The sequence below is a fragment of the Halopenitus salinus genome (assembly GCF_042662125.1).
GTDB classification, from domain to species: domain Archaea; phylum Halobacteriota; class Halobacteria; order Halobacteriales; family Haloferacaceae; genus Halopenitus; species Halopenitus salinus.
On the sequence record NZ_JBHSXL010000009.1, the window covers coordinates 291,307 to 344,480 of the forward strand.

60 protein-coding genes and 1 pseudogene (2 of these 61 only partly in view) are annotated in these 53,174 nt (G+C 69.0%); 27 read left to right on the plus strand and 34 right to left on the minus strand.

Annotated features, from left to right (window positions below):
- Positions 1 to 622, plus strand: the 3' portion of a protein-coding gene (locus ACFQE9_RS10905; RefSeq protein WP_379744327.1) for a glycosyltransferase. 35 nt of this gene lie to the left of the window's left edge; only the last 622 of its 657 coding nucleotides appear in the window; the start codon falls outside the window, past its left edge; its stop codon occupies positions 620 to 622.
- Here the strand turns inward: ACFQE9_RS10905 and ACFQE9_RS10910 are convergent.
- The 7 genes from ACFQE9_RS10910 to ACFQE9_RS10940 form a co-directional block, all read right to left on the minus strand.
- Entirely contained in the window at positions 583 to 900 is a 318-nt protein-coding gene (locus ACFQE9_RS10910) for a ubiquitin-like small modifier protein 1 (protein WP_379744329.1), read from the minus strand. The two genes, ACFQE9_RS10905 and ACFQE9_RS10910, sit on opposite strands and share 40 nt — an antisense overlap.
- Before the next feature lie 129 nt (positions 901 to 1,029).
- Positions 1,030 to 2,358, minus strand: a complete 1,329-nt coding sequence (locus tag ACFQE9_RS10915) for a TrkA C-terminal domain-containing protein (protein WP_379744331.1) — start codon at positions 2,356 to 2,358, stop codon at positions 1,030 to 1,032.
- Positions 2,355 to 3,605 carry a potassium channel family protein gene (locus ACFQE9_RS10920; protein WP_379744333.1) on the minus strand — a complete coding sequence of 417 codons (1,251 nt, stop codon included), beginning with the start codon at positions 3,603 to 3,605 and terminating at the stop codon, positions 2,355 to 2,357. The genes ACFQE9_RS10915 and ACFQE9_RS10920 overlap by 4 nt, the downstream gene beginning before the upstream one ends.
- Positions 3,606 to 3,707: 102 nt before the next feature.
- A complete protein-coding gene (locus ACFQE9_RS10925) occupies positions 3,708 to 6,299 on the minus strand; it encodes a DEAD/DEAH box helicase (RefSeq protein ID WP_379744335.1) in 2,592 nt (863 codons plus the stop codon).
- Between the two features lie 68 nt (positions 6,300 to 6,367).
- Positions 6,368 to 6,490 (minus strand): hypothetical protein, encoded by a 123-nt coding sequence (locus tag ACFQE9_RS10930; RefSeq protein ID WP_379744337.1) that lies wholly within the window; start codon positions 6,488 to 6,490, stop codon positions 6,368 to 6,370.
- Positions 6,491 to 6,585: 95 nt separating this feature from the next.
- A complete protein-coding gene (gene serB, locus ACFQE9_RS10935; protein ID WP_379744339.1) occupies positions 6,586 to 7,242 on the minus strand; it encodes a phosphoserine phosphatase SerB in 657 nt (218 codons plus the stop codon).
- Between the two features lie 39 nt (positions 7,243 to 7,281).
- Complete coding sequence (locus ACFQE9_RS10940) at positions 7,282 to 7,728, minus strand: VanZ family protein (protein WP_379744341.1); 447 nt, start codon at positions 7,726 to 7,728, stop codon at positions 7,282 to 7,284.
- A 57-nt stretch (positions 7,729 to 7,785) separates the two neighbouring features.
- Here ACFQE9_RS10940 and ACFQE9_RS10945 point away from each other — a divergent pair, with 57 nt between their 5' ends.
- The gene (locus ACFQE9_RS10945; RefSeq protein ID WP_379744343.1) at positions 7,786 to 8,184 is read left to right on the plus strand and encodes a DUF5778 family protein; all 399 of its coding nucleotides are present in this window, start codon (positions 7,786 to 7,788) and stop codon (positions 8,182 to 8,184) included.
- Positions 8,185 to 8,200: 16 nt separating this feature from the next.
- Positions 8,201 to 8,848, plus strand: a complete 648-nt coding sequence (locus ACFQE9_RS10950) for an alpha/beta hydrolase (protein WP_379744345.1) — start codon at positions 8,201 to 8,203, stop codon at positions 8,846 to 8,848.
- A gap of 13 nt (positions 8,849 to 8,861) precedes the next feature.
- Here the strand turns inward: ACFQE9_RS10950 and cmk are convergent, their stop codons facing one another.
- From cmk to ACFQE9_RS10970, 4 genes are all read right to left on the minus strand, one after another.
- Entirely contained in the window at positions 8,862 to 9,476 is a 615-nt protein-coding gene (gene cmk, locus ACFQE9_RS10955; protein WP_379744347.1) for a (d)CMP kinase, read from the minus strand.
- Positions 9,477 to 9,569: 93 nt separating this feature from the next.
- Positions 9,570 to 9,899, minus strand: a complete 330-nt coding sequence (locus ACFQE9_RS10960) for a transcription factor S (RefSeq protein ID WP_379744349.1) — start codon at positions 9,897 to 9,899, stop codon at positions 9,570 to 9,572.
- 100 nt (positions 9,900 to 9,999) lie between these two features.
- On the minus strand, positions 10,000 to 10,659 hold the full coding sequence (locus ACFQE9_RS10965; protein WP_379744351.1) for a DUF8135 domain-containing protein: 660 nt from the start codon (positions 10,657 to 10,659) through the stop codon (positions 10,000 to 10,002).
- A complete protein-coding gene (locus ACFQE9_RS10970; protein ID WP_379744353.1) occupies positions 10,652 to 11,488 on the minus strand; it encodes a hypothetical protein in 837 nt (278 codons plus the stop codon). The genes ACFQE9_RS10965 and ACFQE9_RS10970 overlap by 8 nt, the downstream gene beginning before the upstream one ends.
- 269 nt (positions 11,489 to 11,757) lie before the next feature.
- On the opposite strand from ACFQE9_RS10970, the gene ACFQE9_RS10975 reads away from it, so the two are divergent.
- From ACFQE9_RS10975 to ACFQE9_RS10990, 4 genes are all read left to right on the plus strand, one after another.
- On the plus strand, positions 11,758 to 12,318 hold the full coding sequence (locus tag ACFQE9_RS10975; protein WP_379744355.1) for a hypothetical protein: 561 nt from the start codon (positions 11,758 to 11,760) through the stop codon (positions 12,316 to 12,318).
- Between the two features lie 73 nt (positions 12,319 to 12,391).
- Positions 12,392 to 12,628: a DUF7561 family protein gene (locus tag ACFQE9_RS10980; RefSeq protein WP_379744357.1), complete on the plus strand. Its 237-nt coding sequence runs from the start codon at positions 12,392 to 12,394 to the stop codon at positions 12,626 to 12,628.
- A gap of 89 nt (positions 12,629 to 12,717) precedes the next feature.
- The gene (locus ACFQE9_RS10985) at positions 12,718 to 14,655 is read left to right on the plus strand and encodes a helicase C-terminal domain-containing protein (RefSeq protein WP_379744359.1); all 1,938 of its coding nucleotides are present in this window, start codon (positions 12,718 to 12,720) and stop codon (positions 14,653 to 14,655) included.
- Between the two features lie 345 nt (positions 14,656 to 15,000).
- Positions 15,001 to 15,195 (plus strand): DUF7317 family protein, encoded by a 195-nt coding sequence (locus ACFQE9_RS10990; protein WP_379744361.1) that lies wholly within the window; start codon positions 15,001 to 15,003, stop codon positions 15,193 to 15,195.
- A gap of 135 nt (positions 15,196 to 15,330) precedes the next feature.
- On the opposite strand, the gene ACFQE9_RS10995 is transcribed toward ACFQE9_RS10990, so the two are convergent.
- Entirely contained in the window at positions 15,331 to 16,464 is a 1,134-nt protein-coding gene (locus tag ACFQE9_RS10995; RefSeq protein WP_379744363.1) for a 60S ribosomal export protein NMD3, read from the minus strand.
- A gap of 138 nt (positions 16,465 to 16,602) precedes the next feature.
- On the opposite strand from ACFQE9_RS10995, the gene ACFQE9_RS11000 reads away from it, so the two are divergent.
- The 3 genes from ACFQE9_RS11000 (at position 16,603) to ACFQE9_RS11010 (ending at position 19,432) form a co-directional block, all read left to right on the plus strand.
- A complete protein-coding gene (locus tag ACFQE9_RS11000) occupies positions 16,603 to 17,904 on the plus strand; it encodes an O-acetylhomoserine aminocarboxypropyltransferase/cysteine synthase family protein (RefSeq protein ID WP_379744365.1) in 1,302 nt (433 codons plus the stop codon).
- 67 nt (positions 17,905 to 17,971) lie between these two features.
- On the plus strand, positions 17,972 to 18,886 hold the full coding sequence (gene mdh, locus ACFQE9_RS11005; protein ID WP_379744367.1) for a malate dehydrogenase: 915 nt from the start codon (positions 17,972 to 17,974) through the stop codon (positions 18,884 to 18,886).
- 93 nt (positions 18,887 to 18,979) lie between these two features.
- Positions 18,980 to 19,432 carry a universal stress protein gene (locus ACFQE9_RS11010; RefSeq protein WP_379744369.1) on the plus strand — a complete coding sequence of 151 codons (453 nt, stop codon included), beginning with the start codon at positions 18,980 to 18,982 and terminating at the stop codon, positions 19,430 to 19,432.
- A 43-nt stretch (positions 19,433 to 19,475) separates the two neighbouring features.
- Here ACFQE9_RS11010 and ACFQE9_RS11015 read toward each other — a convergent pair whose 3' ends face one another.
- A complete protein-coding gene (locus ACFQE9_RS11015) occupies positions 19,476 to 20,039 on the minus strand; it encodes a peptidylprolyl isomerase (protein ID WP_379744371.1) in 564 nt (187 codons plus the stop codon).
- Positions 20,040 to 20,168: 129 nt separating this feature from the next.
- Here ACFQE9_RS11015 and ACFQE9_RS11020 point away from each other — a divergent pair, with 129 nt between their 5' ends.
- The gene (locus ACFQE9_RS11020) at positions 20,169 to 21,473 is read left to right on the plus strand and encodes a 5'-deoxyadenosine deaminase (protein WP_379744373.1); all 1,305 of its coding nucleotides are present in this window, start codon (positions 20,169 to 20,171) and stop codon (positions 21,471 to 21,473) included.
- A 91-nt stretch (positions 21,474 to 21,564) separates the two neighbouring features.
- Here the strand turns inward: ACFQE9_RS11020 and ACFQE9_RS11025 are convergent, their stop codons facing one another.
- The 5 genes and pseudogenes from ACFQE9_RS11025 to ACFQE9_RS11045 form a co-directional block, all read right to left on the minus strand.
- Complete coding sequence (locus tag ACFQE9_RS11025) at positions 21,565 to 22,137, minus strand: Tfx family DNA-binding protein (protein WP_379744375.1); 573 nt, start codon at positions 22,135 to 22,137, stop codon at positions 21,565 to 21,567.
- 79 nt (positions 22,138 to 22,216) lie between these two features.
- A complete protein-coding gene (locus ACFQE9_RS11030) occupies positions 22,217 to 22,738 on the minus strand; it encodes a TRAM domain-containing protein (RefSeq protein WP_379744377.1) in 522 nt (173 codons plus the stop codon).
- Between the two features lie 109 nt (positions 22,739 to 22,847).
- Entirely contained in the window at positions 22,848 to 23,273 is a 426-nt protein-coding gene (locus ACFQE9_RS11035) for a CopG family ribbon-helix-helix protein (protein WP_379744379.1), read from the minus strand.
- A gap of 282 nt (positions 23,274 to 23,555) precedes the next feature.
- Positions 23,556 to 23,846 (minus strand): annotated as a pseudogene (locus ACFQE9_RS11040) (DUF7977 family protein); the annotation flags it as partial.
- A complete protein-coding gene (locus tag ACFQE9_RS11045; protein WP_379744381.1) occupies positions 23,836 to 24,876 on the minus strand; it encodes a zinc-binding dehydrogenase in 1,041 nt (346 codons plus the stop codon). The pseudogene ACFQE9_RS11040 and the gene ACFQE9_RS11045, both read right to left, overlap by 11 nt.
- 157 nt (positions 24,877 to 25,033) lie before the next feature.
- On the opposite strand from ACFQE9_RS11045, the gene ACFQE9_RS11050 reads away from it, so the two are divergent.
- Entirely contained in the window at positions 25,034 to 25,627 is a 594-nt protein-coding gene (locus tag ACFQE9_RS11050) for a MogA/MoaB family molybdenum cofactor biosynthesis protein (protein ID WP_379744383.1), read from the plus strand.
- Positions 25,628 to 25,665: 38 nt separating this feature from the next.
- Here ACFQE9_RS11050 and ACFQE9_RS11055 read toward each other — a convergent pair whose 3' ends face one another.
- Positions 25,666 to 26,160 carry a hypothetical protein gene (locus ACFQE9_RS11055; RefSeq protein ID WP_379744385.1) on the minus strand — a complete coding sequence of 165 codons (495 nt, stop codon included), beginning with the start codon at positions 26,158 to 26,160 and terminating at the stop codon, positions 25,666 to 25,668.
- Entirely contained in the window at positions 26,160 to 26,675 is a 516-nt protein-coding gene (locus tag ACFQE9_RS11060; protein ID WP_379744387.1) for a DUF2240 family protein, read from the minus strand. Before ACFQE9_RS11060 ends, ACFQE9_RS11055 begins: the two co-directional genes overlap by 1 nt.
- Positions 26,676 to 26,785: 110 nt before the next feature.
- Here ACFQE9_RS11060 and ACFQE9_RS11065 point away from each other — a divergent pair, with 110 nt between their 5' ends.
- A complete protein-coding gene (locus ACFQE9_RS11065; protein ID WP_379744389.1) occupies positions 26,786 to 27,160 on the plus strand; it encodes a 30S ribosomal protein S8e in 375 nt (124 codons plus the stop codon).
- A 66-nt stretch (positions 27,161 to 27,226) separates the two neighbouring features.
- Here ACFQE9_RS11065 and ACFQE9_RS11070 read toward each other — a convergent pair whose 3' ends face one another.
- The 5 genes from ACFQE9_RS11070 to ACFQE9_RS11090 form a co-directional block, all read right to left on the minus strand.
- Positions 27,227 to 27,910, minus strand: coding sequence for a hypothetical protein (locus ACFQE9_RS11070; RefSeq protein WP_379744391.1), 684 nt, complete (start codon positions 27,908 to 27,910; stop codon positions 27,227 to 27,229).
- 14 nt (positions 27,911 to 27,924) lie between these two features.
- Positions 27,925 to 28,860, minus strand: a complete 936-nt coding sequence (gene mch, locus ACFQE9_RS11075) for a methenyltetrahydromethanopterin cyclohydrolase (protein ID WP_379744393.1) — start codon at positions 28,858 to 28,860, stop codon at positions 27,925 to 27,927.
- 57 nt (positions 28,861 to 28,917) lie between these two features.
- A complete protein-coding gene (locus ACFQE9_RS11080) occupies positions 28,918 to 29,229 on the minus strand; it encodes a thiamine-binding protein (protein ID WP_379744395.1) in 312 nt (103 codons plus the stop codon).
- A gap of 94 nt (positions 29,230 to 29,323) precedes the next feature.
- Positions 29,324 to 30,259: an alpha/beta hydrolase gene (locus tag ACFQE9_RS11085; RefSeq protein ID WP_379744396.1), complete on the minus strand. Its 936-nt coding sequence runs from the start codon at positions 30,257 to 30,259 to the stop codon at positions 29,324 to 29,326.
- Positions 30,256 to 30,630 (minus strand): DUF8159 domain-containing protein, encoded by a 375-nt coding sequence (locus ACFQE9_RS11090; protein WP_379744398.1) that lies wholly within the window; start codon positions 30,628 to 30,630, stop codon positions 30,256 to 30,258. The genes ACFQE9_RS11085 and ACFQE9_RS11090 overlap by 4 nt, the downstream gene beginning before the upstream one ends.
- 304 nt (positions 30,631 to 30,934) lie before the next feature.
- On the opposite strand from ACFQE9_RS11090, the gene yqeC reads away from it, so the two are divergent.
- From yqeC to ACFQE9_RS11105, 3 genes are all read left to right on the plus strand, one after another.
- A complete protein-coding gene (gene yqeC / locus ACFQE9_RS11095) occupies positions 30,935 to 31,720 on the plus strand; it encodes a selenium cofactor biosynthesis protein YqeC (RefSeq protein WP_379744400.1) in 786 nt (261 codons plus the stop codon).
- Positions 31,721 to 31,799: 79 nt separating this feature from the next.
- Positions 31,800 to 32,459 carry an HAD family hydrolase gene (locus ACFQE9_RS11100; protein WP_379744402.1) on the plus strand — a complete coding sequence of 220 codons (660 nt, stop codon included), beginning with the start codon at positions 31,800 to 31,802 and terminating at the stop codon, positions 32,457 to 32,459.
- Positions 32,460 to 32,572: 113 nt separating this feature from the next.
- Positions 32,573 to 33,013 (plus strand): thioredoxin family protein, encoded by a 441-nt coding sequence (locus ACFQE9_RS11105; RefSeq protein WP_379744404.1) that lies wholly within the window; start codon positions 32,573 to 32,575, stop codon positions 33,011 to 33,013.
- 78 nt (positions 33,014 to 33,091) lie between these two features.
- Here the strand turns inward: ACFQE9_RS11105 and ACFQE9_RS11110 are convergent, their stop codons facing one another.
- Both ACFQE9_RS11110 and ACFQE9_RS11115 read right to left on the minus strand, forming a co-directional pair.
- Entirely contained in the window at positions 33,092 to 34,009 is a 918-nt protein-coding gene (locus ACFQE9_RS11110; RefSeq protein ID WP_379744406.1) for a DUF106 domain-containing protein, read from the minus strand.
- A 98-nt stretch (positions 34,010 to 34,107) separates the two neighbouring features.
- Entirely contained in the window at positions 34,108 to 34,734 is a 627-nt protein-coding gene (locus tag ACFQE9_RS11115) for an adenylate kinase (RefSeq protein ID WP_379744407.1), read from the minus strand.
- 189 nt (positions 34,735 to 34,923) lie between these two features.
- On the opposite strand from ACFQE9_RS11115, the gene ACFQE9_RS11120 reads away from it, so the two are divergent.
- On the plus strand, positions 34,924 to 35,748 hold the full coding sequence (locus ACFQE9_RS11120; protein ID WP_379744409.1) for a DUF63 family protein: 825 nt from the start codon (positions 34,924 to 34,926) through the stop codon (positions 35,746 to 35,748).
- 59 nt (positions 35,749 to 35,807) lie between these two features.
- Here the strand turns inward: ACFQE9_RS11120 and ACFQE9_RS11125 are convergent, their stop codons facing one another.
- The gene (locus ACFQE9_RS11125; protein ID WP_379744411.1) at positions 35,808 to 37,682 is read right to left on the minus strand and encodes an aldehyde ferredoxin oxidoreductase family protein; all 1,875 of its coding nucleotides are present in this window, start codon (positions 37,680 to 37,682) and stop codon (positions 35,808 to 35,810) included.
- Between the two features lie 218 nt (positions 37,683 to 37,900).
- Here ACFQE9_RS11125 and ACFQE9_RS11130 point away from each other — a divergent pair, with 218 nt between their 5' ends.
- The 3 genes from ACFQE9_RS11130 to ACFQE9_RS11140 all read left to right on the plus strand — a co-directional run bounded on the left by ACFQE9_RS11130 (position 37,901) and on the right by ACFQE9_RS11140 (position 40,863).
- Complete coding sequence (locus ACFQE9_RS11130; protein WP_379744413.1) at positions 37,901 to 38,650, plus strand: molybdenum cofactor guanylyltransferase; 750 nt, start codon at positions 37,901 to 37,903, stop codon at positions 38,648 to 38,650.
- A gap of 132 nt (positions 38,651 to 38,782) precedes the next feature.
- Positions 38,783 to 39,844 carry a zinc-dependent alcohol dehydrogenase gene (locus ACFQE9_RS11135; RefSeq protein ID WP_379744415.1) on the plus strand — a complete coding sequence of 354 codons (1,062 nt, stop codon included), beginning with the start codon at positions 38,783 to 38,785 and terminating at the stop codon, positions 39,842 to 39,844.
- Positions 39,845 to 39,903: 59 nt separating this feature from the next.
- A complete protein-coding gene (locus ACFQE9_RS11140; protein ID WP_379744417.1) occupies positions 39,904 to 40,863 on the plus strand; it encodes a CehA/McbA family metallohydrolase in 960 nt (319 codons plus the stop codon).
- Positions 40,864 to 40,890: 27 nt separating this feature from the next.
- Here ACFQE9_RS11140 and ACFQE9_RS11145 read toward each other — a convergent pair whose 3' ends face one another.
- Both ACFQE9_RS11145 and carA read right to left on the minus strand, forming a co-directional pair.
- Positions 40,891 to 41,676 carry an SDR family NAD(P)-dependent oxidoreductase gene (locus ACFQE9_RS11145; RefSeq protein WP_379744419.1) on the minus strand — a complete coding sequence of 262 codons (786 nt, stop codon included), beginning with the start codon at positions 41,674 to 41,676 and terminating at the stop codon, positions 40,891 to 40,893.
- A gap of 96 nt (positions 41,677 to 41,772) precedes the next feature.
- The gene (gene carA / locus ACFQE9_RS11150; RefSeq protein WP_379744421.1) at positions 41,773 to 42,846 is read right to left on the minus strand and encodes a glutamine-hydrolyzing carbamoyl-phosphate synthase small subunit; all 1,074 of its coding nucleotides are present in this window, start codon (positions 42,844 to 42,846) and stop codon (positions 41,773 to 41,775) included.
- Positions 42,847 to 42,942: 96 nt separating this feature from the next.
- On the opposite strand from carA, the gene ACFQE9_RS11155 reads away from it, so the two are divergent.
- Together ACFQE9_RS11155 and idi are read left to right on the plus strand one after the other, a co-directional pair.
- Entirely contained in the window at positions 42,943 to 43,356 is a 414-nt protein-coding gene (locus ACFQE9_RS11155; protein WP_379745591.1) for an Lrp/AsnC family transcriptional regulator, read from the plus strand.
- 203 nt (positions 43,357 to 43,559) lie between these two features.
- Positions 43,560 to 44,177, plus strand: coding sequence for an isopentenyl-diphosphate Delta-isomerase (gene idi, locus ACFQE9_RS11160; protein WP_379744423.1), 618 nt, complete (start codon positions 43,560 to 43,562; stop codon positions 44,175 to 44,177).
- A 29-nt stretch (positions 44,178 to 44,206) separates the two neighbouring features.
- Here the strand turns inward: idi and gpmI are convergent, their stop codons facing one another.
- A complete protein-coding gene (gpmI, locus tag ACFQE9_RS11165; protein WP_379744425.1) occupies positions 44,207 to 45,721 on the minus strand; it encodes a 2,3-bisphosphoglycerate-independent phosphoglycerate mutase in 1,515 nt (504 codons plus the stop codon).
- Between the two features lie 280 nt (positions 45,722 to 46,001).
- On the opposite strand from gpmI, the gene ACFQE9_RS11170 reads away from it, so the two are divergent.
- Both ACFQE9_RS11170 and ACFQE9_RS11175 read left to right on the plus strand, forming a co-directional pair.
- A complete protein-coding gene (locus ACFQE9_RS11170) occupies positions 46,002 to 46,928 on the plus strand; it encodes a replication factor A (protein ID WP_379744427.1) in 927 nt (308 codons plus the stop codon).
- A gap of 1 nt (position 46,929) precedes the next feature.
- Positions 46,930 to 47,580 carry an RPA family protein gene (locus ACFQE9_RS11175; RefSeq protein ID WP_379744429.1) on the plus strand — a complete coding sequence of 217 codons (651 nt, stop codon included), beginning with the start codon at positions 46,930 to 46,932 and terminating at the stop codon, positions 47,578 to 47,580.
- A gap of 206 nt (positions 47,581 to 47,786) precedes the next feature.
- Here ACFQE9_RS11175 and yciH read toward each other — a convergent pair whose 3' ends face one another.
- The 3 genes from yciH to ACFQE9_RS11190 form a co-directional block, all read right to left on the minus strand.
- On the minus strand, positions 47,787 to 48,080 hold the full coding sequence (yciH, locus tag ACFQE9_RS11180) for a stress response translation initiation inhibitor YciH (RefSeq protein ID WP_379744431.1): 294 nt from the start codon (positions 48,078 to 48,080) through the stop codon (positions 47,787 to 47,789).
- 207 nt (positions 48,081 to 48,287) lie between these two features.
- Positions 48,288 to 49,643 carry a dihydroorotase gene (locus tag ACFQE9_RS11185; protein ID WP_379744433.1) on the minus strand — a complete coding sequence of 452 codons (1,356 nt, stop codon included), beginning with the start codon at positions 49,641 to 49,643 and terminating at the stop codon, positions 48,288 to 48,290.
- A 67-nt stretch (positions 49,644 to 49,710) separates the two neighbouring features.
- The gene (locus tag ACFQE9_RS11190) at positions 49,711 to 50,358 is read right to left on the minus strand and encodes a DUF6149 family protein (protein ID WP_379744435.1); all 648 of its coding nucleotides are present in this window, start codon (positions 50,356 to 50,358) and stop codon (positions 49,711 to 49,713) included.
- Positions 50,359 to 50,576: 218 nt separating this feature from the next.
- Between ACFQE9_RS11190 and ACFQE9_RS11195 the strand changes: the two genes are divergently transcribed.
- The 3 genes from ACFQE9_RS11195 to mptA form a co-directional block, all read left to right on the plus strand.
- Positions 50,577 to 51,815 (plus strand): NAD(P)/FAD-dependent oxidoreductase, encoded by a 1,239-nt coding sequence (locus ACFQE9_RS11195; RefSeq protein ID WP_379744437.1) that lies wholly within the window; start codon positions 50,577 to 50,579, stop codon positions 51,813 to 51,815.
- Between the two features lie 50 nt (positions 51,816 to 51,865).
- Positions 51,866 to 52,279, plus strand: a complete 414-nt coding sequence (locus tag ACFQE9_RS11200) for a DUF7124 domain-containing protein (protein WP_379744439.1) — start codon at positions 51,866 to 51,868, stop codon at positions 52,277 to 52,279.
- 88 nt (positions 52,280 to 52,367) lie between these two features.
- Positions 52,368 to 53,174: the 5' portion of a GTP cyclohydrolase MptA gene (gene mptA, locus ACFQE9_RS11205; RefSeq protein WP_379744441.1), read on the plus strand. 129 nt of this gene lie beyond the right edge of the window; the window shows 807 of its 936 coding nt (coding positions 1–807); it begins with the start codon at positions 52,368 to 52,370; the stop codon falls past the right edge of the window.

A 53,174-nucleotide genomic window follows, 5' to 3' on the forward strand; every position in this document is an offset into this window, starting at 1 on the left:
GTACGACGAGGCCGACTACATCGACGCGACGCTGTCGGCCATTCGGGACCAGTCGACGGACGAGGCGATAGAGGTCGTCGTCGCGGACGGGGGCAGCCACGACGGAACGCGTTCGATCGCCCGCGACCACGGCGCCGCAGTGCTCGTGGAGGACGACGACGGGATCTGGGCGGGGAGGAACCGGGGAGCGGCCGCCGCGAACGGGGAGTGGGTCGCGTTCGTCGACGCCGACACCGTGGTCTCGTCGAACCACTGCGACCGGATGCTGTCGTGTGCTCGAGAGCGCGGGCTGGACGCCGCGAGTTCGCGATGTCGCGTTCCCGGGATCCGGGCGACGTGCATGGAGGCCACCATCAACCACGTGTTTCCGCGGCTGCGACGTCCGGTCCTCCCGGGGTTCAACTTCCTGATCCGCCGCGAGGTCTTCGAGGCGACCGGGGGATTCCCGGCGGTTCCCAACGAGGACACGGCCTACAGCAGGCGACTCGGCCGGACGCATCGAACCGGCTACTGCAGGGAGATCCTCGTCGAGACGTCCCCACGCCGGATCGACCGACAGGGGCTGACCGGGAGCGCGTTCCACTACCTGCGACTCGACTGGCGGCGGCTGCGCTCGTCGTGAGCGTCGGAGCCGCCACTGACGGGGGGAAACAGCGCGAGCTCGTCGCCGTCCTCGAGTTCCGTCTCGAGACCGTCCTCGTGAATGACGTTCTGCCCGTTTCGAAGCAGGTTGATGTGGTCCGCGAGCTCCCCGTCCTCCATGACGCGATCGCGGAGGTCGGGACGGTCCTCGAGGAGGTCCTCCAACGCGTCGCCGACGGTGTCTCCCGGGCCGGCGGAGACGGTCACGGTTCGTCCGCCGGCGGCCTCCGCGAGGTCGGCGAACAGTTTCCACTCCATACCGACCCACCGCCCGCCGGGCGTATGAGGATTACGTCCCGTCGACGTTCGCGTCTCGTTGACGTGCGCCTCATCGACGACGTTCGGGTCTCGCCGACGTGCGTCTCATCGACGTTCGCGCTCCGCCAGTCAGTCTTCCCTCCTCGGGACGTCGGTTCCCGCATCGTCGGCCTCCGAATCGCCGGATTCCACATCGTCGGTCTCCGCATCTCCGGCCGCCTCGGCCTCGACGCGCCGAAGGGCGTCCGGTCGTCCGAGGAGGAAGACGGTGTCGCCGGGCTCGAAGAGCCGATCACGTTCGGGGATCGCCTCGATGGAGGCGCTCGCGGGACGCACCGCGGCGACGACGGCCTCGAGATCTCGAACGCTCGTGCCCACGAGGGGACTTTCGGGACCGATCGTGACGGCGGTCATCGTCTCGTCGGCCGCGCGCAGGAGGCTGGCGAACTCCCGGTCCGCCTGCGGTTCCGCGGGCAGCGTCACGAGCCGATAGGTCTCCGACTCCTCGAGGCGGGCCGCGTCGGTCTCATCGAGCGCGAGCGTCGCGACGTCCCCGGCCGTCGCACGGAGCTCCGCGGTCGCGACCCGCCTCGGGTCGTCGCCGCCGATCCACGCCTGAACGACGTCGCCCGGCGTAGCGGTGTACGGCGGGTCCGCGTGGACGGCGATGGCGGCGGTCCCGGGCGCGAGGGTCGGACCGATCCCGGCGGCTCGCGAGCCGACCGCGAGATACTCGATCTCCCCCTCCTGGGTGACGTCGACGTCGACGTAGTTCACCCCGAAGTCCTCCTTGATGCGGGCGACGAGGCGCTCGCGAAGCTCCGCCACCGTCACCCGACGCGGAAACAGCAGCGTTCGTCCGGCCATCCCCTCCTTCGTCGCCGGGGCGACCGCCTCGTAGGAGTCCATGTCCGCGATGTCCTCCGCGGCCGGCAGCGTGACGGGCGTGACGCGACCGACCGTGCGAACCACGCGTCCGATCTCCCCTTCGAGCTGTTTGCCGCCGGCGACGGCGAAGACGTTCCGGGCGACGACGTCCCCGGTCCAGGCGCCGGCGGGCGCGACGGCCGCGGCGACGCCGACGGCGACGACGTTGAACAGGACGACGTCGACGCGCAACAAGACGACGTCGGTGCCGCCGATGATCGAGCCGAGCGAGGCCGTATTGAGGTACAACACGACCGCGGAGACGCCGAGGAGGACGGCGACGCCCTCGGGGATCCGCTGGCGGAAGTACCACCGATACGCGACGGCGACGCCGCCGGCCGCGAGCACCGCAAGGCAGGCGAAGAGGAGGAGCCCAACCGCCGCCCGAAGCGGCTCCGCGAAGGTCACCTCGACCACGAGCGGCAGGCCCGCCGGCGTCGAACTCCCGGCGTCGGCGGCCGGAACGGGGGTCGGAACGGAGGCCGAGACCGAGGACAGGACCGGGACGAGAACCGAGGCCGGAGGGATCACGCGGCCACCTCCGAGAACCGATCGAGCGCCTCGCGCGTGCCGACGACGAACATCTCGTCGCCGGCGGCCAGCTCGCTCGAGCCCCGCGGGGCGATGGTCCACGAGTCGTGTCGCGCCGCGAGGATCGCGACGTCGTAGGCGTCACGGACGTCCACCTCGCCGATCGTGTGGCCGTCGAGGGGTCCACCCTCGACGACGGAGACGCGTCGAAACCGGGTGCCGGCGCGCCGCAACAGCGTCGTCAGCTCGAACTCGCGGCGGGTTCCCCGCGAGAGCACGAGGACTCGACCGCGATCGGCACGCAGGAGCGCTCCGGCGGCCGACCGATCGACCGCCACCGTGACCCGACCGTCGCCGCCGGTCGTGACGGGAACGGACGGAGCCGTCGGCTCGACATCCGGATCGCCGTCTCCGCCGTCGGTCGCGGCCGGCGGCGTATCGGCGGGCGGATCGGATGCGGGCGAGGGAGGCGATCCGGAGCCGTCGCCGGACCGTGCCGAGACGACGGTTCCCTCGACGGTCGTTTCGGGAGTGATGACGCGGACCTGCTCCCCGCGGGCGATTCCGGTCGGGACGAGCGCGGCGATTGAGACGGCGCGTTTTCCGGGGGGGACCCGCCTGGAGAGTCCGCCCATCGGCGGCGCGGCGTTGACCGTCGCCCGGGCGTTCTCGTCGATGCTCACGGAGACGTCGGCGAGTTCGAACTCCGTTCGAAGCCGGTCGGCGAACCGCGTTTCCAGCACGGAGATCGGGACGTCGGCCGGAAACGTCCAGTCCACCTCGGCGATCGCCTGGCGGGTCTCGGCGGCCAGCGGCGGGTATCCCTCCATGTCGCCGACTTCGCCCGCGATCGCGATCCGCACGCGGCCGCGCGACCCGACGAGATCGATCACGTCCGCCGAGAGCGTCCGGTCCCGAAGCGACCGAAGCGACAGCCGCTTCGGCGCGGTCGCTCCGAGCTTGTCGCCCTGGGCGTGGGCGTACAGCGAGACCATGAGGACGACGACGATGGCCGTCAAGACCGCGGGCGCACGCTCCGACGAGCGGATGGAGGGATCGTTGAGCGCGAGCAGCCCGCCGTTGACGCCGGCGATGGCGAGCGCGAGGACGACCACACCGAATCCGGGGATCGTCACGCCGGTCACGTACTTGAAGACGAAGCCGAGGACTCCCGAGACCAACGCCGGGATGATCCCGGTGAGAAGACCGAGGTAGAGCCCGTAGAGAATTTCGACCGGCAGTTCCATATCGGCCAGTCTCCCGCGGCGTATAAACCGTTACCGACGGACCGGTCGATCGGACCCCCGCGGTCGGACGTTCGGGCGTCCCCGGCGACCGTTCCGGCCGCTTCACCCGCCGACGTACTCGCTGGCGACGACCTCGCGGATCCGGTCCGCCGTCACCTCGCCGACGCCGTCGACCGCGAGGAGGTCCTCGCGCTCCGCGGTCATGACGGCCTCGACCGACTCGAAGTGCTCGAGGAGCGATCGGGCGGTCACCGGGCCGATGTCGGCGATGGACGAGACGACGTACTCCTGTTGTTCGTCGAGCGTCTTCGTCGTCTTCTCGCCGTGGACGCTTACCTCGCGGTCGCGCGTCTCCTGTTCGCGGCGGGCGATCGTCTCGAGGAGTTCCGCGGTCTCCCCCTCGTCGTCGCTTTGCAACACGCTGATCCCGAAATCGACCGCGAGGGAGGCGAGCGCGCCGCGTATCGCGTTGGGGTTCACGTCCCGCTGGGTGTAGAGATCGCCGCCCTCGATGACGAGGATCGGTCGGGCGTACGCCCGGGTCAACTCGCCGACCTGCTCGAACATCGACCGGTCCGAGTCGAGCAGGGAGTCGACGAAGTCGGCCGCGGACTTGCGCTCGATCGCCACCCGATCCGAGAGGACGTAATCGCCGACGGCCAGGGTCTCGAGGCGGGTCACCAGCTCCTCCCGCGTCGAGAGGTCCTTGGCGATCCCCGCGTCGAGTTCGCGCTGGTCGACGACGATCTCCACGCCGTCATCGACGCCAGCGGTCGCGACGACGCCGTCGTCTTCAGCGCCGGCGTCGCCTTCAGCATCGGCGTCATCCTCGAGGTCGGCGTCCGCGCTCCCGCTCGGATCCGAACCCGGATCGCGGTCGGCGGGTTCCGCCTCGGCGTCCGGGTCGGTATCCGCCTTCATCCCAGCGTCGGGATCGACGTCCCCCCCTGTCTCCGCCTCGGCCGCGAAGTCGGTCAGTCCCGGCTGGCGGTCGCCGCCCGCTCCCGGCTGGCGATCGTCGTCGGCCCCTTGCTTGTGGCCCTCGTCCGTCTTCTGCCGGCGATCGTCGTCCTCGCGCTCGCGAGCGTCGCCATCGTCTCCGTCGAACGCCTCCAGTCCCGACTGTGCGCCGCCGCCGATGGCCGACTCGATCTCGCCGGTGGCGGCTTTGAGTTCGCGAAGCTCCTCGCGCATCTGCTTCTCACGACGCCGCGAGATCCAGAAGAACGCCTCGTCGCGGGTGTCCTCGGCCAACAACACCACGACCTCCCCGCTGGCCTGCCGACCCGTCCGACCCTTGCGCTGGATGGACCGGATCGCGGTCGGGACGGGCTCGTAGAACAGGACCAGATCGACCTCCGGGACGTCGAGGCCCTCCTCGGCGACGGACGTCGAGACGAGCACCTCGAACTCGCCGGCCCGAAAGTCCTCGAGAGTGTCGTGCTGGTCGGCCTGGCTCATCCCGTCCGACCCTTCCTTGTCCCCCTGTCCGACGAACCGCTCGACGTCGAAGCTCGCGGAGAGGAACTCGACGAGCGCCTCGGCGGTGTCTCGCGACTCCGTGAAGACGATGGCCCGATCGCCGCCGTTCACCCCGAGCGTCTCCGCGAGGAGCAATCGGGTCTTCGAGAACTTCGGGTGGAGGTCGTCGAACGACTCGGCGAGCCGCATGGCCTCTCGGACCCGCGGCTCCGCGACGAGCCGCTGGCTCGCCTTCGAGGCGCCCGACGATCGGGCGGCGTTGCGCTGGCGCTCGAAGTAGCGGCGGACGGACTCGACCGACTGGGTCTCGACGAGCTCGACGGCCCGCCGGAGCTTCATCACCTCGGCGTGGGTCGACATGCCGGTGTAGCCCTCCGATCGACCCGCGTCCATCATCCGCTTGAGCTTCCCGCGCATCGCGTTGAGGTCGCGCTGGGAGACGTCGGGGCTCGTCGAATCCGCCACGCCGATCGACTTCAGCTGCTCGAGCCGCTCCTCGATGACCTCGTTGATCGCGTCCCGGATCGCCACGAGCTCCTCGGGCAGCTCCACGCGCTCCCAGCGAACGTCGGTGTCGTGGGTGTACTCCGCGACGTCGGCGTCCTCCTCGGTCATCACCTCGACGTTGTCGATCCCGAGGTTGTCACAGACGGTCTCGATCTCCTCGAGGTCGCCGCCGGGCGAGGCGGACATCCCGGTGACGAGCGGGTTCGCGGCGTCGGCGTGGTACCGTTCGGCGATGTAGACGTAGGCGTACTCGCCGGTCGCGCGGTGACACTCGTCGAAGGTGAGGTGGGTCACGTCCGCCACCGAGATCCGGTTGCCAACGAGGTCGTTCTCGACGACCTGTGGGGTCGCGATCGCGATGCGAGCCGACTCCCACAGCTCGGCACGCTCGTCGGGCCGGACGTCGCCGGTGAAGACCACGATCTCGTCGTCGGGGATGGTCAGCGCCTCGCGGTAGAAGTCGGCGTGCTGTTGGACGAGCGGCTTCGTCGGCGCGAGAAACAGCGCCTTCCCGCCCGCCTCCTGGAGGCGTTCCGCGGTGACGAGGAGGCTCACGGTCGTCTTTCCGAGGCCGGTCGGCAGACACACGAGGGTGTTCGCGTCCCGCGCGGCCGTCGCGAGGCGAAGCTGGTAGCGACGCCGCTGGAGGAAGCCGTCGACTAAAAGCGGGTGGTCGATGCTCGCCGCGTCGGCCTCGGTCGCCATCGGCGGCACTTGGCCGTCATCGCGGAAAAGGCTTCGCGAAGCGGGGTGAAAGTGGTCCGATCGCCGGGTTACCGGTCGTCGATCTCCCGGACGCGCTCGTCGGGAACGCGCTCGCCGACGAGCGCGGCCCACTCGTCGAGGCGCGAGCGACGGTCCCCCGCGCGCCCCGAATCGCGTGTGTGAGGGGTCATCGTCCGTATGTGTACGAAGCCGTCCTCTTAATCGTTACTCCGGTTCCCGGTCGGCGATGACCCGATCGCTGCGGCGGGGTCGGTGAGACCGCCGATCACTCGAGCGTCTCCGCGGACGGGAGCACGCGATATCCCTCGAGAACGGAGCCGAGACGGGCCATCGACGCGACGACGGCGTCACAGGAGGATCGGACGGCCGGTTTCGGGACGAAGCCGACGGAGAGCCCGGCGACCTCGAGCATCGGGAGGTCGTTCGCGCCGTCGCCGATCGCGACCGTGTCGGCCATCGGGACCCCGACCGCCTCGGCCAGCTCCTCGAGCGCGTCGTCCTTCGTCCCCTCGATGAGCGGGCCCTCCGCGTCGCCGGTCAGGCGGCCGCCGGACTGGGGAAGCCGGTTGGCGACGATGGTGTCGACCTCGACGCCCTCGCGTGCGAGTGCGGCCTCGACGCCGCGTTCGAACCCGCCGGTGAGGATCGCGACGTGGTGGCCGGCCTCGCGCAGTCGAGCGATGAGGTCCGCGGCGCCGGGGCGGATCCGGACGCGGTCGAAGGCGTCCGCGACGTCCTCCTCCGAAAGCCCCTCGAGCAGCTCTGCGCGCTGATAGAGGCTCTCGGCGTAGCTCAACTCGTCGTTCATCGCCCGTTCGGTGATCTCCGCGACCTCCTCGGAGACGCCGGCCCGCTCGGCGAGCAACACCGTCATCTCGGAGTCGGAGAGCGTCCCGTCGAAGTCGAACGCGATGAGTCGCATACGCGCGGTTCGCGGCGTGCCGGTTAAATCGCGACGGTTTCACCTCGTCGACGTGCGGGCGAGAGCTCCCGCGATCGTTCCGACGAGGACGCCGACGACGGCACCGACCGCGTTGATCGCGGCATCGAAGAGCCCCCCGGATCGCCACGGTATCGGGACCTGGAGGAGTTCGATCGTCGCGCCGTAGCCGGCGGCGAGAACGACGGCGATCACGGCCACCTCACGGACCTCGAAGTCGCGCTCTCGAAGCGTCCGTCGACAGAGCCCGGCGATGATCGCGTACGCGAGGAGGTGGCTCGCGACGAACGGGTCGACGCCGACCGAGAGGGTGAAAAACGCGGCTTCGCCGCCGGAACTCCCGGGAACCGGAACGACCGAGACGACGAGCACGAGGAGGGAGAATCCGACGATCGATCGCGATCCGACGGCGGAGAGCGCGTCGGCAACCCGGGTGCGGGCTCCACCGGAAGCGCGGTCGGAGGTCATCGGTCGCGTGACGCTCGGATCGCCACCCGTTTATCCGGTCCGATCGAACGTCCGCCGATGAACGAGACGCTCGACGACGACCTCTATCAGCGCACGATGGCGCTTTTAGAGCCCGGGGAGATCGACCTCCAGGGATGTATCGTTCACTCCGTCTACGACGGACAGTCGGACCTGGAGATGCACGAGCTGACCGTCGCGATCAACGACGTGATCGCCGAGGCCGCCGGCAAGGGCGAGACCTACATCGAGGCGGGCAACGACGACCCGGACTTCTCCTCGAACCAGTTCCAGGGGCTCACCCTCGAGGACGAGTCCTTCGTCTGGGAGTGCCAACAGCTGCTTCGCGAGGGGACCTTCGATCTGGTCTTCTACTACGAGGCCGACGCGGACCAACGGACGGTCGTCGAGGGGATCGAACGGCTCGAGGGCGTCGATCGGGTCACGCCCGTCCCCTGAATCGAGGATCCGGATCGTGACCGACTCGAAGACGGTCCTCGTTCCCGGCGGTCGAGACGTCCGGGCGACCCTCGATCGCGCCGGGGACGACACGCTCCCGACCGCCTGCGTCGTCGCGTGTCCGCCCCACCCGCAACACGGCGGCCATCGCGGCGACCAGCGGCTCGAGGCGGTCTCCGCCGCCATCCGCGATCGCGGCGTCGACTGTCTGCGGTTCGACTACGGGGACTGGGACGAGGGGTACGGCGAGCGGGCCGACGCGGACAACGCCCTCGCGTGGGCGTTCGACCGCTACGAGCGCGTCGGGCTCTTCGGTTACTCCTTCGGCGGCTGTCTCGCGCTCGTCGCGGCCGCCGGGCGCGAGGACCTCTCGGGCGTGGCGGCGCTGGCGCCCGCACCACAGATCAACCCCGACGTCGACGCGGTCGCGGCGCTCGCCGACGTCGCGTGTCCGGTCCGGATCGTCTACGGAACGCGCGATACGACCACGGACTGGGAGTCCGTCGTGGAGCGTGCTCGCGGGCTCAAAACGGGCCGGCCGTCCGGAGCGATCACGCTCACGGAGGTCTCGGCGGACCACTTCTTCATCGGTCAAACCGACGCGATCGGAGAGACGATCGGGGAGTGGCTCGGAGAACGGATCCGGTCGTCCCGACAGTGCTAACGGGAGACGGTCGTCAGATCTCCAGGTCCGGGGTCGGGATCGCGCCCTCGTCGCGCACCGGATCGTACTCGTCGATCGCCGCGAGAGCGATCGCGAGCGTGCTCGACTCGGTCCAGCGCCCGGTGTTTATCGCGAGGTCGTAGATCGACCGGTCCGAGACGTCGATGTCGTAGTAGGACTCGTATCGCTGGGCCTCGATCACCTCGCGGACGCGCATCTCCGCCTCCATCTCCTCGCGGCCGGCGGTGCGGTCGACGCGGACCTCCTCGGGCGCGTCGAGCCAGATGCGGAGGTCCGCGCGGTTGCCCGCGATCCATCCCGCGAGACGCGACTCGAGGACGAACGCCTTGTTCGCCGCGCCCCACTTCTCGGAGATGCGTCGAAGTCGCCGGTCGAGCTCGCGGTCGATGTCCTGTGACTCGCCGGTCTTCGCGACCAGCTGTGAGAGGCTCATGTCGCGGTCCTCGGCGATGTCCCGGAAGATCTCCCCGCCGGAGACGTAGCCGCAGTCCATCGCGGCGGAGAGCCCCTCACACAGCGTCGTCGCGCCACAGCCCGGCGGCCCCGAGACCGTGACGAACAGGTTGCTGTCGATTCGTCGCCCGCCGTCGTCGTCCTCCGTGGCCATCACGGGTGTTCTCGAGCGCGAGACGGGTAAGGGTGCGGATCGACGCGGGAGGGGGTGAGAACGCGGATCGGCGCGGGAGCAGAGAAACTCGGATCAGTTGTAGCCGCGCCAGCGATGGCCGCACTCGGTACACTTGAAAAAGCGCGTCGGCGGCTCGTCGGCGCTGCCGGTCTGTTTGATCGTGTACCACGCCTCGCCGTGACCGCACTCGTCGCAGGACACGTCGGTGGCGGTCGGCTTCCCCTCGAAGTCGGCCCCCTCCTCCGTCTCGATCGGGTCGGAATCGCCCTGCTCCTCCGTCGAGACGAACCGCTCCGCGAGGTCGTCGTCGCGGTCGGTGGTGGCGCCGCAGTCGTCGTTTTGACAGACCATCTCGCCGTCGACCGACACCATCATCGATCCGCACTCGTCGCAAAATTGCATCGGTGATCGTTCCCGATGCTAGGGGCTCGTGCGGTTTGAACGGTTCGTTCCGAAACCGGGGATCCCATCGAGCATTCCGGATCGTTTCCACGACGGCCGATTACTCGTCGCCGCGGTCGAACTTCGGGTCGTCCTCGGTCACCATCGGGCAGTTTCGGACCCGAAACTCGTCGATCCCGACCACCTCGACGATCGCCGTCCCGTCGTGGCCGCACTCGACTTCCGGCGGCTCGCTGAAGTGGGGACATCGCTGGCAGTACTGTCGTTTCGAGACGAGGTGGTCCTCGTGGCGCTCGTCGTGGTCGACGAGCGTGGCGTCGCCGCCGATCTCGAAGCCCGATCCCTCCGAGTCGAGGCTCTCCCAGACGTCGTCGGTCGCCACGTCGACGTCCATCTGTTCGAAGGGGTCACCCTCCCCTCCCTCGAGCGTCGATTCGGACGGGGACGCCGAACCCGAAGTCGAACGCGGCTCGTCGGCCTCGAGCGCCGCGAAGGGGTCCTCCTCGGCGTCGACGTCGGATCCGGATTCGAATGCCTCGACGTCGTCGTCGAGTTCCGCCATCGTCTCGTCGAGACGATGATGAGTCTCGCCGAGATCGATCGGCTCGTCAGGATCGCCCGAGTCGTCCGGATCACCCGAGTCGTCCGGATCGCCCGAGTCGTTCGACTCGTCCGCGCCAGCCGACTTCGCTGCGGTCGTCCCGTCATCGTCGACCGCGTCGAAGTTCCACTCCTCGGGGGCCTCGGAGTCGTCAGCCATCGTCGTCCTCCAGGATGTCCGCCGCGGCCTCCGGCCCGTCGACCTCGCCCTCGAGCGCGGGTCGATCGCCGATCGTGAGCCACGGCTTGCCGAAGAACCCGGATTTGGGCTCGACGGACTCGAAGGGGGTATCGCAGTGTGGACACCGCGGCTTGGCCAAAAGGCCCACGTATACCGCGTCCTCACAGTTTCTGCAGGCGGCTTTGGTGATCCCGTGGTGGTTCGCCCGCGAGAGGATGTCCTCGAGGGCCTTCCGGCGGGACCGCAGCGCCTCGAGCTTGCCGAGACGCCGTTGGGTGCTCACGACCGCCTTCGCGACCCTGGTGAGTTTCGTCTCGAACTCCGAGACCCGCTCGTCGTGGGCCGCGAGCGAGTCGCTCACCGAGTCGGCGGACTCGAGGTCGCCCTCCAGGTCGTCGATCCGGCTCGAGAGATCGTCAACGGCGGTCTCGAGGTCGTCGATATCCACCTCGACGTCCGCGTGTTCGTGGTCCTTCGGCGCCCGGGATTCGACCTCCTCGAGGACCTGGATCACGCGGTTTCTGACGTCGGTGATCTGCTCTTCGAGTTCCGTCCGGAGCGCCCCGACGTCGTCCTCGATCCCGTCCACGTCCCGTTCGATCGCGTTCACGTCCCGTTCGACCGTCTCCACGTCGCGTTCGAGGTCGTGGACGTCCGCCCGCATGCGTTCGATCGTCTCGGCGTCGGGAACGTCGATGTCGCGCTCCTCCGCGAGGTTGACGATGGCCCGGGCGAGCAACTCGCGTTGCCCGTCGCTCGCGAGCCCCTCGACGTCCTCCGGCCAGTCGTCCCCCGCGGACAGCGTCATTCGTTCGGATCCCCCGTCGTGTTCCCTTCGACCCCGGCGCATAAGTAAGCTTGCGCGCGAGAGCGCGGGGATCGACGACTCGAACGGTGATCGATCCCCCGAGCGGCGAACGACGTTCCGGACGCCGATCGATCTCCCGGACGGTGAACGTCCAAACCGGGTGCGGTTCGGCGCAACACGCCGATCCTTGAACGTGGACGCCTTTATGCGCGTTCATGCGCGCGAACGGCATCGGACGGCTTTTGGGCTCGGACCGTCCTCACGTCGGTATGTCACGCCACGGTCGTCGCAGTCGTGCGGTCGTCCTCCTGCCGGCCGGAGCCCTCGCCCTCGTCGGAAGCCTCGAGACGTGGAACGGACGCGAATCGTTTCCGGCGCTCCGAATGCTCGAGGAGCCGGTCACCGTGGCCTCGATCCTCGCGTCCGCGCTCCTCGTGTTCGGGGCGATCCTCCTTTGTGCGGCGACGATCGCGCTCGCGGCGCGCCCGCCGACGCCGCGCGCCGTGGCCGTCGTTCCCGTCGTCGGCGCGGCCGGCGCCGGCCTGTTCGGGGTCCGAACCGGCCTCGTCGCAACGACCGCATCCGTTCCGACGGTCACGTCGATGGGGACGTTCGTTCTCACCGTAGTGGTCGCGGGAACGGCGGTCGCTCCGATCGCGATCGCCACGACGCGCGAGCACACGCCGGTCCTGTTGGCCGGCGCCATCGGGTTCCTCGCGGCGATCTTCTCGTCCCCCGCGCCCATCAGCACCGCGCTCGTCGGAGCCGCGAGCGGAATCTCGGCGGTGGGGACGCTGTGGATCGTCGACGCGAAGGCCTGGCGGCCGTGAAGCCGCATTCCGCCGGCTCCGGCGGCGGCCGTGACGTCGATACGCCTATCCGTGGCCGAACCGAATCGGGGACATGGCGTCGGAGCCCTGTGCTGTCTGTGGATCGGACGTTCGGATCGCCGGCGGGATCGGCGACCTCTGGAGCCTCGCGTTCGAGTCCACCCAGGGGATGACCCTGGAGCTCGTCGACGGCTCCGAGTTCTTTCTCTGTTTCGAGTGCGTCGAGCGGCTTCCGGAGGATCGCGAGCCGGTCGCGGACGACGTCGAGCGGCTCCGGAGGGCCGCCGAGGACGTCGAGCACGGCGAGTGAATCGGATGGAGCGAGGCGATCGGTCCGACCAATCCCTCCCGATCCCGTCCTTCCGATAGGTTTACTCCGATCGCAACGGACCCGGGAGTGTGGACCCCGACCGGATCCTCGCGGAGTTCCCCGCGCCGAGCTTTCGCGGCGCCCAGAAGGAGGCCCTCCACGACGTCCGCGACGCCTTCGCGGCGGGCAACGAGGTGGTCCTCGTGCGCGCGCCGACCGGCAGCGGCAAGTCGCTTCTGGCCCGGGCGATCATGGGAGGCGCACGCACCGTTGAGGCGGCCGAGCCGCGGCAGGCGACCGGCGCGTACTACACGACGCCGCAGGTCTCCCAGCTCGACGACGTCGCGACCGACGACCTCCTCGAGGACCTGAACGTGATCCGCGGCAAGTCGAATTACGCCTGCATCCTGCCGGGCGAACACGACACCCCGGTCGATCGCGCCCCCTGCGTTCGCCAGCGGGGGTTCGACTGCAGCGTGAAACACCGGTGTCCGTACTTCTCCGACCGGGCGATCGCCTCCTCGCGACGGTTCGCCGCCATGACGCTCGCGTACTTCATGCAGACGGCCGGATCCGAGGTGTTCGGCGAGCGCGACGTGGTCGTGATCGACGAGGCACACGGCCTCGCCGAGTGGGCCGAGATGTACGCGACGATCGAGTTGTCACCGGACCGCGTCCCGGTGTGGGAGGACGTGGGCGTGCCGGACGTCTCGGCGGCGAGTGCCTCCGGCGACCGGGACGCGGGACACGAGGGCGACGGTCACGACCCGCTCGATCGCACGGCGCGGTTCGTCGAACAACTCCGGAGCGTCTGTGAAGGCGCGAAGGACGACCTCGTCGGCCGGGCGGAACTCGACGCCGAGGAGGTCGCCCGCCGCGACCGCCTCCAGGAGCTGATCGGCGAGCTGGGGTGGTTCCTCGAGGACTACCGCGACCCGGAGAGCCCGACCACGTGGGTCGTCGACCAGCCCGGCGGCGAGGGCACGGCGATCACGATCAAGCCGCTCGACCCGGCCCGGTACCTCCGACACACGGTCTGGGACCGGGGGAACCGCTTCGCGCTGCTTTCGGCGACCATCCTCTCGAAGGAGGCGTTCTGTCGCGGCGTGGGCCTCGATCCGGACGACGTCGCGCTCGTCGACGTCGAGCACACGTTCCCGCTCGAGAACCGCCCGCTGTACGACGTCACCCGGGGGAAGATGACCTACGAGCACCGCGAGGAGACGCTTCCCCGGATCGCCGAGTTGATCGTCCGATTGATGGCCGAACACCCCGACGAGAAGGGGCTCGTTCACGCCCACTCGTACGCCATCGCCGACCAGCTCGTCGATCGTCTCGGCGAGTTCGGCGTCACCGCGCGGCTGCGCCGGCACACGAAGGCAACACGCGACGACGAGCTCGAGGCCTGGAAGGCGAGCGACGACCCCGAGGTCTTCGTCTCGGTGAAGATGGAGGAGGCGCTCGACCTCAGGGACGACCTATGTCGCTGGCAGGTGATCTGCAAGGCGCCCTACCTGAACACGAACGACTCGCGGGTCGAAAGACGCCTGGAGGAGGGCCAGTGGGCCTGGTACCACCGGGCGGCGCTGCGGACCGTCATTCAGGCGTGTGGACGCGTCGTCCGGGCGCCCGACGACGCCGGCGCGACGTACCTCGCCGACGACTCGCTCCTCGACCTCTTCGATCGCGCACGCGCCGATATGCCGTCGTGGTTCGGCGACCAGGTCCGCGAGATGTCGACGCCCGACCTCCCGCCGGCGGACCCGGCGGCGGCGCTCGCCGGGATCGACGCCGATCCGACCGTCACCGCGTCGGCGACTCCGGGATCGGCAACCCCGGGAGCGGCGGCGGACGACCGCCGGGAATCCGGCCACAGCGGTCAGTCGTCGGGGCAGAACCGCTCGAGCGCCTCGAACGGCGGCGACCGATCGACGTCCCGGTCGGATACCCGATCGGAGACCCGGTCGGAACGCGACGCGAAACGACGCGAGAACCATCCGCTCTCGGACGTCTGGGGCGACGGCTGAGCCGGTACGGGCCACCCGCGCCGCCTAGATGAGCGAGACGCCCCAGGCCACCATCGAGGAGACCATCAGGAACGCGAAGAACAGCGCGAACAGCTTCTGTCGGTCCATGCACTCAGAGTAGGCCGGCGAGCGGACATAACTCCTGTGTCCGCGCGTCGATCGGCCGCCTCGACCGATGCACGCCCGACCGTCGTCCCGTGTCCGTCGAGCTCTCGCCCCTCCGTTGATCCTTAAACGCACGCGCTTCGAGACGGGAGTTCGATCGTGTGATTATATCATATAAGGTCTGAATATCCCCTACAGGACATAGAAACCTTAATAATCGATCACGCCTCATCGACTGATATGGCACTCCACGGGCTGGCGACCGCGCTCACGCTGTACGACTCGGGAACGCTGACACTGTCCCAGGCGGCGTCCCGGGCCGGGATCGGCGAAACGGAGTTCATCGCGCAGCTGGAACGACGGGGCATCGAGGTGTCCGAGTCCGACCGGTCGGCGCGAAAACGGGTCGAGACGCGACCGGCACGCGCCGACTGACCCGGGACGACGATCGGGTCCCGGTCCGGCAGGAACCGAGCCGGCAGGAACCGAGCCGGCAGGAACCGAGCCGGATCCGGACGGACAACGGGTCGAGCAGGAGGTCGAAGCGAACGCCGCGTCGATCCGCCGTTTTCACTCCTCGTCGTCGGTCGCGGCGGGGTCCCGTTCGGGGACCAGATGGACCTCGCCGTCGTGTTTGACCGCGAGCGCGACGTCGGCGTCGTTCTCGAAGAAGTCGGGATTCGGGACCGTGACCGCCTCGTAGGTCTCGGGATCGAGCACCTGCACGGCGTGTTCGTCCTCCACGGTCACGACGGTCGTCTCCGACGCGTCCGCGCGGGACCCGATCCGCTCGGCGTCGGGGGCGTCGCCGTCGTCGAACCCGGAGACGTACTCCGCCCCGCTGGCGAGGCGAACGCCGCGAACCCGATCGGCGACGCCGGTGACGAGGACCGGGCCGTCTCCGTCGTCCGGGTCGACGATCTCGCCGGGGGCGTACCGGGGGAGTCGAACCGCGAAGGTCACCCGATAGACCTCGTTGCCGTCGGCGTCCTCCGTGACCAGGGTCGGATAGGACTCGAAGCTCCCGCCGAGCTGGTCCGTGATGCGCGTCGCGACGTCCTGTCCGAGCCCGTTCGAGGAGATCTTCAAGTTCGGCCCGTCCTCGGTCTCGTCTATCTCCGTGATGAAGGCCTCGCGGTCGCCCTTCGCCTCCTGGGCGGCGACGTGCGATTCGGCAATCTCGATCGCTCGCTCGCGTTCCTCCGCGGTGAGCTCTCGGTCGTCGGCCCGGATCTGTACGATCGCGGCGTAATAGCCGCCGGCGATGCGGCCACAGCGGTCACAGGTCCCCCGGGAAATCTTGACGGGAACGGTGACGGACTCCTCGCGGCGGGTCCCCCTGACCACTCCCGAGAACTGACAGTGCATCCGGATCGTGTTCTCGTCCACCTGTTCGGGCTCGACGCCCCACTCGACCGCCTCGGCGTCGACGTGAACCCCGAGACGCTCCGCGGTCTCGTCGACCGCGACGTCGGTGTAATCGCGCGCCTCCACGTCCCGCCAGGAGCTGCCGCGTCGGACCGCCCCACACCCCGAACAGACGAGGACCTCGATCCGGTCCGGGGCGTCGACGAGGTCGAAGTCCTCGAAGTAGCAGTCGTCACAGAGCTTCCGGTCCCGCGTGCGGGGGCGACCGGGAAGCGGCTCGGCGCGCTCGCCGACCGGATCGCCACAGCGCGGGCAGAAATCGCGGGACTCGCTCATCGCCTCTCCGTAGGTGAGTCGGCGGGTTAAGTCGACCGAATCGGGACCGTCGACGAGGGCGTGCGAACGCATCCGGAACGTCGGCAGGACCTGCAGGAGCCGCGTGTCTTTAACACGGCGGCGGCCGAGGAGACGGATATGGCAGACGAATCCGACGACGACACGCAACGGTTCGCGACCCGGAGCCTCCACGCGGGCGCGAAACCCGATCCGACGACCGGCGCGCGCGCGACGCCCATCTATCAGACGACCTCCTACTCCTTCGACGACGCCGACCACGCGGCCTCGCTTTTCGCCCTGGAGGAGCCCGGCAACATCTACTCGCGGATCATGAACCCGACGAACGCGGTCCTCGAGGAGCGGATCGCCTCCCTCGAGGGCGGGATCGCCGCCGTCGCGACGAGCTCCGGAATGGCCGCGTTGAACCTCGCGACCTTCCTGCTCGCCGGTCCCGGCGACAACATCGTCTCGGCCTCCTCGCTTTACGGGGGCACCTACACCTACCTCACCCACACCGTCGAGCGGCGCGGCGTCTCCACGCGGTTCGTCGACACGCTCGACGTCGACGCCTACGAGGAGGCGATCGACGAGGACACCGCCTACGTCCACCTCGAGACGATCGGCAACCCGGCGCTCGTGACGCCCGACATCGAGGCGATCGCCGAGGTCGCCCACGAGCACGACGCGCCGCTTCTCGTCGACAACACGTTCGCGACGCCGTACCTCTGTAACCCGCTCGACCACGGCGCGGACCTCGTGTGGCACTCGACCACGAAGTGGATCCACGGCGCCGGCACCACGATCGGCGGCGTCCTCGTCGACGGCGGCAGCTTCCCGTGGGGCGAACACGCCGATAAGTACCCCGAGATCGGCGGCGACAACCCGGCCTACCACGGCGTCAACTTCACCGAGCGGTTCGGCGACGCCGCGTTCACCTACGCCGCCGTCGCTCGCGGGCTGCGCGACCTCGGCTGCCAGCAGTCCCCCTTCGACTCCTGGCAGACGATCCAGGGGCTCAACACGCTGCCGTTCCGGATGGACCGCCACTGTGAGAACGCCGAGATCGTCGCCGAGCACCTCTCCGACCACCCCGAGGTGAGCTGGGTCAACTACCCCGGCCTGGAGGACCACGAGACCCACGAGGCCGCAAGCGAGTACCTCGACGGATACGGCGGCATGATCACCTTCGGGCTGGAGTCGGGATACGACGCCGCAAAGACGACGGTCGAGAGCACCGAGATCGCCTCGCTTCTGGCCAACGTCGGCGACGCGAAGACGCTCATCATCCATCCGGCCTCGACGACCCACCAGCAGCTGTCCGAGGAGGAGCTGCTGTCGGCGGGCGTCACGGAGGACATGGTCCGGCTGTCGGTCGGCCTCGAGGACCCCGAGGACATCCTCGCCGACCTCGATCAGGCGATCGAGACCGCGACCGAGTGAAGCGCCCCGTCCGATTGTAGACGTTCGTCGAAACGGTTAGGGGACTCGCGTCCCCTTCTCCGGAGGCATGACCAAAGTGAGCGTGGTCGGCGCCGCCGGCACCGTCGGTGCCGCCGCCGGCTACAACATCGCGTTGCGTGACGTGGCGGACGAGCTCGTCTTCGTGGACATCCCGGACAAGGAACCGGAGGCGGTCGGACAGGCCGCGGACGTCAACCACGGCGTCGCGTACGACTCGAACACGACCGTTCGACAGGGCGGCTACGAGGACACCGCGGGCTCGGACGTCGTCGTGATCACCGCCGGGATCCCGCGCCAGCCCGGCCAGACCCGGATCGACCTCGCCGGCGACAACGCGCCGATCATGGCGGACATCGGCTCGTCGATCGCGGAGTACAACGACGACTTCGTCACCGTGACGACCTCGAACCCGGTCGACCTGCTCAACCGGCACCTCTACGAGGTCGGCGACCGCGACCGCCACTCGGTCGTCGGGTTCGGCGGCCGGCTCGACTCCGCGCGCTTCCGGTACGTGCTCGCCGAGCGGTTCGACGTGCCCGTACGGAACGTCGAGGCGACGATCCTCGGCGAGCACGGCGACGCGCAGGTCCCGGTCTTCTCGAAGGTGCGCGTCGACGGCCGCGATCCGAGCTTCGATCCGGACGAGCGCGAGGCGATCCTGGCCGACCTCCAGGAGTCCGCGATGGACGTCATCGAGCGAAAGGGCGCCACCCAGTGGGGCCCCGCCACCGGCGTCGCCCACGTCGTCGAGGCGATCCTGCGGGACACCGGGGAGGTCCTCCCCTGCTCGGTCGCCCTCGAGGGCGAGTACGGCCACGAGGACACCGCCTTCGGCGTCCCCGCGAGGCTCGGGTCGAACGGGATCGAGGAGGTCATCGAGTGGGACCTCGACGAGTACGAGCGCGATCTGATGGCGGAGGCCGCGGAGAAGCTCTCAGAGCAGTACGCGGAGATCGCCTGAGAACGGGCTCGAGCGCACTGGGAGACGCCCTCGGACGCGTTCGTAAGGAACCCTCGAACACTTTTAAGCGACGCCCGGACGAAGTTCCGGTCGATGTACGACCGAATCCTGTTGCCGACCGACGGAAGCGAGGGGGTCGACCGGGCGACCGAGCACGCGATCGACGCGGCAAAGCGGTACGGCGCGACCCTCCACGTGCTCTTCGTGGTCGACGAGGGCGTGATCAACGCCTACCCCGGCGACGAGTACGTCCACGAGTTCGAGGGGGTCGAACGAACCCTCGAGGAGTTCGGCGAGGAGGCGGTCGAGCGGATCGGGTCCGAAGCGAAAGACGCCGGCGTCGACTCGGTCGTCACCGAGGTGCACCACGGCGAGCCCGACGAGGCGATCATCGGGTACATCGACGACGAGGACATCGGTCTCACGGTGATGGGCACGAAGGACCGTCCCGGGGAGTATCGCCGGCTTCTGGGGTCGGTGACCGAGCGCGTGGCTCGCCGATCGAGCGAGCCGATCACCATCGTGAAGACGACGGTGGAAGAGTAAAAAGTAGAAGAGTGGATCCGGCGGCGCGTTCGACCGTCAGACCCTACCGATCGACGTCGATCGACTCGATCGCGGCGTCGGTGGTCGGCTCGTCCTGTCTGTCGGTCGGGAGCGAACCGATCTCCTCGACGACGTCCATGCCGTCCGTGACCCGCCCGAAGACGGCATGGCGGCCGTCGAGGTGGGGCTGGGCGTCGAGGGTGATGAAGAACTGCGAGCCGTTGGTGTCGGGCCCGGAGTTGGCCATCGAGAGGATCCCCGGGTCGTCGTGGCCGAGGTCGTCGTGGAACTCGTCGTCGAACTGGTAGCCCGGGCCGCCGCGGCCGGTCTCGGTCGGGTCGCCGCCCTGGATCATGAAGTCGTCGATGACGCGGTGGAAGGCGACGTCGGAGTAGAGCGGGTCGATCCGCTTTTCGCCCGACTCGGGGTCCTCCCAGGCGCCGGTTCCGGGAGCGACCTCGGTGTTCTCGTAGTCGTTCGCGCCCTCGGCGAGCCCGACGAAGTTCTCCACGGTTCGCGGCGCGCGCTCCGCGAAGAGCTCGACCTCGATGTCGCCGTGAGTGGTGTGGATCGTCGCCGTCGGGTTGTCGGAGTCCGAATCGGTCATGTCCCCTGGTGGGGGCGGCGTCCGGAAAACGCTGCTCATTCGACGCCGGATCGGGGGACCGTCCTCCCCGGGTGTGCCGCCGGGGCGAACGGACAGCCTCTTCACCGCACGGGACCTCGTTCGGCAGGGATGTTGCTCACGGGAACGGTCGTGGCGGACCCCGGGACGGTCATCGAGGACGGGGCCGTCGTCGTGGATGGATCGGAGATCGCTGCCGTCGGCGGCCGCGAGGAGCTGGTCGACCGCTTTCCGGACCGCGAGCGGCGCGCGTTCGATCTGGTCGCGCCGGGACTGGTCGGCGCCCACGTCCACTCGGTGCAGTCGATCGGTCGGGGGATCGCCGACGACGCGGCGCTTCTCGAGTGGCTCTTCGATCACGTCCTCCCGATGGAGGCGGAGATGGACGCGGAGGCGACTCGAGCGGCGGCCGAACTCGGCTACCTCGAGTGTCTCGAGTCGGGAACCACGACCGTCGTCGACCACCTCACGGTCCACCACTCCGAGGCGGCCTTCGAGGCCGCGATCGACCTAGGGATCCGCGCCCGCATGGGGAAGGTACTCATGGACGCTGACTCGCCGTCGGGACTCGAACAGGACGCGGAGACCGCCCTCGCGGAGAGCGAGTCGCTCCTCCGCGAGTACCACGGCGCGGCCGACGGCCGGATCCGATATGCGGTGACCCCCCGATTCGCGCTGTCGTGTACCGAGGCGTGCCTGCGGGGCTGTCGCGAACTGGCCGATCGCCACGACGGCGTCCGGATCCACACGCACGCGAACGAGAACCGCGAGGAGGTCGAGGCCGTCGAGGAGCGGACCGGGACCTCGAACCTCCGGTTCCTCGACGAGGTCGGTCTCACGGGACCCGACGTGACCCTCGCCCACTGCGTCCACACCGACGAGCGCGAGCGCGAGCTGCTCGCGGAGACCGGGACGGTGGTGACCCACTGTCCCTCCTCGAACATGAAGCTCGCGAGCGGGATCGCCCCGATCTCGGAGTACCTCGATCGGGGGATCACGGTCGCGCTCGGCAACGACGGACCGCCGTGTAACAACACGCTCGACCCGTTCACGGAGATGCGCCAGGCGAGCCTCCTCGGGAAGGTCGACGCCCTCGATCCCACCCGGCTGCCGGCCGAACGCGTCCTCGGGATGGCGACCGCGGGCGGCGCGCGGGCGGCCGGTTTCGACCGGATCGGCGCGCTCCGGGAGGGGTACCGCGCGGACGTGATCGGGCTGTCCGCCGATCGGGCGCGGACGACCCCGATCCACGATCCGGTCTCACACCTCGTCTACGCGGCCCACGGGGACGACGTCGCCTTCACGATGGTCGACGGCACGGTGCGATACGACGACGGCGAACACGTCGGCGTGGACGCGGGGGAGATTCGCGAGCGGGCGACCCGGCACGCGAAACGGATCGCGGAGCGGATCTGATCGTCGCTCGGCTTCGCGTTCGGCGGATGCGGGTCACCCTCGCGATCGGAGAACGTCGATCAGCCGTACGCCCAATGAACGCCGATCAACCTCACGGCCTGCGGACGCGGACGGTCCCGTCGTGGCTCACGGTGACGAGAAGCCGTCGTTTGACCTCGCGCCCGTGGACGGCGTCGCCGGCGGCGTCGCCGACCGTCCGCATCAGCTCGGGGGCGGTGTGGTTGACCTTCACGCCCGCCCCGTCGCAGGCGTCGTAGACGGTTCCGGGAACGTCGTACAGGTCGGTTCCGGCGGGGATCTCGACGCGGACCGGCGCCGTGAGCGTCTCGGCGAACGCCACGGTCTCGCGGGCCTTCTCGACGTTCTCGCGAGCGCTCGACTCCACGCTCGAGACGTTCGCACGCGAGGTGCCGAGTACGGCGGCGATATCGGACTGCTTCATGCCGCGTTCGCGCAACACGAGCACCTCGGCCTGGCGACGGGTGAGCACGCTCCCGTCGGCACGAAATCCGGCACGCTCGAGCAGGTCGTCGACGGAGTCCGCGTCGATCGCGTCAGCACCCTCGAACGATCCGAGGTCGCCAGCGGAGCCGCCGGATCCGTCCCCGGAATCCGTTCGGTCCCGGCCTCGATCGACGTCGCCCGTTCCGTCGTCTGCATCCATGTCACCGGGGAGGGGATGCGGGCGGAAAAAGGTACAGTACGGACTGTCCGGGTTCCTCCGGGGGAAGGAGGAGGGGCCTCTACCGGCCCCAGAAGTTCTCGCGACTGCCGAGGCGCTCCCTGGCGATTCCCTCACGCTCCGAGTCGGCTTCGTCCTCGTCCTCGTCGTCGTCGACCGCGTCCTCCGTGTCGGCCGAGTCCGGGTCGGCGCCGTCCGCCGCGTCCGAACCCGCGTCGTCCGCGTCCTCGTCGTCTTCATCCTCCTCGAGTGGAAGCCGGTCGACGACCTTCTTGGAAGTCGCGTGGTTGGACTTGACGCGATGGATCCGGACCTCCGCACGCGCCGGCGGGAGGACGCCGTCGACGAGAACGATGAACCCGTCGTCGGTGCGGCCGACGCCGGCGCCGCTCTCGTGGATGTCGTCGACCTCGACGACGACCTCCTCGCCGGGCTGGACGGGCTGGCGTTTCAGCTCGTGGATCGGCATATCGTAGTGTTGACACCACTCGGCACCCCCGCGATCGCCGTAGTGTTGACAGCCCATCCCCTGGATTCGCTCCTCGAAGCTCGGGCAGTCGTCGGCGAGTGGACAGTCCGCCATGGCGGCAGTTAGCCGACGTGCGCTCTTTACGTTTCCGACTAGCCTACCGCGGCGGTCGAACGGGCCGCCCCGGCCGAGGTGGCCCGGGCGGGGATGTGCGAGCGAGCGCTCACTCCGGGGTGACGGGGCCGAACTCGTCGACCGGCATCACGCTGTAGTCGACGGAGAGGGTGTCCTGTGTCGCGCGGATCTTGCCCACGAACGAGGAGATCTCCTCGAGGCGCCCCTCGAGGACGAAAAGCTCCATGCAGTAGTGGGCGCCGACGTGGCTGTGAAAGTTCGAGGCGACGAGCCGCTCGTGTTCGTGTCGCAGCCGCATCATGCGCTCCTCGACGCTCGTCGTCTCGTAGTTGAACAGCACGGTGACGACGGCCATCAGCTCCCGGTCCTCCAAGCTGGCGTCCTCGAACTCCCCGAGGAGATTGCGGGCCGACTCGCGAACGACCTCGCTGCGGCCGGTGTAGCCGTGGTCCTCCGCGAATCGGTCGATCCGCTCCAACAGCTCCTCGGGCATCGAGACGCTGACGACGGTCATATGTTAACTACGCGCCGGCGAGTTGTTAAAGATTGAGTCGCGTGGGTGGTTCGATCGGGTGACCCACCGGATCGCCCTCCCCCGTCAGGGGAGGGACCGCCATCAAGCGGAGTCGGATTCGGAGTCGGAGTCACGCTCGGCGTCGACGTCGTGATCGTGTCCGTTCACGCCGGCATCGTCGTCGAAGATCAGATCGTGATCGCGTCCGGCCGCGTGGTCCTCCCGGTCTCCGGTCCCGCCCTCAAGGTCGGTCCGGTCGCCGGCCCCGCTTTCGGAGTCGCTCCGGTCGGGCGCCGCCGCCGTCATCGTCCAGACCGCGATCAGACCCAACAGCACGGCGGGGACCATCGGCAAGGCGAGGTACGTGCCGAAGAAGCCGAGGTCGAAGACGCCCACCGCGTAGGGGTAAACGTAGATGATCCCGGGAATCACGAGCGTACAGCCGATCACGGCGGCCGCGAGGAGCCACCCGGCGCGGCCGAACCCGTCCGGCTCGGGACGTGCGTCGGCCTCGGAGGGATCGGGATCGTCCACGCGATCGGAACGGCCGGGATCGCTGCGATCAGAGCTCACTGTCGGGAATTACCACCACCTTGCCAAAGCCCTCACGATCCTCGAGGAGCCGGTGGGCCTCCGCGGCCTCGCTCATCGGGAATGTCTCCCGGATCCGCGGCTCGAAGGTGCCGTCCCAGACGTGCTCGAGGACGTCGTCGACCTCGCCGGGTGTCCCCATCGTCGAGCCGATGACGGAAAGCTGGTTCCAGAAGATCCGGTTGAGTCCGGCGTCGGGGTTCGGCCCCGTCGTCGCTCCGCAGGTAACGAGCCGGCCTCCGCGCGCGAGCGACGCCAGCGAGTCGGGGTAGGTCGCCGCGCCGACGTGATCGACGACGACGTCGACTCCGCGGCGGTCGGTCAGGGCCGCGACCTCCTCGGCGAAGTCGTCCGCCTCGTAGTCGATGACGTGGTCGGCCCCGCACGCCTCGGCGTGGCGGAGCTTCGCCTCGCTGGAGGCGGTCGCGAACACCTCACAGCCCGCGTGGTCCGCGATCTGCACTGCGGCGTGGCCGACGCCGCCGGAGGCGCCGAGGACGAGGACGCGCTCGCCGGCCTCGACCTCCGCGCGCGTGTGCAACATTCGCCAGGCCGTCTGGAAGACGAGCGAGGCCGAGCCGGCGACCTCCCACTCGACGTGGTCGGGGACCGGAACGAGGTTGTCCGCCGGAACCGCGGCGCGTTCGGCGTGGACGCCCGGCATGTGCTCGCCGAGGATCCGGAACCGATAGCAGAGCGTCGGGTCGCCGTCCCGACAGAACTCGCAGGTGCCACACGAGACGCCCGCCGAGACCGCGACGTGATCGCCGGGCTCGAAGCGTTCGACGTCCGCTCCGACCGACTCCACGACACCGGCCGCGTCGCTGCCCGGAGTGTGTGGCATCTCGAGATCGACCCCCGGAAGCCCGCGGCGCGTCCACACGTCGAGGTGGTTGAGCGCGCCGGCCTTGACGTCGACGAGAACCTCGTCGTCGGCCGGTTCGGGGTCCGCCAGTTCGGCGTATTCGATCACGTCGCGGTCGCCGTGTTCGGAGAAGGTCACCGATCGCATACCGATCGACACCACGGCGAGCGACTAAACGGTTCCGTGGCCGATGGACTCGGACGCGGGCGGGTGAAGCCGATGGGCTCGGATGCGGGAATCGGATGTGGGTCGGCACGAACGCGGGAGCCGGAAGCCTTTGTGCGCCCGGACGGTACGGTCGGACATGACCGACGGACACGATCACGACCACGGGGAGGACCACGATCACGACGGTACAGGCGAACACGAAGATCACGACCACGGCGAGGACCACGGCCACGACCACCACGCTCACGACCTCGATCGGGTTCGCGTGGCGATCGTCACGGTGACGTCCTCGCGGACGATGGACGACGACCCCTCCGGCGAGTTCATCGAGAGCGCCCTCGGGGAGGCGGCCCACGAGGTGTCCGTCCGCGAGGTGATCCGGGACGACTTCGACGCCATCCAGGGGACGATCGATCGGCTCGTCAGCCGTGAGGATACGGACGCGGTGGTGACCACCGGGGGCACCGGCGTGACGCCGGACGACGTGACCCCGGAAGCGGTCGCGCCGCTCTTCGAGAAGGACCTCCCGGGCTTCGGCGAGACGTTCCGTCGGCTCTCCTACGAGGAGGTCGGCACGCGAACGATCGGATCGCGTGCGACGGCCGGGATCGCCGACGGAGTCCCGGTGTTCTGCCTGCCCGGATCGAGGAACGCCGTCCGGCTCGGGATGGAGGAGATCATCCTCCCGGAGATCGAGCACCTGACCGGGCTCGCACGCCGTGAGGAGTGAGGATCCAACTCGGAGAGGATCCGGAACGGCGGCCGACCCTACTCCGATTCGAGAACCGACTCGAGAACCGACTCCAGGACGGGCAGCGCCCACTTGACCTGTGCGCCGTCCTCGAGGAACACGATGGTCCGCGGCGGCCTCGTGGCCGTCGGACGAACCCGAAGCCCGGCCTGACTCGCCGCCTCGGCCACGATCTCTGGCGCCTCGTTGAACTCGAGACGTGCGCGGTCCGGTTGCACGTGGACCGCGGCGATCTCCCGGCCGCCGTCGCCGGTTCCGACGTCGCCACCGTCGCCGACATCGCTACCGGTACCGTCGTCGCCATTGCCATCGGCGTCATCGCCATCAACGTCGTCGGAACCGTCCGGATCGTCGAGGACGATCCGGTAGGCCAACTCGCCGTCGACGGTCGCCTCGACGTCGGGATCGGCGTCGGTCACCCGAAGCTCGCGAAGTCGGCCGGCGTCGCCGGTTATCTCCGAGGAGAGAAGCTGGGCGATCCGGACGCCGTCGGTCAGCCGATCCTCGACCATCAGACGGGACCTCCCGCGTCGGTCTCCCCGTCGGGAACGTTCCCGTCCGCTCGGTCGGTCGTGCTTTCGACGATCTCCCGGCGGACCGCATCGGCCAGTCCGTCGACGTCAGTGCCGCGCTCGCGCGCGTAGACGACCGCGGCAGCCTCGATCGAGATCCCCAGATCGCGTTGTCGCTCGTTGATCGAGGCGACGGCGGTCTGTTTGTCGACGCCGTTGCTCACGATCGTCTCGAGCGCGCGCTCGAAGGTGGACTGCTCGCGGAGGACGCTCTCGTCGGGAGTGAAGTCCTCGGGTATCTCGACCGCGTCGAGGTCGAATCCCGGGACGAGATCGTCGGTCTCCGGGTCGATATCGAGCAGGCCACGGCCCCTCGCGAGGTCGACGAGCCGCTTCGCCTGGTCGGGGGAGAACCAGTCGCGATCGAGCGACAGGGCGACGACGAACTCGCCCTCGCCGAGGCGGTCCGTGCCCCGCTGTCGAAACGGGACGGCGACGGCGACCTGCAGACTCATGAACGGATCCCGGCGATCGACGCCGGTAAAGCTACCGAACCGTCGCGCGCGCCCTGCGAAGGGCGCCCCGAGTCGAACGGTTCAAGTATTCGCTGGCCGTCTCCGGACGTATGAAGGATCAGGGACGCTCCACGCGCAAGCGCACCGGGGGTCGACTGCGGCCCTCCCACGACAAGAAGCGACACCAGCTCGGCCGCCAGCCCGCCGAGACGACCGTCGGCGAGCCGCGGTTCCGGTACGTCGACGCCCGCGGAAACGACACGAAGGTCCGCGCGCTCTCGACGAACACGGCCCAGATCGCCGACGGCGGCGAGACCGTGACCGCCGAGATCGAGAACGTGGTCGAGAACCCCTCGAACGTCAATTACGTCCGCCGAAACATCATCACGAAGGGCGCGGTCATCGAGACGAGCGAGGGACGCGCGCGCGTCACCTCACGTCCCGGACAGACCGGACTCGTCAACGCGGTCGCGATCGAGGAGTAGTACACGGCCACGGTCGCGGGTCGTCAATGCGGTCGCGGTCGACGTCCGTCGGACGCGATGGCCGAACTACTCGATCCGATCGCGTCCGCGATCGGTCGGGACGTACCCGATCGGATCTTCCCCACGTGCATCGTCATCGAGGTCGGTACCGGCAGGTCCGACTCGCTCGAGGAGGTCGAACGCGACGAGCCACTCGAGGACGTGACCGGTTCGTTCCCGCCAGATGGACTCCCAGGAGTCGGGATTCTTGTACCGCTCGTAGGTCGGAACGTCCGATCGGATCCGGTCGAAGACGGCCTTCGGGGTCGCGAGAGCGGCGCCACTCCCGCACTTGGAGGCCGCCCAAAGCACCTCGTGCGAGAGGAGGATCCGATCGAGGAACGCCTCGCGGAGCCGTTCGGCCGCCGGTTCCTCGCCGACGCGTTTGAATCCCGACCCGGTCCGCTCGACGACGCCGAGCGCGCGCAGGAACGTGAGCCAGGTGCGCGAGACGTCCCGGCTCGCAAATCCGACCCGCTGCATGAGCCGCTCACAGCAGTCGTCCTCGTCGGCGGGGACGATCGGGACCGTCCGCCACGCATCGCGAAGTCGCTCGAGCGGTCGGTCCTGGGGCGGAGCGGGAACCATCTTGAACCGGACGGCGGCGCGTCGATCGGGAGGGCGAGATTCGTCGACGGAGGGTTCCCCGGCGTTCGGTTCGGGGACGTCCGATTCGCCGGCGTCCGGATCCGAGTTCGTGTCGGTCGGCATGGGCGTCCCGGCGATCACTCGAGGCCGAACGATTCCGCGAGCATCGCGTCGTCGACCCCGCCGTGGGTGTAGGTCGGCCCGTCGACGACGTCGACGGTGACGTGGGCGGGCGCGAAGACGGACTCGGGGACGTCATAGAGGTCCCAGTCGGCCGACTCGAAGAGTTCGAGGAAGGGGGTGCCGTAGTCGTCGCGAGCCGTCGAGACGAGCTCGTCGAAGCGCGCGTCGTCGCGGGCGACCCGCAGGTAGACCTCGCCGCCGTAGGCGATGGCGTCGTTCGTCCGACCCATGGCGACGTCCTCGTCGTAGCTGACCGGGGCGACCGGCGCGGAGCCGGAGGCGGTGAGCACGTCCGTCGGGTCGTAGCCGAGCTCCAGAAGCCGGAACATCGCGAGCTCGGCCGCGCGCGCGGCCATGGTCACCGATCCGACGATGGACCCGGTCGCGAAGGTCGGCAGGAAGACCCCCGAGGGCTCGACGCCGGCGAGGTCGGCGACGTGTTCCGCGACCGTCTCGTCGGGTAGCGCGGTCGACTCGACCGAAAGCGTCGCGAACTCGAACTCGTCGTAGTAGCCGATCCGCTCGAACTCCGTCTCCCGGCCGACGAGCGCGCGGGCGGGACCGGATCCGAGCCCCTCGAACCCGTCGAACTCGAGCTCCCAGCCCGCTTTCTGGGAACAAAGCAGGGCGATGGCCGGGTGGTCCGTCGTCACCTCGATGAAGGGACGGGGCGTGCCGGCGACCCGGTCCATGGTACTCGTCACGTTCGCGAGGCCCGCCGTCTGGATCTCCGCGAGGAGGATCCCGGCCTCGATGCCGCCGTCGGCCTGGACGCCGAAGTCGAGGACCGTCGCCTCGTTCTCCAGCTCGTAGGCCGCGACGTTCAACTCGCCGGCGAAGTCGAGCGCCTCGTCGACGAGCTCGATCGCGGTCCGGTTGATGCTGTCCATACCGCCCGTGGGCGCTCCTCGCCTAAGGGGCTTATCAAGGTGTCCGCACCGGCGCGCTCACCGGCCGCCGGACGCCTCGCGGCCGAGGTGGTCCTCGACCGCCTCGACCTTCTCCGACGCCGAGACGTCGGCGGTCCGCTTGTCGTCGATCTTCAACACCGTCGAGACCCGGTCCCCGTCGACGGCCTCGTGGGCGGCCCGCGCCGCGGCGAACAGCGTCGCGGCGTCGTCGGCCTCGATCACGGTTCCCATCGGATTCGTCTCGTAGCTCACGTCGAACGCCTCCAGGGCGTCGACGGCCTTCGCGACCTCGCCGGACATGCTTCCCTCGATCACGGGCGCGACGCTCAACAGCGCGATTGCGGTCATGTCGGATCGATCGGCCGGCGGAGACATAAATGCGCGCGGACGATCCCGTTCCTGGGGGTCGAGAACTCCGCGCTCCAAAGAGACGCCGCCACGGTTAGGCGTCGAATGCGTCCCGGAGGAAGGCGATCTGGTGGCCGACCGCGGGTTCGAAGTCGGCGCCGTAGACCGACCAGTGGTCGGCGGGCATTCGAACGTAGGTGGACGACGGGAGCCGATCGGCGGCCGATTCGACCGCGGGTTCGGGCGCGAGCGCGTCGCGATCGCCCGCCAGCATCAGCGTGGGCGCGTGGACGTCCTCGATCCGGTCACCGAGCCGAGCGCGGGCGAGCGAGACGAGGGATCGGGCGGGCGTCTCGTTGCGCCAGGTCGACTCGCGGTCGACCAGGTCGAGGTACCCCCGTTTGGCGCCGGGGTCGGTGAGGACGGCTCGGTCGGCCTCCCCTCCGACGATCGGGACGGTTCGTCCCCCGCCGAGACGTCCGATCGTCGCGTCCCGTACCCCGGTCGCCATCGCGGCCAGGAAGGGCTTGGCGGCGCGACGACGAAGGAGGGCACGGCCGTCGAGGAGCGGCGTGATGGCGAGAACGGCGTCGACGTCGCGGCGATCGGACGCGGCCCGGAGGGCGTGAAGGGCTCCGAGCCCGGAGCCGTAGAGCGCGACGCCGGGGCCGAGGTCGTCGATCCGACGGACGCGATCGACCGCGGCGTCGTAGTCCTCGCGATGATGGACTGGCGCGATCCGGCGATCGCTTCCCCCGGAGTCGCCGAAGCCGCGATAGTCGAACCGGAAGGCCGCGTATCCGGCGGCGGCGAACCGTTCCGCGACCGCCGGCAGGCCGAACGACCGGTCCGCGCCGAGTTCCGGCCCCATGACGACGACAGGCGGGTCCGGCGTCCCGGAGGGGAGATACAGCGTGCCGCGGCAGGTGTCGCCGCCGATCTCGAAGGTGAGCGAACGGGTGGCATACCGCTCGCGCGCCGGGCGATCGAGGTCTCGCTGGGCGCGGTTTCGCGGGGTCCGTCGGCTCACGGGGCGTCCTCCGCGGTCGACGTCTCGGACGCGTGGTCGATCGTCTCGACCACGCGCGTGGAGAATTCGGTCTCCGAGAGCTCGTAGGACGCGAGCCGCTCGAACCACTCCGGCTCGACGTGCCAGCGGCCGAGTACGTCCCCGGGGGCGCGCTCGACGGTGGCCTCGACGCGCGTCGGCTCCCAGCGGTCGGCCTCCTGGAGGTCGATGAGGGCGTTACACGCACGACCGATCTCGGGGTGGTGGACGGTGTCGCCGGGGAACGCGGTCATGTAGGTGACCCGGAGGGCATCCTCGTCGACCGAGAGGTCCTCGACGCTTATCCCGTAGCTGCGAAGCTCCGCCGCGAGCGCGTCGGCGTCCATGGTCATGGCGACCGTTGTGTCGCCGAGGCTAAATCGGTACCGGGAGCCAGAACGAACGCGCGGAGGGGAGCCTCACCGGGCGGAGCACTCGCGTCGAAAAGCCGCGTGCGGGGGGGATCGTCGGGGGGACGACGAACCAAATTCGGTTGTCAGAGGCACACGATTTGGGTTTCCCGCGCGGCAAGCCATTCTTTGGCATCGAGCCTATTAACCTTTCTGCGATCGACGTCGTGTTACCACACCACCAACACGAACACACGGACGTGAAACGGCGACAGCGCTTTTCGATCCGAATCCGTATTCGACCTCGATGCACCTCACCGAGGCGCTCTTCGCCGAGGACGCCGCGATCGCCGTGGTCGGCGCGGGCGGGAAGAAGACGACGATGTACGCGCTCGCGGAGCGCCTCGATCGAGCGGTGATCACGGCGTCCGTCCGGATCCCGATCTTCGACCCGCACGTCGAAACGGTCGAGGTCACGGACGACCCCGTGGATCGCCTCGCGAACGCGTCTCCGAACGAGTTCCCGCTCGGGCTGGTCCGCGAGCGCGAGCGTGGACGGGACGACCGATATCTCGGGTACGGTCGTGAGGCTGCCGCGTCGATCGTCGACGCCCACCGCGGCGACGGAAGCGTGTTGATCAAGGCCGACGGCGCGCGAATGCGCGAGTTCAAGGCGCCCGGCGAGGCGGAACCGCAGATCCCCGATTCCGTCGACGTCGTGGTGCCGATCGCGAGCGTCTCGGCCGTCGGCGAGCCCCTCGATCAGGAGTCCGTCCACCGGCCGGAACGGGTCCGCGAGGTGGCTCGCGCCGCAGGCGTCGACGCCGAGATCGGCGAGCCGATCGGCCCGGAGACGGTCGCCGCGGTGCTCGCGAGCGATCGGGGCGGCCTGAGGAACGTTCCCGAGGGCGCACGTGTCGTCCCCCTGCTCAACAAGGTCGACGACGAGGCGGACCTCGCCGTGGCACGCCGGATCGCGGAGGGGCTCATCGGACGACTCGAACGCGACGGGAGGGATGGTCCCGCCGTGCCACACGTCGTCCTCGGACGGCTCATCGAGGGCGAGGTGGTCGACGTCGTTCCGACGGGGTGAGGATCGGAGCGCGGCCGAAGCGATCGCGCGCTACCGCGTCAGTTGAAACCTTTTTCCGCGTGTCGCCCCGAGTACGGACGTGTACGACGCGGTAGTCTTCGACAACGACGGGGTGCTCGTGGGACGGACACCCTTCGATACGCTTCGGGAGGCGGCCTGGAACGCCTTCGAGAGCGTCGGCGTCGAGGACCCGGATCTCGCCCACGTGGACGACGTCGCCATCGGCGTGACGCCCGCGACGCTCACGGACGTCTGCGAGCGGTACGACATCGATCCGAGCGAGTTCTGGCGCGTTCGCGACCGCGTCGCGAGCGACGCGCAGGTCGAGGACGCGCGGGCCGGCCGCAAGACGCCCTACGACGACCTCGACGTCCTCGACGAGATCGACGCCGCCCTCGGCGTGGTCTCCTCGAACCAGCAGGCGACGGTCGACTTCCTCCTCGATCACTTCGGCCTCGCCGGACGATTCGAGACCGCCTACGGCCGCGAGCCGTCGATCGCCAGCCTCTCGCGCAAGAAGCCGTCGCCCTACTACCTCGAGCGCGCGCTGGAGGACCTCTCGGCCGAGACCGCGCTCTTCGTCGGCGACAACGAGTCCGACCTGGAGGCGGCCGACAACGCCGGGATCGACTCGGCGTTCATCCGCCGTCCACACCGCCGCGACTTCGAGTTGACGCGCCAGCCGACCTACGAGATCGACGACCTCCACGACCTGGTGAGCATCTGCGGTCGCCGCTGAGGAGTCTCAACCCCACGGCCACCGTCGAACCGGGCGCCGCTTGCGGTCCCGCATCGATTCGTCCCCGGAGCGACCGGCGACGAGGCTTTGCCCCTGCCGCCCCAATCGTACCCATGACCGGCGAGTCGACGATCCGAGGCGATACCGAGGGGGACAGCGACACGGCGGACGGTGAGACGGCGGGGATCGACACGACGGACGGCGACGCTCCAGCGAGGCCCGTGGAGATGCACTCGGCCGAGGAGCTGGACGCGTTCCTCGCCGACCACGAGATCGTCCTCGTGGAGTTCCACACCGAAGGGTGTACGCTGTGTGAGTCGATCCAGCCGGTTCTCGGGGCGGTCGCACGCGCGGCGGACGTTCCGGTCGCGACGATCAACCCGCGGGACGACCCCGAGCTGATCGAGCGGTTCACGATAGCGAGCGTGCCGACGCTTCTCGTGGTCGTCGACGGCGAGCCGGTCGACCGCCTCGCGGAGGGGTTCGTCGGGGCCGACCGGATCCTCGAGTTCCTCGCGACCCACGCGCCGGACCGGGTTCCGAAGGAACGGTAAGGGGGTACAACTCGGTGAACGGTTTCCGACCGGTGAACGGTTTCCGAGAGGGGAAAGAGGAAGGAGTGGCGTCCGCGATCAGGTCGACGTCGGCGACATCTGGATGTTCAGGCTCTTTTGGATGATCTGGGTGAACGCCATCGAGCAGAGGAAGTACCAGACGATCCAGATCTGGATCGGCCCGAGGAGCGGATCGGTCCACGCGAGCGGCTGGCCGGCGATCGGGACGACGATCTCGCCGAGCTCGTAGTGGGCCTCGCTGCCGCGGTAGCCGACGACCCAGTACATCCACAGGAACGCCGGAATGGTGAGGAACATGATCCACACCATCGGGCGGAACTGCTCTTTGAACATGCCGAGCTGGTCGCCCATCGCCTCCATCTGTTCGTCCTGGATGCGGTCGAGCGCCTCCTGATCGTCGCGCTCTTTGGCCTCCTTGCGGCGCTGTTGGATCTCCTTCATCCGGTCCTGGTACTGGCCCATCTTCTCCATGTCCATGATCCCGGCGCGCAACAGCGTCGAGTAGAGGCCGGTGGCGAGCGCGACGACCATGATGACGACGTAGAAGGGGACGATCTCGGCGAGCGGTCCGAACACGAGGTCGACCGCCCCCGCGATGACCGATCTGACCGGCGCCCACGCGTAGCCGACGAAGAACCCGACGGTCACGAGCCCGGCGAGCTTGTCCCACTTCGACCAGGACGTCTCCTCGGGGGTCTCGGCGTCGGAGCCGGAGCCGCCGGACCCGCCGGACTCGTCGGCGGACTCGAGTCCGGCCTCGATCCCCTCGCGGTCGGCGAGCGCGAATCCGGCGTCGCCGTCGACGAGGACCCCCTTTTCGATCAGGCGGCCCCACTGTCCGCTCGTCAGCTCGTCGCGGACGTCGACCCACTTCACCTCGCCGTCGTCGGCGTTGTCGAGGACGGTCTCTATGGCCCCGCGCATCTCCTCGTCCTCCGCGACGAGGCCACGGACCTTCCGTTCGACCTTGCTCATCGTGAGCCGGTAGGAAACGGACGGTTAAGAACCTTTTAGCTCGCGTCCGCGGGCGAGCGGATCGATCGAGCGTCCATCCGCATCCGGACGTGAGGCGATCACTCCTCGTCGAGGACGTTCCGGATCCGATCGAAGACCTCGTCGGGCGCGGCCTCGCCGTCGATCTCGACGAGGTCGCCGGTCTCGCGGAAGTGCTCGATGACGGGTTCGGTGTTCTCCCGGTAGACGGACAACCGCTCCCTGGCCGTCTCCTCGGTGTCGTCGTCGCGCTGGTGGAGGTCGCCGCCGCACTCGTCACAGACGCCCGGTTCCTCGGGCGGGGCGAACTCGACGTGGTAGTTCGCGCCGCAGTCCTCACAGACGCGCCGGCCCGTCAGCCGGTCGACGAGGACCTCCTCGTCGACGTCGAGGAAGATCACGGCGTCGAGGTCCGTGATCTCCGAGAGGTACTCGGCCTGGTCGAGGTTGCGCGGGTAGCCGTCGAGAACGAAGCCGTCGGCGTCCGCGAGCGCGGCCTCGACGATCTCGTTGACGACCGGGTCCGGGACGAGATCGCCCGCCTCCATGTACTCGCGGGGGGTGCCGTACTCCGTCTCCATGTCCTTTCGGGCCCGCAGCGCGTCGCCGGTTGTGACGTGCTCGATGCCGTATTCCTCGGCCAGCTTCGTGCTCTGTGTGCCCTTGCCCGCACCGGGTGCGCCAAGCAGGAGAACGCGGTGGCTCATGTGCGAACGGTGGAAGCCCCCACCTAAAGCCTTGAAGATATCGACGCGACGGCGGGAGCGCTCCCCGTCCGGTTTCGCCGGTGTCGTCCAGTCGGGTTCCGTCCTCTTTCGTTCCGTCCCGGTCGTGTCGTGGATCCGGCTCGGAGAAGACCCGAAACGCTTTCGGGACGCCGCGTCGCCTTCGTGGACATGGCGTTTCTCCCCGAGGGGTTCACGTTGCCGGCGTTGCCGCACCTGCTCGTCCTGCTCGCCGCGGTCGGACTCGTCGGCGCCGCGTTTCGACGGAGCCCGCCGCGCGTGGAGTCTCGACACGTACTCGCGCTCGCGCCGTGGATGGTCGTCGGGTCGTGTCTGCACGTGCTGTACGTGATCGGCGCGTTACCCGAGGCGGCGCGACCGTTCGCCGGGACGCCGGCGGTCTACCTCACGGTCGCGGCGATCGCCGGCGCGGTTTGGATCGCGATCGACTCGACGGAGGCGATCCCGGCGAGCCGGGTTCCGACGGTCCTGGCCGCAAGCGGGGTGGCGGCGCTCGTTTCCGTCGTCGCCGTCGCCCTGGCCGCGGGCGCGCGAAGCGGAAGCCTCTCGCCGACCTGGCCCGCTGCGGCGCTCGTCCTCGCCGTGCCGATCGCGGCCGGAACGTGGTTTGCGCTCGTCCGGGCGGTTCCCCGCGCCTCGATCACGGGCGAGGTGGGTGCGCTCGCGGTGTTCGCACACGCGCTCGACGGGGTCTCGACGGCCGTCGGCGTCGACGTCCTCGGGTTCGGCGAGCGGACGCCGCTGTCGCGGCTCGTCATGGAGGCGGCGGCCGGCCTGCCGACGCCGGAGGCGATGGGGGTCGGCTGGCTGTTCGTTCTCGTCAAGCTCGCGGTCGCGAGCCTCGTCGTCGTGCTGTTCGCCGACTACGTCGAGGAGGACCCGACGGAGGGGTACCTCCTGCTCGGACTCGTCGCCGCGGTCGGGCTCGGACCGGGCGCGCACAACCTGTTGCTGTTCACCGTCTGGGGCGCGTGATCCGCCGTTCGTCGTCCCGCAAGCGTGTGAGCTACGGTTCGCCGCCCTCCGAGCGTGAGCTACCGGTCGTCAGTCCCCGTGCGTGAGAGCTGGCGTTCCGCGTTGTCGGGCGCGTCGTCGAGATCGAGCTCCGGTCGGTCGAGCTCCGATCGATCGAGTCCCAGTCGATCGATGGTCGCCGCCGTCGGGACTCCCTCGGCGTTCCACCCCCGCGAGCGGTAGTAGGCGTCGAGGGTCTCCTCGAACGCCGCCGGATCGATCCGGCGTCCCGCGGCCGGCCCGTCGGCGATCGGTTCCGCGAACAGGTCCGGAAGCCGATCGTCGCCGCGGTCGAACCCCTCCCTGACGTTGAACAGGCGGACCAGCGTCCAGATCCGCTCGCCGACCGCGGAGAGCGCGTCCGAGTCGGTCGGATACGCCACGTCGGCGGTCGAATCGAGCGCACGCATGAAGGGCTGGCCCCGGTCGGACCACATGGTCTCGCCGGCGAAGTCGTCGGCCACGAGGCTCCACAGAAGCGATCGAACGTTCTGGGCCCGGATCACGGGCTGGACGCGGTCGCCTTGATCCCACGCGGTGAAGACCTCGCGCTCGATCGGGCGGGCCCGGCGGTGGCAGCCGCCGCGGTCGCTCGTGGCGTACGCGAGCGCCATCGCCGGAGCGACCCGGGGATCGTAGGACGGAAGCGTCATCGACTTCACGGTCGGAACGGTCGTGAGGTCGAACCGGTCCGCGGCGACCTCGACGCCCAGCCGGAGCGCCTCGATCGCCTCGGGATCGATCTCATCGGAACCGCCCTCATCGGAATCGACACTCACACCGGCGATACGTCGAATGGCGCGCCGGGCGACCGCCGGATCCCCGAAGGCGACGTCGACATCGACGACATCGGACTCGTCCGCGGAGCGGGCGAGCCACGCGACCGCGTTGCCGGCCGAGACGACGTCGATCCCGAGGCGGTCACAGAGCCCGCCGAGCGCGGCAACCGCGTCGAAGTCGTCGATACCGAGCCCGGCGCCGAGCGACATCGACACCGCGCCGCGCGGAACCGTCTCACCGGCGTCGGTTTCGACCCGGAAGTCGCCGGAAACGGCCGAATCGGGGTTCTCCCTGCCGGTCGAGGCCTCCCGAGCGGCCTCGACGCCTATCGACTCGACGCCCTCGAAGCGGTCCCGCGTCCAGCCCTCGGTCGCGAGTCCACCGACGGCGTTCGCGAACTCGGCCGACTCCGCGGTGCCGGAGGCGGCGTGCCAGCGGCCGGTCGAATCCGCGGCGAATCGGTCCTCGTACTCCTCACGCAGGGTCGCGAGCTTGGGGGTTGCCGGGTCCGCCGAGTTCCCGCGAGCGACGACGGCCTTGAGCCCCTTCGCACCCATCACGGCGCCGGCGCCGCCACGACCGGCGTGATGCTCGCCGCCGTCGGAGGCGATCGTCGCGTATCGAACGCCGTTCTCGCCCGCGGGGCCGGCACACGCCACGGCGGCCTCCGGGTGGCGTTCGGCGGTCTCGACGGCGTCCCTGCCCCAGCAGTCGGCGGGGACGATCCGTCCCGCGCCGCCGTCGATCTCGATTCGGACGGGATCGTCGCTCGCGCCGGTCACGAGGAGCCCGAGACAGTCGTCGAGCGATCCCGCCAGCCGAGCCGCGAACTCGCCGCCGGCGTAGGAGTCGAGAAAACAGCCGGTGAGCGGGGACTTCGTCACGGCGGCGTACCGCGGCTCGCCGGGCACGGAGCCGGAGAGCGGACCGACGAGGAAACAGAGGAGGTTGTCGGGAGCGAGCGGATCGACCCCCGGCTCGAGCTCCGAGAGGAGATAGCGCGCGCCGAGACCCTTCCCGCCGAGGTACAGACGGCGCCAGCGCTCGGGAACGCGTTCGCGACGGAGCGTTCCGGCGGAGAGGTCCGCGCGGAGCACGTGTGTCCGATCGGCCATCGAGTCGTGGGGAGCGTTGTCGCGCGCGGCGTATATGTCGTCTGGTACGCCGTCCGGTCGCGGGCCGGAAGCGGTCGGGACGGGAAGGACCCATCGAGCGCGCGCCGGTCCGCGATCTTTGGGAAGAGTCTGCGAGTGGCGAGGGAGACCTCGAGCATCGAGGAAAAGTCCGCGAGTGGCGGGGGAAAGTCCTTGAGCGACGGGGACCAACCTCCCCCATGGTCAGCGAGGAGCCCGCGGCCGGAGATCGGCGTTCTTCGACCGGGGGGCAAGACTCCACGGGCGGGGCGGAGGGCCTGACGGGCGCGATCGTCGCGGGCGGTCGGTCGACCCGGTTCGGCGAGGTCGACAAGGCGGTTGCGCCGCTCGCCGGGACCCCGATGATCCGCCGGGTCGCCGACCGGTTGGCGGGCGTCGACGACCCGATCGATCCCGGCAGCGACCGCGCGAGCGGCGGCGAGGCGGTCGTTCGGGACCTCGTGATCAACTGCCGGGCCGACCAGCGGCCGACGATCGAGGAGGCGATGGACGGCTACCCGCTCGCGGTTCGCTACGCGGTCGACGAGGAGCCCGACCAGGGCCCGATGGCGGGGATCAGGAACGCCTGCCGCGGGGCCTCCGGGGAGTACGTCGCGGTCGTCGCCTGCGACATGCCGTTCGTCGATCCGACCCTGATCGAGCGACTCCACGAGCGCGCGATCGGACACGAGGGGTCGGTTCCGCGGATCGACGACCGGTGGTTCCAGACGACGCAGGCGGTCTACCGGGCCGATCCGATGGCGGCAGCCTGCGATCGGATGCTCGCGGCCGGGAAACGGAAGATAGTCGAGGCGCTCTCCGAGCTCGAGTACGTCGTCCTCGACGGCGAGGAGATCCGGGCAGTGACGAGCGAGCGGACCTTCGAGAACCTCAACACCCGCGAGGACCTAGCGTCCGCGAGGGAACGGATCGACGGGAACGGGGCGTGAACCGATCGGCGGCGAAGCGTAAGCCGGTCGGCGGCGGATGGATCTCGGGGTCGAGGCGATCGGGATCGTCGATCCGGTTTGAAAGGTATCACCAATACCTTTTTGTGGATATCCGTGACCCCTGTAGTCGTCATGGAGACCCGAGTTGCGTACCTCGACGTGGGAGAGATCAACATGGACACGGTCGAGCTACCGGAGCTCGGACCCAACGACGTGCTGGTGAAGACACATCAGGCGTCGGTCTGCGGGTCCGAACGCTATTTCTACCGGGGCGTGACCGTCCGGGAGGAGGACGAAGCGAGGGGTCGCCCGAACGAGGGCGGCGAATACCACGAGGGGGAAGGGCGACGACACTCCTACCCGATGGGTCCGCTCGGTCACGAGGGCGGCGGGACCATAGAGGCGGTGGGATCGGCGGTCGACGAGTACCTCGGCGGCGGGTCGGTCTCGGTCGGCGACCGGGTGGGAAGCCTCTACTACCCGACCTACACGGACTACTGGGTGACGGACGTCTCGAACGTCCAGCCGATCCCGGACGGCGTGTCCTTCGAGGTCGGGTGCCTCTACGAGGCGCTCGCGTGTGCGGCGTGGGCCGCCCGGCGGATGGACGTCAAACTCGGGGACACGGTCGCGGTGAACGGCGCGGGCTTCGCCGGCAACATACTCCTCCAGGGGGCGATCGAATCGGGCGCCTCGAGGGTCTTCGCGGTGGACGTCGCGGACGAGAAGCTGGAGATCGCGAAGGACCTCGGCGCCGACGTCGCGATCAATCCCGAGGAGGAGGACCCCGTAGCGCGCGTCGACGAGCTGACCGAGGGCGAGGGCGTCGACGTGGCCGTCGAGGCCGTGGGCGGGACCGGGGTCGGCATCAAACAGGCGCTCGGAATGGTCGCACACAACGGGGTCCTCGCGCTATACGGGGACAACTACGAGCCGATAGAGGAGTTCTGTTTCCATCGCTTCCACGAGGACGGACTCGAGGTGCAGAACCTCAACGCGATGCACTACACCGAGCTGCAGGCCGTGGAGTACGCCCGCGAGGCGTATCGCGCCGTGGAACGTGACGTCTTCGACATCGACGTCATCCTCGAGAACTCGAACAGCCATCCGCTCGAGGAGCTTCCGGAGGTCTTCGCACGGGAGACGGAATCCGCGGAGGATCAGGGCTCGCTGAAGACGCTGATCATCCCCTGAGAGCCCCGATCTCCTCTCGAGCGATCGCGTTTATATGTGACACCGCCGTAGACGCACGCGTGTCGAACGAGAACGTCACCGTCAGGATCGACCCGCACGTCCACTCGGAGGCGTCCTACGACGGCCACGAGCCGGTCGAGTTGATCCTCGAACACGCCGCAGACATCGGGCTCGACGCGGTGGTCATCACCGACCACGACGTCTGTTCCGAGTCGGTTCGCGCCGCCGAACTCGCGCCCGAGTACGGGCTGATCGGGATCCCCGGCGTGGAGGTCTCGACCGCCCACGGGCACCTGCTCGCGATCGGCGTCGACTCGATGCCCCCGCATCGCGTCCCCTACGACGAGACGGTGGAGTGGATCCACGACCACGGCGGGGTGGCGATCGTCCCCCACCCCTTCCAGCGGTCGCGACACGGCGTCCGTCGTCGCTACATCCCGACGAAAGCGGACGCGTCGGGGATCGCAACCAAAGGGGACGGGACGGAATCCTCGCCCACGGCGGCGGACGGCGGTGAACCCTCGCCCGCGACCGCGGACGGAGAAGCCCCGACCGGAGCGGACGGGGCGACTCCCCCGAGCGGCGTCGACGCCATCGAGGTGTTCAACGCGTGGCTGTTCACGGGCTATCGAAACCGCAAGGCTCGGCGGTTCGCCGCCGAGAACGCCCTTCCGGGCGTCGCCGCGAGCGACGCCCACACGCTCGAGTACGTGGGACGGGCCTTCACCGAGGTCGAGATCGACGACGCGGCGTCGATCGACGCGGTGGAATCCGCGGACGTGCTCGAGGCGATCCGCGACGGGACGACAACCGTGTCGGGCAAGCGCGCGCCCGTGCCGATGGCGGCCAGACACTACGCCATCGCCGCGGGACGCAAGTCCGGCTACTACGCGAAGACGGGTGCCGTCCGGAGCGCGGCCGCGGCACGGTGGGCGGCGTTCACCGCCGCCTCGACGGCCCGCGTGGGCGCGCTTCAGGGCGCCCACCGGATCGCGCGGGTCGCCTCGTGGCTGCGGTGAGCCCCCGGATCCACGAGGGCGGAACCATCACCGCGCCGTGCTGCCGCCGTCGACGGCGATCACCTCGCCGGTGACGTAGTCGGCCCCCGGCGAGAGCAGGAACGCCACCGTCTCGGCGACGTCCCCGGCCTCGCCGAGCCGCCCGAGCGGAATGTCACGTGCGCGCCGATCCTCCCAGTCCGGATCCTCGTTGCGGACCGCCTCGTTCATCGACGTCCGGGTCGTGCCCGGCGCGACGGCGTTGACCCGTACGTTCTCGTCGGCGTATTCGACGGCGAGCTGGCGTGTCAACGCGTCGATCGCCCCCTTCGTCGCACAGTAGGCCGGCAGATTCGGGACGCCGCGCGTGGCGGCCTCCGAGGAGACGAACACGAGCGATCCGTCCGTCTCGACCAACGGGGGGATCGTCGCCCTCGCGACCCGCAGCGCGCCGAGCAGGTTGGTGTCGACGACGAACTCGAGGTCCTCGTCGGTCGCCTCGTCGATCGGTCCGCGAGTGAGCACGCCGACGGTGGTGACGACGGCGTCGAGACCGCCGAACTCCTCGAGCGCGCGTTCGACCGCCCGGTTCACCGCGGCCGTCTCGCGGACGTCGCACTCGATGGGCACCGTCTCGCCGTCGAGCGTCGCCGATAGCTCGCGAAGCTCGTCGATCGACCGGGCCGCCATGGCGACCGCGGCCCCCTGGTCCGCGAGCGTCTCGACGATGGCCCGCCCCATGCCGCGGCTCGCCCCGACGACGAGCGCGCGCATCTCCTCGCCTTCCGGGATACTCCCGATTCCGTCGGCGTCGGCTGGTTCGTCCGTGTCCATGTCTCACGGAAGGCGGAGCGAGGAAGATAGCCGTTCGGGTCGAGGCGAGTCGGGCGGAACTGGCGAGTCGGGGCGAAGATCGGCTCCGATCCCCGGTCAGTCGGCCGCGACCTCGGCGGTCGAGTCGGACATCGCGAGCACGTCGTCGAAGAAGTCGAGGGAGTCGTGGGGTCCGGGGTTCGCCTCGGGGTGGTACTGGCGGGTGATGACGCCGTACTCCTCGCTTTCGAGCCCCTCGGCCGTGTCGTCGTTGACGTTGACCTGGGTGACCTCAAGCGGCCCGGGGTCGGAGACGGTGTAGCCGTGGTTCTGGGTCGTCATCACGACGCGGTCGGTCCGGAGGTCCTTGACTGGCTGGTTGACCCCGCGGTGGCCGAAGGTCATCTTCTCCGTCGAGCCGCCGAGCGCGCTCGCGATGATCTGCTGGCCCAGACAGATGCCCGCGAGGGGGAGATCGCCCGCGAAGGCGTTCACGACCGCCTTCGCGGCCTCGAAGTTCTCCGGATCGCCGGGACCGTTCGAGACGAACAGGACGTCGGGATCGACGGCCTCGACGTCCGCGGGGGTCGAGTCGTAGGGCAGGACGTGGACGTCCGCGCCGCGTTCGTTCAACGACTCGACGATGGAACCCTTCGCGCCGCAGTCGAGAAGGGCGATCCGCGCGTCGACCGCGCCGTTCGGATCGGCCTCGTGGACGGTCGGTTCGGAGACGGAGACGCCGGCGCCGATGTCGACGTGGTCGCTCATCGGCTTGCACGCCTCCATCTCGGCCTTCGCGTCCTCGGGCGTGACGTCCTCTCCGGCGGCGATCCCGCAGGCCATCGCGCCCTCCTCGCGGACGGTCGTGACGAGTTCGCGCGTGTCGAGGTGGTCGATCGCCGGAATCCCCTCCTCGGCGAGCCACTCCGCGACGTCGTCGGTGAACTCGCGGGCGATCGCCGCGCGCGGCTGGACCCTGTCGGACTCGAACCGCTCGGAGCGGACCCCGTAGTTTCCGATCAGCGGATACGAGAACGTGAGGACCTGCTCGGCGTACGAGGGATCGGTGAGCGACTCCTCGTAACCGGTGTACGCGGTCGTAAAGACCAGTTCGCCACGTGTACGCCCCGGTGCGCGGGTGCGCGCCTCGAGCACGCGTCCGTCTGCCAACGCGATGTAGGCGTCCGTCATTACGAGAAACGTACGGAGCTACCCTAATAAGTGCGTCGTTCGTAGTTGAGTTACGAAATTCGTAATCAGTATATGGCCGCGGTCCCACGGACCGACATGGACGAACTCGATCGGCAGATCCTCGGCGTCCTCCGTCGGGACTCGCGCACCCCGTATACCGAGATCGCGGACGAGGTCGGGACCTCGGAGGGCACGGTCAGGAACCGGGTCGAGCGAATGAACGAGGAGGGCGTCATCGAGCGGTTCACGGTGACGACGCGGACGGGCAACGTGAAGGCGATGATCGAGATCTCCGTCGAGGTCCACGTCGACACGAGCGCCGTGAGCGAGCGGATGGCCGACTGGGAGGAGGTCGACTTCGTCTGGCAGGTCTCCGGCGAGGACGACATCGTGCTCGTCGTCGACTGCGTCGACACGGGCGCGGTCAACGAGCTGATCACCGACGCCCGCGAGATGGACGACGTCAAATCGACGAAGACGCGCCTCATCCTCGACGAGCGGCTGGGGTGAGCCGAGACCGCCAACGGCTGGGTGAGCCGAGACCGCCAACGGCTGGGTGAGCCGAGACCGCCAACGGCTGGGTGAGCCGAGACCGCCAACGGCTGGGTGAGCCGAGAACGCAGGCGATCGACGATCCAGGGGAACGAGATCCGACGGCGATCCGGTCCGTATCGATCGAATTCTTATTAGGGGGGCTCGCCGTCCCATACCGTATGAACGCAGACGACGCGGCCGATCGCCCTCCGATCGCCGACGGCGGCGAGTCCAGCGGCGGACCCGAGGACGAACTCGACCACGAGAACGCGAACCAGGACGTCATCGCGGTCGACTCCGAGGACACAGCACAGGGCACGGTCAATCGCCTCGACGCACACACCGGCGACGGGATCCGCCACCGGGCGTTCACCTGCCTCGTCTTCGACGGCGACGGCAGGCTCCTGTTGGCCCAGCGCGCGCCCGGAAAGCGGCTGTGGGACACCCACTGGGACGGGACGGTCGCCTCCCACCCGGTCGAGGGACAGACCCAGGCGGAGGCGACGGAACAGCGTCTCGAGGAGGAACTCGGGATCACGCCCGACCAGTACGACGACCTCCGCGTGACGGACAAGTTCGAGTACAAACGCTACTACCCGAACGCGGGCGTCGAGTGGGAGGTCTGTGCGGTGCTCAAGGTCACCCTCACGGACGTCAGCCTCGACCCCGACGAGGAGGAGATCGCCGGGCTGCTGTGGGTGGACTACGAGCACCTCCACGAACACCCGAAGTGGTACCGCCAGCTCAGGCTGTGTCCCTGGTTCGAGATCGCGATGCGGCGCGACTTTTCGGAATAGGTTCGACACCGGCGTCTTCGCGTGACGGATCACTCGAGCAGCGACTCGCCGGTCATCGCGTCCGGCTGGTCGATCCCCATCGTCTCGAGGATCGTCGGAGCCACGTCACAAAGCGACCCGTCCTCGCGGATCGACCGGCCGCGGTCGTCGCCGGCCGGCGACAGGTAGACGAACGGGACCGGATTGTACGTGTGGGCGGTGTGCGGCTCGGCCGCCGTGCCCATGTCGTCGGCGTTGCCGTGGTCCGCGGTCACGATGGCGTGTCCGTCGGCGTCCGCGATCGCCGCGAGGAGCCGGTCGAGCTGGTCATCGACCGTCTCGACGGCGCGGATCGCGGCCTCGTAATCCCCGGTGTGGCCGACCATGTCGGGATTGGCGTAGTTCAACACGACCAGTTCGGGGTCGTCCTCGCGGATCGTGGCGATCGCCTCGTCCGTGACCTCGCGCGCGGACATCTCGGGCCGGCGATCGTAGGTCGCGACGTCCGGACTCTCGACGATCGTCCGGATCTCGCCGGGGAACTCCACCTCGCGGCCGCCGTTGAGGAAGTAGGTGACGTGGGCGTACTTCTCCGACTCGGCGATCCGGAGCTGTCGGAGCCCGGCGTCTGCGACCACCTCGCCGAGGGTATCCTCCGGGATCTCCGGGGGGAACGCGACCGGGAACTCGAAGGTCTCGTCGTACTCGGTCATCGTCACCATCCGGATCTCGGGCTGGTCGAGATCGAAGGGCCACTCCGGCTCGGTCCCGGTGAGCAGACGGACGAGCTGTCTGGCGCGATCGGCCCGGAAGTTGAAGAAGACGACCGCGTCGCCGTCCGAGAGGGCCGGCTCGTCGGCCACGAGCGTCGGTTCGATGAACTCGTCCGTCTCGCCGCGCTCGTGGGCGCGCTCGGCGGCCTCGACGGCCGAATCGGCGACGTGTGGGGCCTCGCGGTTCACGATCGCCTCGTAGGCCTTCCGGGTTCGCTCCCAGTTCCGGTCGCGGTCCATCGCGTGATACCGACCCGTCACGGTGGCGACCTCGCCGGTGGCGACGTCCGCGGCGTGGTCCGAGACGTCCGCGAGGAACGTGTCCGCGATCTCGGGGGCCGTGTCCCGGCCGTCGGTGAAGGCGTGGGTGCTCGCGGGCACGCCCGCGTCGTCGGCGAGATCGATCAGCGCCTTCAGGTGGTCGACGGAGGAGTGGACCCCGCCGTCGGAGACGAGTCCCATGAAGTGGACCCGTCCCCCGTGGGAGTCGACGAAGGAGAACGCCTCGCGAAGCGCCTCGTTGTCGGCCAGCTCGCCGGCGGCGATCGCGTCCGATATCCGGGTGTAGGCCTGTTTCACCACCCGACCGGCCCCGATGTTGAGGTGTCCGACCTCGGAGTTGCCCATCTGTCCCTCGGGCAGCCCGACCCGCCGGCCGTGAACGGTCAGTCGGCCGGAGGCTCCCTTCGCCGATATCCCCTCGAAGGTGGGCGTGTCGGCGGCCGCGACCGCGTTCCGCCGGTCGTGGTCGCCGATCCCCCACCCGTCCAACACGACGAGCGCCGTTCTCATACCCGAACCGTCGGGGGCGACGCCCAACTACCCTTCGTTGTGGGGACCGGAGCGCGGCGGGCTCGCCCGCCGACTCGAACCGACACGATCTCCGCTCGAACGAGCATGATCTCCACTCGAAACGCCGCCCGCGTGCGTCCGACGTTCGTCGCACGCGAGACGGCCTGATCGGCCGCAGTCGGCCGGTCGTCCACTTTCACCGCGGCTACGGAACTTTTTACCACATGCCGCCCCAAGGGGCCCACGCCTCCCATTCGAAAACACGCCGGAGGCAACAACCATGACGGAACTACGAGACCACGCGGAAGCGATAGCCGAACAGTTCTCGGACCACCTCGACCCGGACGTCGACGAGATCGAGGCCCGGCTGGACAACCTCGTCACCGAATACCGGGTGCCCGTCGAGGAGGCGAGACGGAGCATCACCAACGACTACCTCGACGAGGCCGGCCTCGAGCGCGACGAGCTCGGACGGGGCGGGAGCGAACGGGTCCAGGTGAACGAGATCGACGAGGACGAACAGTGGGTCGACCTGCGCGTGCGCGTCGTCGACCTCTGGGAGCCCCGAAGCGACGCCGTCGCCCAGGTCGGGCTGCTCGGGGACGAGTCGGGGACGATCAAGTTCACAGCCTTCGAGACCTCGGATCTTCCCCTGCTCGAGGAGGATCAGGCCTACGATCTCTCGAACGTCGTCACCGACGAGTACGAGGGACGGTACTCGGTCAAGCTCAACCGGACGACCGGAATCTCGGAGATCGACGAGGAGATCGAGGTCGGCGACAACGCCGAGACGGTCGAGGGAGCCCTCGTCGACGTCCAGTCCGGCTCCGGTCTCATAAAGCGGTGTCCCGAGGAGGACTGCACGCGGGTGCTCCAGAACGGGCGCTGTAGCGAACACGGCAAGGTCGACGGCGAGTTCGACCTCCGGATCAAGGGCGTCCTCGACGACGGGCGGGAGGTCCACGAGGTCATCTTCGACCGGGAGGCCACGGAGGAGCTGACCGGCATGGGCCTCGAGGAGGCCAAACAGCTGGCGATGGACGCGCTCGATACGACGGTGGTCGCGGACGAGATGTCGGAGGGCATCCTCGGGCGGTACTACCGGGTCACCGGTCCGACGCTCGGCCGGTACGTGCTCGCGGACGAGACGGAGGAGCCCGGGCCGGTGGACGTCGAACGCGCGCTGATCAACGCGAGGTCGATCTGAGATGAGTCAAAGCGAATCCACCCCCATGAGGGAGGTCGCCCGGCGCGTCTTCGCCACCGAGTTCAACGACGCCGGCTACACGTTCAAGGAGTCCGACGACGAGCGCGCGCCCGTCTACTCGCTGCTTCCCACCGGGGAGTCCGCGAACCGGGTGTTCCTCGTCGGCACGCTCACGGAGAAGGACGACGTGGGCGAGGACAACGAGTACTGGCGCGGCCGGATCGTCGATCCGACGGGGACGTTCTTCGTCTACGCCGGCCAGTACCAGCCCGAGGCCGCGAGCACGCTCCGCGACCTCGAGCCGCCGGCGTACGTCGCCGTGGTCGGCAAGCCGCGGACCTACGAGACAGACGACGGCTCGATCAACGTCTCGGTCCGCCCGGAGTCGATCACCCCGGTCGACGCCGCCGTCCGCGATCGCTGGGTCGCCGAGACCGCGGAGCGGACGATAGAGCGCGTCGCCCGGTTCGACGACGAGGCCAACGAGTACGCGCGAATGGCACGCGAACACTACGATCTCGACCCCGAGACCTACCGCGCGGCGGCGCTCTCGGCGCTCGAGGATCTCGACGAGGGAGAAGGCGGTAACGATTCGGGGACTGACGACGCCGACTCGGAGGCGGACGACGCCGAGACCTCGCTCGAGGCGTAGGGTCTCGGCGGCCGGCATGCGCCGTCGCGGGTGACCGGGCGGCAGTTCACACGGCGGCGGTCATTCGTCCGTCGATCGACGATCCGCGTCGATCTGTGAGACGATCGTAGACGATCGTAAGCGACCGGAAACCGACGGAAAACGCGGCCGCTCACGCGTCGTCCGCGACCGAAAAACGACGGCTCGACGGCGGGGTCAGGTGACGGTCACGCGACGTTGAACCCCTTCTCGCGGAGGAACTCCTCGACGCGCCCGGAGTGGTTTCCCTGCAGCTCGATGGCGTCGTCCTCGACGGTGCCGCCGCAGGCGAACTTCGATTTGAGATCCGACGACAGCGAGTCGAGATCGACGTCCTTGGGGTCGAATCCTTCGATGACCGTTACCTCCTTTCCGTACCTTCGCTCGTCGATGCGGATGCTGATCTGCTGGGACTCCTTGGCGACGTCCTCGCAGACGCAGAGTTCCTGGGGCAGCCCGCACGTCGAGCAGACTTCCGACATTACGGTTCGAACCTACTGGATGCCGGTATTAAATAGTGTCGGGACCCCCGGCGTCGGTATCACGGATCGGCGGGGCGTTAACCGACGCCGACCGTCACCACGGATCGGCGGAGCGTTGACCGACGCCGACCGTCACCACGGATCGGCGGAGCGTTGGCCGACGCCGACCGTCACCACGGATCGGCGGGGATTTCTCCGACGCCGGCCTCAGCGTCCCCCGTCCGCGTCGTCGACGGCGCCGATCGGGTCGCGTGCGCGGGCGTTCTCTCCGATCGGGTCGCCGAAGGACTCCACGCCGATCACCGTGTCCCGCTCGTAGGCGACGTGGCCGCGAACGATGGTGATCTCGGGGAACACCCCGGTCATCCCCTCGAAGGGGGTCCACCGACACTTCGAGTGAAGCGCGGCGGCTCGGATGTCGGAGGGATCCTCGAGGTCGACGACGACCAGGTCCGCGTCCCGTCCGGCCTCGATCGCGCCCTTGTGCTCGAGTCCGAAGATCGACGCCGGATTTCGGGCGGTGACGTCGCGGACGCGCTCGAGCGTCAGCTCGTCCCGGCGAACCGCCGCCAAGAGCAGGGGGAGCATCGTCTCGACGCCGGGCACGCCGCTCGGCGCCTCGGTCAGGGTCCGGTTCTTCTCCGCGGCGGTGTGGGGCGCGTGGTCGGTCGCGACCACGTCGACGCGACCGTCGCGGAGCCGCTCGAAGACGGCCGCACGACGGTCGGGATCGCGAAGCGGGGGGTTCATCCGGCCGAACGTCCCGAGCCGGTCGCAGTCGTCCGTCGAGCAGAAGAGGTGGTGCGGGGTGACCTCGCAGGTCGCCCCGGTTCCGGCGGTCGCGTCGATCCCCTCCGGCGTCGAGGTGTGGGCGATGTGAACGTGCCCCTCGACGTCCTCGCCGGCCGCGACGGCGCGCTCGACGGCCGCCGCCTCGGCGTCCGGCGTTCGAAACGCCGACCAGCGCTCGCTTCGGGCACGACGCCCGACGCCGCCGAGATCGCCCGACAGCGCGTCCGGATCGAATCGGTCCGCGTCCTCGGCGTGGACGGTCACGGGAACGCCCGCGGCCGTCGCCCGGTCGAGGGCGTCCTCGAAGCGGTCCATCTCGATCCCCATCTCCCCGGTCGAGTCGGCGAGGAAGACCTCGCCGAGCGCGAACACCGGCCGGTCGAACAGCTCCTCGGGACGCCACGCCGCGGTGACGCCGCCGTTGATCCCGTAGTCGACGAGGGAGTCCTCGGCCGCGGTGGCGGCCTTCGCGTCGAAGGACCCGCCGTCGACGGTGGGCGGGTCAGTGTTCGGCTGGTCGACGACGGTCGTCACGCCGCCCGCCGCGGCCGACCGCGATCCCGTCTTCCAGGTCTCCTTTTGTAACCCGCCCGGCTCGCGAAAGTGGACGTGAACGTCGATCGCGCCCGGAAGCACGTGCTTGCCGCGAGCGTCGATCACCCGTTCGTCGGCCGCTGGCTCGAGGTCGGACGCGACGGCGTCGATCGTCTCCCCGTCGATGCGGACGTCGCGGACCCGCCCGTCTGCGAGCGCCCCGCCGGTGATGAGCATACGGGGATCCTCGATGGGGCACGGAAAAAGCAGTCCGATCCGGGAGGGCCAGGCTCGCCCGCGAGGGTCAGGCGCGCTCGCGGTCGTCGCCGGCGGGGGAATCCTCGGTGAGCCCGTTCGCGTTGGCGTAGTCGGCGTCCTCGTCGAGCCCGGGCGTCGCGCTCGGATCGACGTCCTCGGGCTCGCCGGCGTCGCCGACGACGGTCTCGCCCGATTCCGTCTCGACGTAGACGTCGTCCGCGAACCCGGCGATCGCGTTCTCGTATTCGGGCTCCTCGAGCCGCTCCGGGGTCGCGGGGGCGTCGGCGATCCCCGATTCGGGGTGGAACTCGCCGAGCGGGTCGTCGATCGTGATCCCGTGTTCGGTAAAGAAGTCCTCGTAGCGTCGGTAGTGCGCCTCAAGTTCGTCGCCCGGGATCTCCATCATCTCGGTCCACCCGTGGTTGAAGAAGTCGAAGTTCGCCTGGATGTGGGTTATCTCGCGGGCCTCAGCCTCCGGAAACCCGGCCTCGAGGGCGGTCACGTAGGCGTCCATGGTCGCATCGAAGAAGTCGTCGAGGTGGTCGCGACGCTGCTCGCGCCGGTCGTCGTCCGCCTGGTTCAAGAAGATCGTGGTGTGGAGATCGACGAGCTTGTCGTTCGCGAGGTCGCCGAGAACCGGGGCCGTGAGCGCCTTCTTCGCGGCCCAGTGGCGGACGTTCTGGCTGATCTTCATGCTCGCGGGTTGGGCCCGTACGTCCTTGAATCTGTGGCGGTGGGAACCGAACTCGTGACGATTCGAGCCGAACTCGTGACGATCGGACCCGACGGACGCCGTTCACGAGAGGGACTGTAAGGTCCTAAAGGAGCTACAGACATACCCCATGAGATCATTCCTCATGATTCCTCACGTCGATAGCAATCCACATTAACCCCCGTACCGAACGGCCGATCATGAGCGAATCGTACGTGATCGTCGGCGACGGCGTCGCCGGGTCGTCGGCCGCCGAGACGCTCCGCGAGGAGCGTCCCGACGCCGACATCACGGTCATCACGGACGAGGGCGAAGCCCTCTACAACCGCATTCTGATAAAGGAATTCGCGAAGGGGAAGCTCCCCGAGGCCCCGATCTCCATCCACGACGAGGAGTGGTACGCGGAGCGGGACATCGACCTGCGGCTCAACACCCTCGTCGTCGACATCGACGTCGAATCCGACGAGATCCGAACCCACGAGGAGGAGGTGTTCGCCTACGACAGCCTGCTGTTGGCGATCGGCGGAACCCCCCAACAGCTGCCCGTCGAGAACGCCGATGCCGACGGAGTCCACCACTTCTGGACGTTCCAGGACGCACGCCGGATCAAGGAGAGCGTGGAGGACGCGGACTCGGGCGTCATCGTGGGAGCGGGGCTACTCGGCATCGACTTCGCGGCGATCTGCGGCGCCCAGGACGTCGAGGCGAAGTACCTCATGCGCGGCGACTCGTGGTGGCGATACGCCCTCTCGAACGAGGGCGCGGAGATCATGCACGAGGCGATGCGCGAACGGGGCGTCGAACCCGTCTTCGACTCGGGCGTCGACCGCTTCGAGGTGGACGAGGACGGCCACGTCGAGGCGGCGATCGACCCGAACGGCGAGCGCTACGAGTGTGATTTCGCCGGCGTCGCGATCGGGTTGAACTTCAACACGGAGATCGTCGAGGACACCCCTGTCGAGACGGACGACGGGATCCTCGTCGACGAGTACATGCGAACGAACGTCGACAACGTCTTCGCGGCCGGCGACATCACGGAGTTCAACGACCTCGTTCTCGGCGACCGGGCACAGAACGGCGCGTGGGGCTCCGCCAAGGAACAGGGAACGATCGCGGCACGGAACATGGTCGAGTACGGCGCGGAGGAGTTCCGCTGGGTCAGCTCCTACTCGATCACCCACTTCGAGTTCCCGTTCCTCTCGTTCGGCCACCCGACGCTGGGCGACGAGAGCGTGGAAGCGACCACGGGCGAGGGCGAGTGGCGACGGCTCGCGTTGAAGGACGGCCGCATCGTCGGCGGCGTCCTGATCGGCGACCTCGCCCCGCAGTCGGCGTACAAACAGCTGATGCGCGAGCGGCGATACGTCGGCGACCAGACGGACGTCCTCATGGAAGAGGGCTTCTCGGTCGACGACCTGGCACAGACGAGCGAGCCCTGAGGGGACGCCGGAAGCGAAGCGGTTTTCGGCCGTCGCGGCGAACCGGACGTATGGACAGCGGCGGATCCACCGACATGACGTTGGCCTTCGAGCTGGAGGCGCTCCGGCGGTTCGCGGACCCGAACGCGGTGTTCAACGACGCCCGCCAGTGGACCGAATACGTCGGCGTCGTGAGCGAACAGCCGACCTACGTGGTGACGAACTTCACCCGCAAACACCGGGTTCGCCAGGACTTCTTCTCCGGACCGCGGGGGGTCGAAGAGAGCCTGCAGAACATCAAAGACCAGTTCGAGACGGACCGGCACGTCTTCGTCGGCACCGACGAAGACGACGAGGCGCTCGCCGAGTCTGCCGACTGGGAGTTCCTGTCGGTCGAGGACGCCGCCGAGGCGGCCGGCTGGCGGATCGCCGACGGCGAGGAGGAGCCCGCGGAGGCGACCGAGCAGCGCGACGACTGGCCGTGAAGCCGCTTGTGACGTCGGGGCGCGTGCTGGCGTTCGTCGATCACGGGTTTCGAAAGCCCTAATCGCGTCTCCCCCCTTCCCGTAGGTAATGAGCCACCAGCTGCCGGACGTTCAGGCGTCGGATCCCGAGGTCGCGGTCGGCCTCTCTCAGGTCGGGGTCACCGGGGTACAAAAGCTCGTGAAACTCTCGCGCGGCGACGACCGGCCGATCGTGTTGATGGCGGAGTTCGAGGTGTTCGTCGACCTCCCGAGCTGCAGGAAGGGACTCGACATGTCCCGGAACATGGAGGTCATCGACGAGATCTTAGAGGACATCACCCGCGAGGAAGCCTACCGCGTCGAGGACGTCTGTGGCGACGCCGCCGAACGACTCCTCGAGAAACACGAGTACACTTCTCGGGCCGAGGTGGAGATGACCGCCGAGTTGATCACCCGCGAGCGAACGCCGGCCTCGGATCGGCCGACCCAGAACACGGCGACGATCATCGCCTCGGCGACGGCGACCGAGGAGGGGACCCGCGAGGAGATCGGCGCCGAGGTGACGGGCATGACCGTCTGTCCGTGTTCGCAGGGCATGTCCGAGTCGCGCGCGAGGGAGAAGCTCCACGATCTCGGCGTCGACGAGGAGACGACGGAGTCCTTCCTCGAGGCGGTCCCCCAACCCGGCCACTCACAGCGGGGACACGCGACCCTCACGGTCACGGCCGACGGCGACCCGGACGTCGATCTGCGCGACGTGATCGACATCGCGCGCGACGCGATGAGCGCGCGGATCTACAACATGGCGAAGCGCCCGGACGAGGACCACATGACCTACCACGCACACGCGAACGCGAAGTTCGTCGAGGACTGCGTGCGGTCGCTGGCCGAGCGGACGGTCACGGAGTTCGACCAC

Bases quoted from the DNA above. Each gene is read 5' to 3' on its own strand.
- ACFQE9_RS11065 (WP_379744389.1), top strand. From the start codon at position 26,786: ATGAAGGATCAGGGACGCTCCACGCGCAAGCGCACCGGGGGTCGACTG.
- gpmI (WP_379744425.1), bottom strand. From the start codon at position 45,721: ATGAGAACGGCGCTCGTCGTGTTGGACGGGTGGGGGATCGGCGACCAC.
- ACFQE9_RS10910 (WP_379744329.1), bottom strand. From the start codon at position 900: ATGGAGTGGAAACTGTTCGCCGACCTCGCGGAGGCCGCCGGCGGACGA.
- yqeC (WP_379744400.1), top strand. From the start codon at position 30,935: ATGCACCTCACCGAGGCGCTCTTCGCCGAGGACGCCGCGATCGCCGTG.
- ACFQE9_RS10970 (WP_379744353.1), bottom strand. From the start codon at position 11,488: ATGACGCTGTCCGCGGGGGACGACTGGCCGGAGGACGTCGAGGGGCTC.
- ACFQE9_RS11010 (WP_379744369.1), top strand. From the start codon at position 18,980: ATGTACGACCGAATCCTGTTGCCGACCGACGGAAGCGAGGGGGTCGAC.
- ACFQE9_RS11105 (WP_379744404.1), top strand. From the start codon at position 32,573: ATGACCGGCGAGTCGACGATCCGAGGCGATACCGAGGGGGACAGCGAC.
- ACFQE9_RS11045 (WP_379744381.1), bottom strand. From the start codon at position 24,876: ATGCGATCGGTGACCTTCTCCGAACACGGCGACCGCGACGTGATCGAA.
- ACFQE9_RS10980 (WP_379744357.1), top strand. From the start codon at position 12,392: ATGGCGTCGGAGCCCTGTGCTGTCTGTGGATCGGACGTTCGGATCGCC.
- ACFQE9_RS11195 (WP_379744437.1), top strand. From the start codon at position 50,577: ATGAGCGAATCGTACGTGATCGTCGGCGACGGCGTCGCCGGGTCGTCG.
- ACFQE9_RS10965 (WP_379744351.1), bottom strand. From the start codon at position 10,659: ATGGCTGACGACTCCGAGGCCCCCGAGGAGTGGAACTTCGACGCGGTC.
- ACFQE9_RS11035 (WP_379744379.1), bottom strand. From the start codon at position 23,273: ATGACCGTCGTCAGCGTCTCGATGCCCGAGGAGCTGTTGGAGCGGATC.
- ACFQE9_RS11070 (WP_379744391.1), bottom strand. From the start codon at position 27,910: ATGCCGACCGACACGAACTCGGATCCGGACGCCGGCGAATCGGACGTC.
- ACFQE9_RS11200 (WP_379744439.1), top strand. From the start codon at position 51,866: ATGGACAGCGGCGGATCCACCGACATGACGTTGGCCTTCGAGCTGGAG.
- ACFQE9_RS10940 (WP_379744341.1), bottom strand. From the start codon at position 7,728: ATGACCTCCGACCGCGCTTCCGGTGGAGCCCGCACCCGGGTTGCCGAC.
- idi (WP_379744423.1), top strand. From the start codon at position 43,560: ATGAACGCAGACGACGCGGCCGATCGCCCTCCGATCGCCGACGGCGGC.
- ACFQE9_RS11185 (WP_379744433.1), bottom strand. From the start codon at position 49,643: ATGCTCATCACCGGCGGGGCGCTCGCAGACGGGCGGGTCCGCGACGTC.
- ACFQE9_RS11135 (WP_379744415.1), top strand. From the start codon at position 38,783: ATGGAGACCCGAGTTGCGTACCTCGACGTGGGAGAGATCAACATGGAC.
- ACFQE9_RS10945 (WP_379744343.1), top strand. From the start codon at position 7,786: ATGAACGAGACGCTCGACGACGACCTCTATCAGCGCACGATGGCGCTT.
- ACFQE9_RS10995 (WP_379744363.1), bottom strand. From the start codon at position 16,464: ATGAGCGAGTCCCGCGATTTCTGCCCGCGCTGTGGCGATCCGGTCGGC.
- ACFQE9_RS10920 (WP_379744333.1), bottom strand. From the start codon at position 3,605: ATGGAACTGCCGGTCGAAATTCTCTACGGGCTCTACCTCGGTCTTCTC.
- ACFQE9_RS11110 (WP_379744406.1), bottom strand. From the start codon at position 34,009: ATGAGCAAGGTCGAACGGAAGGTCCGTGGCCTCGTCGCGGAGGACGAG.
- mch (WP_379744393.1), bottom strand. From the start codon at position 28,860: ATGGACAGCATCAACCGGACCGCGATCGAGCTCGTCGACGAGGCGCTC.
- ACFQE9_RS11120 (WP_379744409.1), top strand. From the start codon at position 34,924: ATGGCGTTTCTCCCCGAGGGGTTCACGTTGCCGGCGTTGCCGCACCTG.
- ACFQE9_RS11030 (WP_379744377.1), bottom strand. From the start codon at position 22,738: ATGGCGGACTGTCCACTCGCCGACGACTGCCCGAGCTTCGAGGAGCGA.
- ACFQE9_RS11080 (WP_379744395.1), bottom strand. From the start codon at position 29,229: ATGACCGCAATCGCGCTGTTGAGCGTCGCGCCCGTGATCGAGGGAAGC.
- ACFQE9_RS11145 (WP_379744419.1), bottom strand. From the start codon at position 41,676: ATGGACACGGACGAACCAGCCGACGCCGACGGAATCGGGAGTATCCCG.
- serB (WP_379744339.1), bottom strand. From the start codon at position 7,242: ATGCGACTCATCGCGTTCGACTTCGACGGGACGCTCTCCGACTCCGAG.
- ACFQE9_RS10990 (WP_379744361.1), top strand. From the start codon at position 15,001: ATGGCACTCCACGGGCTGGCGACCGCGCTCACGCTGTACGACTCGGGA.
- cmk (WP_379744347.1), bottom strand. From the start codon at position 9,476: ATGGCCACGGAGGACGACGACGGCGGGCGACGAATCGACAGCAACCTG.
- yciH (WP_379744431.1), bottom strand. From the start codon at position 48,080: ATGTCGGAAGTCTGCTCGACGTGCGGGCTGCCCCAGGAACTCTGCGTC.
- ACFQE9_RS10960 (WP_379744349.1), bottom strand. From the start codon at position 9,899: ATGCAATTTTGCGACGAGTGCGGATCGATGATGGTGTCGGTCGACGGC.
- ACFQE9_RS11000 (WP_379744365.1), top strand. From the start codon at position 16,603: ATGGCAGACGAATCCGACGACGACACGCAACGGTTCGCGACCCGGAGC.
- ACFQE9_RS10930 (WP_379744337.1), bottom strand. From the start codon at position 6,490: ATGACCCCTCACACACGCGATTCGGGGCGCGCGGGGGACCGTCGCTCG.
- ACFQE9_RS11155 (WP_379745591.1), top strand. From the start codon at position 42,943: ATGGACGAACTCGATCGGCAGATCCTCGGCGTCCTCCGTCGGGACTCG.
- ACFQE9_RS11130 (WP_379744413.1), top strand. From the start codon at position 37,901: ATGGTCAGCGAGGAGCCCGCGGCCGGAGATCGGCGTTCTTCGACCGGG.
- ACFQE9_RS11175 (WP_379744429.1), top strand. From the start codon at position 46,930: ATGAGTCAAAGCGAATCCACCCCCATGAGGGAGGTCGCCCGGCGCGTC.
- ACFQE9_RS11125 (WP_379744411.1), bottom strand. From the start codon at position 37,682: ATGGCCGATCGGACACACGTGCTCCGCGCGGACCTCTCCGCCGGAACG.
- mdh (WP_379744367.1), top strand. From the start codon at position 17,972: ATGACCAAAGTGAGCGTGGTCGGCGCCGCCGGCACCGTCGGTGCCGCC.
- ACFQE9_RS11050 (WP_379744383.1), top strand. From the start codon at position 25,034: ATGACCGACGGACACGATCACGACCACGGGGAGGACCACGATCACGAC.
- ACFQE9_RS10925 (WP_379744335.1), bottom strand. From the start codon at position 6,299: ATGGCGACCGAGGCCGACGCGGCGAGCATCGACCACCCGCTTTTAGTC.
- carA (WP_379744421.1), bottom strand. From the start codon at position 42,846: ATGACGGACGCCTACATCGCGTTGGCAGACGGACGCGTGCTCGAGGCG.
- ACFQE9_RS11020 (WP_379744373.1), top strand. From the start codon at position 20,169: ATGTTGCTCACGGGAACGGTCGTGGCGGACCCCGGGACGGTCATCGAG.
- ACFQE9_RS11060 (WP_379744387.1), bottom strand. From the start codon at position 26,675: ATGAGTCTGCAGGTCGCCGTCGCCGTCCCGTTTCGACAGCGGGGCACG.
- ACFQE9_RS11090 (WP_379744398.1), bottom strand. From the start codon at position 30,630: ATGACCATGGACGCCGACGCGCTCGCGGCGGAGCTTCGCAGCTACGGG.
- ACFQE9_RS11190 (WP_379744435.1), bottom strand. From the start codon at position 50,358: ATGAAGATCAGCCAGAACGTCCGCCACTGGGCCGCGAAGAAGGCGCTC.
- ACFQE9_RS10975 (WP_379744355.1), top strand. From the start codon at position 11,758: ATGTCACGCCACGGTCGTCGCAGTCGTGCGGTCGTCCTCCTGCCGGCC.
- ACFQE9_RS11170 (WP_379744427.1), top strand. From the start codon at position 46,002: ATGACGGAACTACGAGACCACGCGGAAGCGATAGCCGAACAGTTCTCG.
- ACFQE9_RS11115 (WP_379744407.1), bottom strand. From the start codon at position 34,734: ATGAGCCACCGCGTTCTCCTGCTTGGCGCACCCGGTGCGGGCAAGGGC.
- ACFQE9_RS11015 (WP_379744371.1), bottom strand. From the start codon at position 20,039: ATGACCGATTCGGACTCCGACAACCCGACGGCGACGATCCACACCACT.
- ACFQE9_RS11025 (WP_379744375.1), bottom strand. From the start codon at position 22,137: ATGGATGCAGACGACGGAACGGGCGACGTCGATCGAGGCCGGGACCGA.
- ACFQE9_RS11055 (WP_379744385.1), bottom strand. From the start codon at position 26,160: ATGGTCGAGGATCGGCTGACCGACGGCGTCCGGATCGCCCAGCTTCTC.